This window comes from Haloferula sp. A504 (assembly GCF_044385805.1).
Taxonomy (GTDB): domain Bacteria; phylum Verrucomicrobiota; class Verrucomicrobiia; order Verrucomicrobiales; family Akkermansiaceae; genus Haloferula.
On sequence record NZ_JBISBU010000028.1, the window covers coordinates 1 to 57671 of the forward strand.

General features: G+C 64.5%; 49 protein-coding genes and 1 pseudogene (1 of these 50 running past the window's edge). 30 read left to right on the top strand and 20 right to left on the bottom strand.

Features of this window, described 5'->3' with window-relative positions:
* Positions 1 to 315: 315 nt before the first annotated feature.
* The 4 genes and pseudogenes from ACG2LG_RS13525 to purM all read right to left on the bottom strand — a co-directional run bounded on the left by ACG2LG_RS13525 (position 316) and on the right by purM (position 8896).
* Positions 316 to 3077: pseudogene (locus ACG2LG_RS13525) on the bottom strand (class I SAM-dependent DNA methyltransferase).
* 66 nt (positions 3078 to 3143) lie between these two features.
* Positions 3144 to 5825 carry a GNAT family N-acetyltransferase gene (locus ACG2LG_RS13530; RefSeq protein WP_396259798.1) on the bottom strand — a complete coding sequence of 894 codons (2682 nt, stop codon included), beginning with the start codon at positions 5823 to 5825 and terminating at the stop codon, positions 3144 to 3146.
* A gap of 150 nt (positions 5826 to 5975) precedes the next feature.
* Complete coding sequence (locus ACG2LG_RS13535; protein WP_396259800.1) at positions 5976 to 7901, bottom strand: amidophosphoribosyltransferase; 1926 nt, start codon at positions 7899 to 7901, stop codon at positions 5976 to 5978.
* Complete coding sequence (gene purM / locus ACG2LG_RS13540) at positions 7898 to 8896, bottom strand: phosphoribosylformylglycinamidine cyclo-ligase (protein WP_396259802.1); 999 nt, start codon at positions 8894 to 8896, stop codon at positions 7898 to 7900. The genes ACG2LG_RS13535 and purM overlap by 4 nt, the downstream gene beginning before the upstream one ends.
* Before the next feature lie 362 nt (positions 8897 to 9258).
* Here purM and ACG2LG_RS13545 point away from each other — a divergent pair, with 362 nt between their 5' ends.
* The 18 genes from ACG2LG_RS13545 to ACG2LG_RS13630 all read left to right on the top strand — a co-directional run bounded on the left by ACG2LG_RS13545 (position 9259) and on the right by ACG2LG_RS13630 (position 25327).
* Entirely contained in the window at positions 9259 to 9909 is a 651-nt protein-coding gene (locus tag ACG2LG_RS13545; RefSeq protein ID WP_396259804.1) for an ATP-binding cassette domain-containing protein, read from the top strand.
* A gap of 9 nt (positions 9910 to 9918) precedes the next feature.
* Positions 9919 to 10686 carry a hypothetical protein gene (locus ACG2LG_RS13550; protein ID WP_396259806.1) on the top strand — a complete coding sequence of 256 codons (768 nt, stop codon included), beginning with the start codon at positions 9919 to 9921 and terminating at the stop codon, positions 10684 to 10686.
* A 28-nt stretch (positions 10687 to 10714) separates the two neighbouring features.
* Positions 10715 to 11737: a hypothetical protein gene (locus tag ACG2LG_RS13555; protein WP_396259808.1), complete on the top strand. Its 1023-nt coding sequence runs from the start codon at positions 10715 to 10717 to the stop codon at positions 11735 to 11737.
* Complete coding sequence (locus ACG2LG_RS13560; protein WP_396259809.1) at positions 11734 to 13026, top strand: type IV pilus twitching motility protein PilT; 1293 nt, start codon at positions 11734 to 11736, stop codon at positions 13024 to 13026. The genes ACG2LG_RS13555 and ACG2LG_RS13560 overlap by 4 nt, the downstream gene beginning before the upstream one ends.
* Before the next feature lie 101 nt (positions 13027 to 13127).
* Positions 13128 to 13523 carry a hypothetical protein gene (locus ACG2LG_RS13565; RefSeq protein WP_396259810.1) on the top strand — a complete coding sequence of 132 codons (396 nt, stop codon included), beginning with the start codon at positions 13128 to 13130 and terminating at the stop codon, positions 13521 to 13523.
* A 197-nt stretch (positions 13524 to 13720) separates the two neighbouring features.
* Positions 13721 to 15439 (top strand): hypothetical protein, encoded by a 1719-nt coding sequence (locus ACG2LG_RS13570; RefSeq protein ID WP_396259812.1) that lies wholly within the window; start codon positions 13721 to 13723, stop codon positions 15437 to 15439.
* A complete protein-coding gene (locus ACG2LG_RS13575; RefSeq protein WP_396259814.1) occupies positions 15436 to 15969 on the top strand; it encodes a hypothetical protein in 534 nt (177 codons plus the stop codon). Before ACG2LG_RS13570 ends, ACG2LG_RS13575 begins: the two co-directional genes overlap by 4 nt.
* Positions 15966 to 16631 (top strand): hypothetical protein, encoded by a 666-nt coding sequence (locus ACG2LG_RS13580; RefSeq protein WP_396259816.1) that lies wholly within the window; start codon positions 15966 to 15968, stop codon positions 16629 to 16631. Before ACG2LG_RS13575 ends, ACG2LG_RS13580 begins: the two co-directional genes overlap by 4 nt.
* A 28-nt stretch (positions 16632 to 16659) precedes the next feature.
* Complete coding sequence (locus tag ACG2LG_RS13585; RefSeq protein WP_396259818.1) at positions 16660 to 18510, top strand: type II secretion system protein GspD; 1851 nt, start codon at positions 16660 to 16662, stop codon at positions 18508 to 18510.
* Between the two features lie 21 nt (positions 18511 to 18531).
* Positions 18532 to 19110, top strand: a complete 579-nt coding sequence (locus ACG2LG_RS13590; RefSeq protein WP_396259820.1) for a hypothetical protein — start codon at positions 18532 to 18534, stop codon at positions 19108 to 19110.
* A complete protein-coding gene (locus ACG2LG_RS13595; protein ID WP_396259822.1) occupies positions 19107 to 20801 on the top strand; it encodes a GspE/PulE family protein in 1695 nt (564 codons plus the stop codon). Before ACG2LG_RS13590 ends, ACG2LG_RS13595 begins: the two co-directional genes overlap by 4 nt.
* Positions 20794 to 21957: a type II secretion system F family protein gene (locus tag ACG2LG_RS13600; protein ID WP_396259824.1), complete on the top strand. Its 1164-nt coding sequence runs from the start codon at positions 20794 to 20796 to the stop codon at positions 21955 to 21957. The genes ACG2LG_RS13595 and ACG2LG_RS13600 overlap by 8 nt, the downstream gene beginning before the upstream one ends.
* Before the next feature lie 31 nt (positions 21958 to 21988).
* Entirely contained in the window at positions 21989 to 22405 is a 417-nt protein-coding gene (locus ACG2LG_RS13605; RefSeq protein ID WP_396259826.1) for a hypothetical protein, read from the top strand.
* A 58-nt stretch (positions 22406 to 22463) separates the two neighbouring features.
* Positions 22464 to 22874, top strand: a complete 411-nt coding sequence (locus tag ACG2LG_RS13610) for a type II secretion system protein (RefSeq protein ID WP_396259827.1) — start codon at positions 22464 to 22466, stop codon at positions 22872 to 22874.
* The gene (locus ACG2LG_RS13615) at positions 22871 to 23335 is read left to right on the top strand and encodes a hypothetical protein (RefSeq protein WP_396259829.1); all 465 of its coding nucleotides are present in this window, start codon (positions 22871 to 22873) and stop codon (positions 23333 to 23335) included. Before ACG2LG_RS13610 ends, ACG2LG_RS13615 begins: the two co-directional genes overlap by 4 nt.
* A gap of 5 nt (positions 23336 to 23340) precedes the next feature.
* On the top strand, positions 23341 to 24078 hold the full coding sequence (locus tag ACG2LG_RS13620) for a hypothetical protein (RefSeq protein ID WP_396259830.1): 738 nt from the start codon (positions 23341 to 23343) through the stop codon (positions 24076 to 24078).
* Entirely contained in the window at positions 24075 to 24842 is a 768-nt protein-coding gene (locus ACG2LG_RS13625) for a hypothetical protein (protein WP_396259831.1), read from the top strand. The genes ACG2LG_RS13620 and ACG2LG_RS13625 overlap by 4 nt, the downstream gene beginning before the upstream one ends.
* Positions 24839 to 25327 carry a hypothetical protein gene (locus ACG2LG_RS13630; RefSeq protein ID WP_396259833.1) on the top strand — a complete coding sequence of 163 codons (489 nt, stop codon included), beginning with the start codon at positions 24839 to 24841 and terminating at the stop codon, positions 25325 to 25327. The genes ACG2LG_RS13625 and ACG2LG_RS13630 overlap by 4 nt, the downstream gene beginning before the upstream one ends.
* Before the next feature lie 246 nt (positions 25328 to 25573).
* On the opposite strand, the gene ACG2LG_RS13635 is transcribed toward ACG2LG_RS13630, so the two are convergent.
* The 3 genes from ACG2LG_RS13635 to ACG2LG_RS13645 form a co-directional block, all read right to left on the bottom strand.
* Positions 25574 to 26002, bottom strand: a complete 429-nt coding sequence (locus tag ACG2LG_RS13635) for a hypothetical protein (RefSeq protein ID WP_396259835.1) — start codon at positions 26000 to 26002, stop codon at positions 25574 to 25576.
* A gap of 90 nt (positions 26003 to 26092) precedes the next feature.
* Entirely contained in the window at positions 26093 to 26518 is a 426-nt protein-coding gene (locus ACG2LG_RS13640; RefSeq protein ID WP_396259837.1) for a hypothetical protein, read from the bottom strand.
* 91 nt (positions 26519 to 26609) lie between these two features.
* Positions 26610 to 27818 (bottom strand): DNA cytosine methyltransferase, encoded by a 1209-nt coding sequence (locus ACG2LG_RS13645; RefSeq protein ID WP_396259839.1) that lies wholly within the window; start codon positions 27816 to 27818, stop codon positions 26610 to 26612.
* A gap of 55 nt (positions 27819 to 27873) precedes the next feature.
* Between ACG2LG_RS13645 and ACG2LG_RS13650 the strand changes: the two genes are divergently transcribed.
* Positions 27874 to 28776, top strand: a complete 903-nt coding sequence (locus ACG2LG_RS13650) for a helix-turn-helix domain-containing protein (protein ID WP_396259840.1) — start codon at positions 27874 to 27876, stop codon at positions 28774 to 28776.
* 119 nt (positions 28777 to 28895) lie between these two features.
* Here the strand turns inward: ACG2LG_RS13650 and ACG2LG_RS13655 are convergent, their stop codons facing one another.
* Together ACG2LG_RS13655 and ACG2LG_RS13660 are read right to left on the bottom strand one after the other, a co-directional pair.
* Positions 28896 to 29411, bottom strand: a complete 516-nt coding sequence (locus ACG2LG_RS13655; RefSeq protein ID WP_396259842.1) for a hypothetical protein — start codon at positions 29409 to 29411, stop codon at positions 28896 to 28898.
* 159 nt (positions 29412 to 29570) lie between these two features.
* Entirely contained in the window at positions 29571 to 30044 is a 474-nt protein-coding gene (locus ACG2LG_RS13660) for a hypothetical protein (RefSeq protein ID WP_396259844.1), read from the bottom strand.
* A 634-nt stretch (positions 30045 to 30678) separates the two neighbouring features.
* On the opposite strand from ACG2LG_RS13660, the gene ACG2LG_RS13665 reads away from it, so the two are divergent.
* Positions 30679 to 31401 carry a class I SAM-dependent methyltransferase gene (locus ACG2LG_RS13665; protein ID WP_396259846.1) on the top strand — a complete coding sequence of 241 codons (723 nt, stop codon included), beginning with the start codon at positions 30679 to 30681 and terminating at the stop codon, positions 31399 to 31401.
* 7 nt (positions 31402 to 31408) lie between these two features.
* Here ACG2LG_RS13665 and ACG2LG_RS13670 read toward each other — a convergent pair whose 3' ends face one another.
* Genes ACG2LG_RS13670 through ACG2LG_RS13690 form a run of 5 tightly spaced genes read right to left on the bottom strand, consistent with a single transcriptional unit; the run spans position 31409 to position 38437 of the window.
* Positions 31409 to 32410, bottom strand: coding sequence for an ABC transporter ATP-binding protein (locus ACG2LG_RS13670; protein WP_396259847.1), 1002 nt, complete (start codon positions 32408 to 32410; stop codon positions 31409 to 31411).
* Positions 32407 to 33408, bottom strand: coding sequence for an ABC transporter ATP-binding protein (locus tag ACG2LG_RS13675; protein WP_396259849.1), 1002 nt, complete (start codon positions 33406 to 33408; stop codon positions 32407 to 32409). The genes ACG2LG_RS13670 and ACG2LG_RS13675 overlap by 4 nt, the downstream gene beginning before the upstream one ends.
* Entirely contained in the window at positions 33401 to 35548 is a 2148-nt protein-coding gene (locus ACG2LG_RS13680) for an extracellular solute-binding protein (protein WP_396259851.1), read from the bottom strand. The genes ACG2LG_RS13675 and ACG2LG_RS13680 overlap by 8 nt, the downstream gene beginning before the upstream one ends.
* The gene (locus ACG2LG_RS13685) at positions 35548 to 37140 is read right to left on the bottom strand and encodes an ABC transporter permease subunit (RefSeq protein WP_396259852.1); all 1593 of its coding nucleotides are present in this window, start codon (positions 37138 to 37140) and stop codon (positions 35548 to 35550) included. Before ACG2LG_RS13685 ends, ACG2LG_RS13680 begins: the two co-directional genes overlap by 1 nt.
* A 1-nt stretch (position 37141) precedes the next feature.
* Positions 37142 to 38437, bottom strand: coding sequence for an ABC transporter permease subunit (locus ACG2LG_RS13690; RefSeq protein ID WP_396259854.1), 1296 nt, complete (start codon positions 38435 to 38437; stop codon positions 37142 to 37144).
* Between the two features lie 185 nt (positions 38438 to 38622).
* Here ACG2LG_RS13690 and ACG2LG_RS13695 point away from each other — a divergent pair, with 185 nt between their 5' ends.
* The 8 genes from ACG2LG_RS13695 to ACG2LG_RS13730 all read left to right on the top strand — a co-directional run bounded on the left by ACG2LG_RS13695 (position 38623) and on the right by ACG2LG_RS13730 (position 48748).
* Positions 38623 to 40221, top strand: a complete 1599-nt coding sequence (locus tag ACG2LG_RS13695; protein WP_396259855.1) for a peptide ABC transporter substrate-binding protein — start codon at positions 38623 to 38625, stop codon at positions 40219 to 40221.
* The gene (locus tag ACG2LG_RS13700; RefSeq protein ID WP_396259857.1) at positions 40218 to 41144 is read left to right on the top strand and encodes an ABC transporter permease; all 927 of its coding nucleotides are present in this window, start codon (positions 40218 to 40220) and stop codon (positions 41142 to 41144) included. Before ACG2LG_RS13695 ends, ACG2LG_RS13700 begins: the two co-directional genes overlap by 4 nt.
* A gap of 4 nt (positions 41145 to 41148) precedes the next feature.
* Complete coding sequence (locus tag ACG2LG_RS13705) at positions 41149 to 42126, top strand: ABC transporter permease (protein ID WP_396259859.1); 978 nt, start codon at positions 41149 to 41151, stop codon at positions 42124 to 42126.
* Between the two features lie 141 nt (positions 42127 to 42267).
* A complete protein-coding gene (gene radC, locus ACG2LG_RS13710; protein WP_396259861.1) occupies positions 42268 to 42951 on the top strand; it encodes a DNA repair protein RadC in 684 nt (227 codons plus the stop codon).
* A 126-nt stretch (positions 42952 to 43077) separates the two neighbouring features.
* On the top strand, positions 43078 to 43950 hold the full coding sequence (locus ACG2LG_RS13715) for a glycosyltransferase (RefSeq protein WP_396259863.1): 873 nt from the start codon (positions 43078 to 43080) through the stop codon (positions 43948 to 43950).
* Between the two features lie 78 nt (positions 43951 to 44028).
* The gene (locus ACG2LG_RS13720) at positions 44029 to 46251 is read left to right on the top strand and encodes a tetratricopeptide repeat protein (RefSeq protein WP_396259865.1); all 2223 of its coding nucleotides are present in this window, start codon (positions 44029 to 44031) and stop codon (positions 46249 to 46251) included.
* 164 nt (positions 46252 to 46415) lie between these two features.
* Entirely contained in the window at positions 46416 to 47168 is a 753-nt protein-coding gene (gene nagB, locus ACG2LG_RS13725) for a glucosamine-6-phosphate deaminase (RefSeq protein WP_396259866.1), read from the top strand.
* A gap of 206 nt (positions 47169 to 47374) precedes the next feature.
* A complete protein-coding gene (locus tag ACG2LG_RS13730) occupies positions 47375 to 48748 on the top strand; it encodes a hypothetical protein (RefSeq protein ID WP_396259867.1) in 1374 nt (457 codons plus the stop codon).
* Positions 48749 to 48752: 4 nt separating this feature from the next.
* Here ACG2LG_RS13730 and ACG2LG_RS13735 read toward each other — a convergent pair whose 3' ends face one another.
* Genes ACG2LG_RS13735 through ACG2LG_RS13755 form a run of 5 tightly spaced genes read right to left on the bottom strand, consistent with a single transcriptional unit; the run spans position 48753 to position 54251 of the window.
* Complete coding sequence (locus tag ACG2LG_RS13735; protein ID WP_396259869.1) at positions 48753 to 49424, bottom strand: hypothetical protein; 672 nt, start codon at positions 49422 to 49424, stop codon at positions 48753 to 48755.
* Positions 49408 to 52416: a hypothetical protein gene (locus tag ACG2LG_RS13740; RefSeq protein ID WP_396259870.1), complete on the bottom strand. Its 3009-nt coding sequence runs from the start codon at positions 52414 to 52416 to the stop codon at positions 49408 to 49410. Before ACG2LG_RS13740 ends, ACG2LG_RS13735 begins: the two co-directional genes overlap by 17 nt.
* On the bottom strand, positions 52406 to 53140 hold the full coding sequence (locus ACG2LG_RS13745) for a PilW family protein (RefSeq protein WP_396259872.1): 735 nt from the start codon (positions 53138 to 53140) through the stop codon (positions 52406 to 52408). The genes ACG2LG_RS13740 and ACG2LG_RS13745 overlap by 11 nt, the downstream gene beginning before the upstream one ends.
* Positions 53137 to 53628 carry a hypothetical protein gene (locus ACG2LG_RS13750; protein WP_396259873.1) on the bottom strand — a complete coding sequence of 164 codons (492 nt, stop codon included), beginning with the start codon at positions 53626 to 53628 and terminating at the stop codon, positions 53137 to 53139. Before ACG2LG_RS13750 ends, ACG2LG_RS13745 begins: the two co-directional genes overlap by 4 nt.
* A complete protein-coding gene (locus ACG2LG_RS13755; protein WP_396259875.1) occupies positions 53625 to 54251 on the bottom strand; it encodes a Tfp pilus assembly protein FimT/FimU in 627 nt (208 codons plus the stop codon). The genes ACG2LG_RS13750 and ACG2LG_RS13755 overlap by 4 nt, the downstream gene beginning before the upstream one ends.
* A 166-nt stretch (positions 54252 to 54417) precedes the next feature.
* Between ACG2LG_RS13755 and ACG2LG_RS13760 the strand changes: the two genes are divergently transcribed.
* Entirely contained in the window at positions 54418 to 56142 is a 1725-nt protein-coding gene (locus ACG2LG_RS13760; protein ID WP_396259877.1) for a hypothetical protein, read from the top strand.
* Between the two features lie 60 nt (positions 56143 to 56202).
* Here the strand turns inward: ACG2LG_RS13760 and ACG2LG_RS13765 are convergent, their stop codons facing one another.
* The gene (locus ACG2LG_RS13765; RefSeq protein ID WP_396259878.1) at positions 56203 to 56781 is read right to left on the bottom strand and encodes a type II secretion system protein; all 579 of its coding nucleotides are present in this window, start codon (positions 56779 to 56781) and stop codon (positions 56203 to 56205) included.
* Between the two features lie 193 nt (positions 56782 to 56974).
* On the opposite strand from ACG2LG_RS13765, the gene ACG2LG_RS13770 reads away from it, so the two are divergent.
* Positions 56975 to 57671, top strand: partial view of a sigma-54-dependent transcriptional regulator gene (locus ACG2LG_RS13770; RefSeq protein WP_396259880.1) — the 5' portion only. Its footprint extends 677 nt past the window's final position; the window shows 697 of its 1374 coding nt (coding positions 1-697); it begins with the start codon at positions 56975 to 56977; its stop codon lies off the right edge, out of view.

Below are 57671 nucleotides of genomic sequence, written 5' to 3' on the forward strand. Positions count from 1 at the left end.
AGCGACACCACCGGTTTCCCGGCCCCGCCAACAAACCGCATCCCGGTAGGGATGCCAGTGCATCCCGGTAGGGATGCCAGTGCATCCCGGAGGGATGGAAGCCTGTAGCCGGTGGTCGAGCGAGGAACGAGCGACACCACCGGTTTCCCGGCCCCACCAACAAACCGCATCCCGGTAAGGATGCCAGTGCATCCCGGAGGGATGAAAGCCTGTAGCCGGTGGTTGAGCGAGGCGACACCACCGGTTTCCCGGCCCCACCAACAAACCGCATCCCGGAGGGATGGAAGCCCGGCCGGCTCGCGGGACCGGCACCGCTCACTTCTTGCCCGCCTCGTCGGCGGTCATTTTGGTGTAGAGTTCGAAGAGCTTTTCGAGGCGCTCGGTGTCGTTGCGGAAGCGGCGGCCGATGTAGATGCGCTCCAGGGTCTCGTCGTTGCGCTCGTGGGCGTGGCGCAGGTTCTCCGGCATCTTCGCCGGATCGTAGAGGTCGGCGATCGTCGCCGGGAAATGCGCCTCCCGCGCCAGCAGAATCTCCTCCGCACAACGCGTCAGGTCCGCCTTGTTCTGCTCGGTGAGCTTCGGGACCGGGAAGGTGTTCCAGCACAGCGTGTTCGTGAACCTGTAGTCGGTTCGCATCCTCGTGCAGACCGTGGCCACCCAAGCGAGAAGCATTCGTGATACGACTAGTGAAAAGACCCACGCCTCGCGACAGGGCATAGAAAAGGCCAAATTCGAGATTGCAGTATCCCTGGGGAGGACAGCAGCTGGGAGATACTCTCGATTCTCTGAACTGGTTATCGGAACGCACAGAACTTCCGTTGTTGGGAGCGGCTTTCGCTCATCAAATCGGTGGGGCCAGGCGGCGGCTTTGACGGTCGAAGCCTTCTTGCTAGATAGCCGAAACTCCCGAACCCGGTCGACTCGTGAGCGGATACTCGGAAATGACAAAGCTGCTTCCTTGTTCGACTCACTGATCCAAATGCAGTAGCGAGTGAAGCCCCGAATCAACTCGAAGGATCCGACGAAAGGCCGGACCATCAGCTCAAACTGGTCTCTCGGTAGCTCCAAGCCAGGAAGGTCCGAATGATCGAGAAGTAAATACCCGCCATCGGTCGGTGAGTTGCCACGCTCGAACTGAGGCATTCCTGAGATCTGCCTGCGCTGCGATTCAACAGTGACGTTCGGACCCGCTACAAGGTAAGCATTGATGAAACTGACGCATCGAGTCACCACACCTCCATCGTCATCCGATTCGAAAAGTAGACGCTTCTCTCCAACATTTTTAGCGAAACCAACCACGACAACGGTGACTCCGGCGTTTCGGCTAGCTAAGTTTCGCCAGTTGAAGGAGGTGCATGCGAAAGAGATGAATGCTCCGCTTTCGAAGACGAGAGGCCAAAGGATCGCTGCCTGCTGCCCTTGGCAAATTGAATTTGTGGACACGAAAGCAGCTGCCGATTCTGTGTGATTACCGTAATCGACTGCTTTTACGAACCATCCGGCAACGTAGTCCAGCGACTTCCAACTCGTCGTTTTACCGCGAAAAACCTCTTCGAGCTCGGCCTTCTGTTCAGGGGTTTGCCGTTTGCTCCCTAAGTACGGCGGATTCCCGCAAATGAAGGTCTCTCCCCCCTCGTTCTCGAAATCGATCTCGCTCTGGTCGAGCGGCGTGTCGAAGAGGTCGTCGGCGCGGTTTCTCACCGCCCGGCCGGTCGGCGGGCAAATACTGAGCCAGTCGAGGCGCAGGGCGTTGCCGCAGGTATCCAGTTGTCCCGCGCCAGCGGCAGGAAGACGGCGAGCGCCTCCTTCTGGCCGATGTGGCGCACGTCGCACTGGAACTCGGCGATGATCAGGGCCAGCCGCGCGATCTCGGCCGAGAAGTGCCGGATCTCGATGCCGCGGAAGTTGGTCAGCGGGATGTCGCTGCGGCGGTCGGCCTCGCCGCGGCGGCGGTTGATCTCGGCCTCGATGGCGCGCAGCTCGCGGTAGGCGATGACGAGGAAGTTGCCCGAGCCGCAGGCCGGGTCGAAGACGCGGATGCGGGCGATGCGGTTGCGGAGGTTGAGCAGCTTGCGCTTGTTGTCGCCGGCCTCCTCGAGCCTGTCCCGCAGCTCGTCGAGGAAGAGCGGGTTGAGGACCTTGAGGATGTTCGGCACGCTGGTGTAGTGCATGCCCAGCTCGCCGCGCTCCTCGTCGTCGGCCACCGCCTGGATCATGGAGCCGAAGATGTCGGGGTTGATCTTGGTCCAGTCGAGCTTGCCGACGTGGAGCAGGTAGGAGCGGGCGATCTTGCTGAAGCGCGGCGTCTCCATCTCGCCGGAGAAGAGCCCGCCGTTCACGTAGGGGAAATCCTTCGTCCAGTTGCGCAGGCCGGCCTTTTCGCGCTGGTCGTGGGGCGTATTCATCGCCCGGAAGCACTCGGCGATCACCTCGTGAGTGTTCGACGAGTCGCGGTCGCTCATTTGTTCGACGGTGCCGGTGAAGAGGTCGGCGCGGGGGAAGATGTCGGTGTCCTCGGCGAAGAAGCAGAAGATGAGCCGGGCCATGAAGTGGTTCATGTCGGGCCGGCGCTCGTCGGAGGCCCAGTCGGGGTTGTCCCGGAGCAGCTCGACGTAGAGCTTGTTGAGGCGGCTGGTGGCCTTGATGTCGAAGGCGTTCTCGCGGATCTGCTTGACCGTGGTGATGCCGGCCAGCGGCAGGAAGAAGCCGAAGTGGTCGTGGAAGTCCGGGTAGTCGCAGGCGACGGTCTCGCCCTCGCCGTCGAGGCACTCGGCATGGAACTCGGTGCCGTCGGTGGCGAGGATGTAGCGGGCCTTCTGCTTGGCGGTCGCCGGGCTTTCGCGCAGCGCGTCGAGGGTGGCGGGCACCGCGCCTGGGTCGCAGGTGGCGAGGTGGATGTGGTTGCGCTGGAGCAGGCCGCCGGGGAGGTCGGACTTGTTGGTGGCGCCGCCTTTCAGGCGCTTGAGCGTGGTGGCCTTGTTGCCGAAGGCTTCGAGGAAGGCGTAGGGGAAAGAGTCGCGGTCGAAGGGCTGTGCCGCGAGCTGGGAGACGGCTTCCTCGATTTCAACGGCGTTCATGGGGCGGCGGCAGAATGGCGGCAAGGGTGCTGCAAGGTCAATGCGGCAGCAGGCGACCCCATCGGCTCACAGCTTCTTGGAAGCGATCACCGTCTCATCCTCCGGGTCGTGGCCGATCTTGAAGCCGCGATGGCGGAAGATTCCGATCATCCGGGTGTTCTCCCGCAAGGTCGTGGCGGTGACCTCGGACACGCCCCAGTCCTTGGCCACCCGCAGGCAGGCGTCGGTGAGGGTGCGGCCGATCCCGCGCTCCTGCCAGGCGTCGGGCACGATCACGGCAAACTCGGCGGTGTGGTGGACCGGGTCGGCGACCAGGCGGCCGATGCCGACCAGCAGCCTTTCGCCCTCGTGCTCGGCCTCGGCGACCAGCGCCAGCTCGCGATCGTAGTCGCAGACGCAGTAGCGCACCGCCATCTCATGGGTGAAGTCGCTGATCAGGGAGAAAAACCGCATGTGGATCGACTCGTCCGAACAGCGCCGCAGCATGTCGAGCCACATCAATTCGTCCTCGGGCTTGATCGGGCGGATCGTCAACTCGCGGCCGTCGCTGGTTTTCGCGGCGGAAACGTACTGCTCGGGATAGGGCCGGATCGCGAGATGCGGGTAGCTGCCCTCGCGGGCGCGGCGGACCTTCTTGACCATCGCCCGCGCATCGAGCGCGACGGCCCCATCGGGCAGGGCGAGCAGCGGGTTGATGTCGAACTCCCCGATCTCCGGGTGGTCGGCGACCAGGTAGGAAAACCGGATCAGGATCTCGACGAGCTTGTCGACATCGACCCCCGGGCGGCCACGGTAGCCCTCCAGCAAGGGCCAGGTGCGGAGGCTGCGCAGCATGCGCCGGGCGAGACGCTCGTTGATCGGCGGCAGGCCCAACACGCGGTCTCGGATCACCTCGGCGGCGGTGCCCCCGGTGCCGACGACGATCACCGACCCGAAGGTCGGATCCTGCTTCACGCCGACGATCAGCTCGTGGCCGTTGTTCAGGGAAATCATCGGCTCGACGGTGACGCCCAGGATTTCGGCGTCGGGGCAGTGCTTCCTCGCATCGCGCTTGATCCGGCGGAAGGCCGCGCGCACCTGCGCCTCGTCGTGGACGTTCAACTCCACGCCGCCGACGTCGGTCTTGTGGGTGATCTGGGGCGAGAGGACTTTCAGCACCACCGGGTAGCCGCATTTTTTCGCTGCCTTCACCGCGGCCGCGGCGGTACCCGCCTCGACCGCCCGCGCGGTGGGAATGCCGTACACTTCGAGCAGCTCCTTGGCCTCGCTCGAGGCCAGAACCGGCGGGGCGGCCTTGATGATCTCACGCGACGAGGCGATGCGCTGCTTGCGGTCGAGTTCGAAATCCAGCGGCACCTCCATCGGCGTCTCCTGGAGAATGCGCAGGTTGTTGGCATAGGAAACCAGGTGCATGAACGCCCGGACCGCGTTGTCCGGACTCGGGTAGGCCACCAGCCCGTCGCGATTCATCAACCGCAGCCCCTCGGCCATCGAAACGCCCCCCATCCACGCCGCCAGGATCAGCTTGTTGGATTTCTTCGCCAGCTCGACCATCGCCACCGCCGTGCCGGTCGGGTCGGTCATCGCCTGGGGCGTGAGAATGGCGAGCACGGCATCCACGCCCTCGTCGGCGAGCACGATGCCGGCGGCCTCGGCATAGCGGTCCGGCGGCGCGTCGCCAAGGACGTCGACCGGATTGCCGTGGGACCAGGCGGCGGGCAGGCACTCGTTGAGCTGGCGGATCGTCTTCTTCGAAAGCTCGGCCAGCGTGCCACCGAGCGAGATCAGGGCGTCGGTCGCCATCACGCCCGGACCGCCGGCATTGGTCACGATCGCCAGCCGTCCACCCCCCGGCAGGCGGTTCTGCGACAGCAGGCCGGCGCAGTCGAAGAGGTCGTCGACATCGTAGACCCGCTCGACCCCCGCCCGCTGGAAGGCGGCATCGTAGACATCGTCTTCCCCGGCCAGCGCGCCGGTGTGCGAACTCGCCGCCGCCGCCGACTCGGCAAAGCGCCCGGCCTTGTAGGCCACCAGCGGCATCGTGCGGGCGTAGGCCCGCGCCGCGGAAGTGAAAAGCCGCGCCTCCGGAATCGACTCGATGTAGAGCATCACCGCCTTGGTGTTGCCGGTCTCCGCCGCGTAGTCGATGAGGTGGGCGAAGCTGACGTCGAGCATGTTGCCGATCGAGACGAAGTAGGAGAAGCCCACGTTCTGCTGCTCGGCCCAATCCAGGACGCTGGTGCACAGGGCGCCGGACTGGGAAATGAAGGCCAGCCGCCCGGGCCGCGGCATGCTGGCGGCGAAGCTGGCATTGAGACCGATGCGCGGGACGATCACGCCGAGGCTGTTCGGCCCGACGATGCGCATGCCGTCGTATTTCCCGGCGGTCTTGATGATCTGCTGCTCCAGCTTCATACCCTCCTTTCCCGTCTCACGGAAGCCGGCGGAAAGGATCGCGATGCCGCGGATGCCGGCCTTGCCGCACTGCTCGACGAGGCCGGGCACCGTCGGCGCCGGCGTGCAGATCACCGCCAGGTCGGCCTGGTTCGGCAGCGAGGCGACGTCGGGATAGGCCTGAACCCCCTGCACCGACTCGCTCCTGGGATTGACCGGATAGACCACCCCGGAGAAGCCGCCGCTGATCAGGTTCCGCAGTACCGTGTGACCGACGCCCCCGGGCTTGTTGCTGGCGCCGATCACCGCGACGCGCTTCGGGTTGAGAATCTTGTCGAGATTGCGGATGCTCATGGGAACGGATGGATTCTTGAAACCCACCCGCTATCGACCTCGCCGCGATGCGAATCAAGAATCGGTCATCGCACCGAGAATCCGCGCACAAGCTTTAAGAAGGCACGCGGACCGGCCTCGACGAAGCAACCGACCAAACAAGCCACCGGATCAGAACGGCAGGTCGTAGCTGCGGCCGCCGATTCCATCAAACCAGTTGATGTAGGCCGCATTCACCGCGGCAAAGCCGCCCGGAGTCGGGTAGTCGCCGGTGAAATACCAGTCGCCCACCGGACCCTCGATCGAATCGTGCAGTTGCTCGATCGTCTGGAAGACCACCTCGACCTCGCCATCCCAATCCACATCCTCCGGCCGGACCATGCGGCTGATCTCGCGCGAGATCTCCTCGGGCTCCAGGCCCGCATAGACCTCCTTCACGCAGTTGCGGATCTCCATGCGGGGCCTGTCGAGCTCGCTACGGCATTCATCGTAGATCCGGTCGAGCAGCGACTGTTCGCCCGCGCGACGGCGGATGTTCACCGCGGCCTGGAAGGCGATGAACTTCCCGAGCTCGGACATGTCGATCCCGTAGCAATCGGGGTAGCGGATCTGCGGAGCCGTCGAGCAGATCACGATCTTCCGCGGCGAGGTGCGGGACAGGATCTTGAGAATCGACTTCTTGAGCGTCGTGCCGCGGACGATGGAGTCGTCGAGGGCCACCAGCGCGTCTCCCTCGCGCACCATCCCGTAGGTGATGTCGTAAACGTGTGAAACCAGCTGGTCGCGTCCCTTTTCCTGCGCGATGAAGGTGCGCATCTTGATGTCCTTGTGGGCGATCTTCTCGCCCCGCGGCCAGTTGCGCATGATGAGGTTGTCGAGGGTCTCCTCGTCGAGGCGATCCTCGCGCATCGCCGCCAGAAGCTCCTCGCGGACTTCCGCCCGGCGACGAAGCCGCAGGCCGTCCATCAGGCCGTACCACGCGGTCTCCGCGGTGTTGGGAATGAAGGAGAACACGGCATCCTCCACCCGCCCGCCGAGGGCATCCACCACCTGCGGCACCAACGCCGCCCCCAGCGCCTTCCGCTCGCGGTAGATGTCGGGATCGTTTCCCCGGGAGAAATAGATCCGCTCGAAGGAGCACGGCTTGGGTTCCACATGATCGGCGAAGCGGCCGCGGTGGAAGCTACCGTCCGACTTGATGGTCAGCACCGCCCCCGGCTCCACCGACTCGATCTCGTCCTCGTGCGCCTCGAAGACGGTCATCAGCGGCACCCGCTCGGAGGCGAAGGCGATCACCTCGTCATTGATGAGCATGTGGCAGGGGCGGATCCCGTGGGGGTCGCGCATCACGAACATGTCGCCGTTCCCGATCACTCCGCAGATCGAATAGCCGCCGTCCCAGGAGGCGGCGGCCTGCCGGATCAACTCCGCCAGATCCAGCCGCTCGGAAATGTAGTCGGGAATGCGCGTTCCCGAGACGCCGGCGTCCCGGAGCTGCCGGTAGAGGTCGGTGTGCGCTTCATCGAGATGGAAGCCGATCTCCTCGAGCACCGTCTGCGTGTCGGTGCCGAAGACCGGGTGCTGCCCGCGCTCGATCAACACGCGGTTGAGCTCGCCGGCGTTGGTCATGTTGAAGTTGCCCATGACCATGAGCGTGCGGGTCGGCCAGTTGCTGCGCCGCAGGTAGGGGTGGCAGGATCCTTCGTCGAAGGCGCCGGAAGTCCCGTAGCGGAGATGACCGATGAGCACCTCGCCGCCGTAGTCGAAATTGCGCTTGATGTCGGCGGGATCGGAAGGATCCAGCAGGCCCTTGCGCGCCAACTTGTGGAAGCGCTTGATCTCCTTGCGGAAGACCAGGGAAAGCGCGTCGCGCTCGCCGCTCCGCTGGCGGTGGATGTAGGGGTCGCCAAGCGGCATTGCCAGCTTGGCACAGCCGATCCCGACCCCGTCCTGCCCGCGGTTGTGCTGCTTCTCCATCAGCAGGAACAGCTTGTTGAACCCCCACAGGGCCGTTCCGTAGCGGTCGTAGTAGTACTCCAGGGGCTTGCGCAGACGCACCGCGGCGATTCCGCATTCGTGGGTCAGGGTGTCGCTCATCGTTCGCCCCGGATCTTCACACGCACCCCTTCGCTGGGCACGATCTCGCCGATGGCCACGCCACCCGGCCCCGCTGACAAGGCGGCGTCGACGTCGCCGGGCGCCACGATCGCCACCCAGCCGATCCCCATGTTGAAAGTGTGGAAGCGATCGTCGCCGTCCACGTGGGCCAGCAGCTTGTCGATTCCCGGAAGCTCCCAGCTCGGAATTTCGAGGTCGGCGCCAAAACCGCGAAACAGGCGCTCGAGGTTCTCGGGGAGCCCGCCGCCGGTGATGTGGGCCATCGCCCGGGGTTTCACGGATGCATTCCGCAGCCCCCCCACCACGTCGTGGTAGAGCCGGGTCGGCCTCAATAGCGCCTCGAGCTCGGCATCCTCAAGCTCGCCCGGGAATTCCGCCAGAACGCGGCGCACCAAGCTGAAACCGTTGGCGTGGATGCTGTCGGACGCGTAGCCCACCAGCACGTCGCCGACCTGAATGGTCGACGGATCGATCATCTCGGGCTTCTCGACGCAGCCGATGCAGAATCCGGAAAGTTCGATCACATCCTCGGGCACGATTCCCGGCATTTCGGCGGTCTCGCCGCCGGCGAGGATGCAGTTGCAGGCTTCCAGGTAATCCGCCATGCCCCCGACCAGACGGCTGATCTTTTCCTCATCGAGGGCCGCGATCCCGATGTAATCCAGGAACAGCAAGGGATCGCCGCCGGTGGTGAGGATGTCGTTCACGCTCATCGCGACGAGATCCTTGCCCGCTGTTTCAAACAGTCCCCGCTCGAGCAGCAGCTCCAACTTGGTTCCGACCCCGTCGCAACCGGTCACGATCACCGGCTCGCGGTAGTCGCTGAGATCGTAGGCCGCCGCGAACAGCCCGAAGGCTCCCATCAGTTGCCGCTGCTTCTGGGTTCGGCCGACATGGCCGCGGATGTCTCCGACAAGGGCCGCGGCCCGCCGTGTGTCCACCCCTGCCTGCTGGTAGGTCAGTTTTCCTGCCATGCGTTCGCTGCTGTGCCGGGGTTGTAACAGGCCGCCCCCACCGGTCACGCAGAAAAGCCCCCGATGTCGCATTCCGTGCGAGGACGCCGGAAAGGCCTCCGGATCCGAAATTCCCGCCCGGCCCCGAAATCTTTTGCGATCGACAGTCTATTTGAAAAACAGGTTCAAATACTTCGATTATCAGTAAAACTAGAGCTTCTGCCACGGCTGAAGACCCCCGAAACCATGAAACGTTCAAAAAAATATTGCAAGGAAGGCAAAATAATTCTAAAAGCTTAGCCGTTCGCTCAAACGAGCATTCAATATTTCTTGAATATCAAGGTTTATTCACTAAAACACAGCCACCGTTTCAATCGGCAGTCATGTCCGACCTTTCTCCCCAACTTCAATTGAGTCCCGGCCTCACCATCGGCTACGGCGCGCCCCTGGCCCGCACGTCCGAGGGCATCTCGCTGGGTCGAGGAACGCACTTCCTCCTCGGCCGCAACGGTCGGGGCAAAACCACCCTGCTGCGCACGGTGGCGAAGACCATCCGCGAGCTGGAAGGTGAGGTTTCCCGCACCGGCCGGATGCGCTATGTGCCCGAGGACCTGGGTTTCGACGAGGAACTCAACGCCGCCTCGATCTTCAAGGCGCTGATTCCGAAGGCCCGGTTCAAGTCGGCCATGGAGCTGGCCCGGCGCATCGAACTCGATGTGAAGAAGCCCTACGGCAAGCTTTCCACCGGAAACCGCCGCAAGACCAACCTGATCGTGGCGGAGTTCTCACTCGATCCGGACGAGCCCAACATCCTGCTGCTCGACGAGCCCTTCAGCGGTCTGGACGCCTACGCCCGCCAGCAATTCGAGGAAATCTGGGCCGCGAGCGCCGACAACACGCTGCGGCTGGTGAGCTGCCACCCGGACTACGATTCCATGGAAATGCCCAGCGCGCTGGTCATCCAGGGTGACCGGATCCTGCACACCCTCGATCAGGAGCAGACCTGGAGCGAACTCAAGAGCCTTCTCAACTGACCGTCCGCCATGCCTCTCTTCCGACTCACCCTGATGACGATCTTCCGCCGCAAGGCTTGGGCCGTCTGCGCCTTTCTGGTGCTGGTGATGCCCTTCCTACTGCCGCAGTTGTCGAGCGGCACGGAAAATCCGGCGCTGCTCAAGCCCGCCCTGGCGCAGGCCGCATGGGGCATGGCCTGGTTGAGCACCGTGTTCTGGGGCTTTTTCGCCGCCTCCAAGGCCGGTGAGAAACTCTCGCGCAGCGGCCTCGGCGAGTATTTCCACTCCAGCGGCATCTCCGCCACCCGCCAGCTGCTGGAAATCTGGAGCTCGCTGATGGTCTACATCGCCCCGCTCGGTCTGGCCGCCGCACTGGTCTGCATCTTCGCCGCCAGCCCGGCCGCGCCGGACGAGCGCTCGATGTGGATCACCACCAATTTCCAGTACGCACTGCTCTTCGTGCTCGTAGTGGCCCCGTTGGTCGCCCTCGCCGTGGCGATCGCCTCCCGCTTCGGCGGACTGACCGGGTTCATCGTCCCCGCCGGACTCACCTTCTACGGCCTCTATGGCGTCGGCTACATGAAGCTGCTGCTCAGCATCGAAGGCAACCCGCTGCTCTCCTGGCTCTGGAGCGCCTCGCCCCACTACCACTTCGCCGATCCCACCGAGCGCCTGCGCTACAAGCTTGGCGCCATCGAATGGAGCCAGTTCCCGCTGCTGCTCGCCTACTTCGGAGGCATCTCGCTGCTCTACATCGCTCTTTCCCGCCTGCTCTTCCGGGTCAAGGCCACCGCCTGATCCCCACGAGTTCTCCGCTGTCCCGCCCATGAACACCCGCACCCACATCACCACCGCCGCCCTGGCCCTCGCCGGTGCCGGCATGTGGTACTTTGCGGGCACGGCTCTCAACGAGGCGGGCCGGTTCGAGAATCAACCGAACCCCCTCGGGATCAAGCGCAGCCCCTACGGCCAGGTGCTCGCCATGGCGATCCAGACGCCCATCGACGGCGACTGGCACGGCGGACTCGAAGTTCACGACCACCATTCCCCGGCGACCGACAATCACGACCATCATGAGGGTTGCGATCACGGCGACCACGATCATCACGCCGGGTGTGACCACGACGATCACGACCATCACGCCGGTTGTGACCAAGGCGACTGCGATCATGACGAAATCGCCGCGTCCCACGGCCACGGTCATCACGGCCACGATCACGGGGATTGCGGTCACGATCACGGCTCGCCGGTCGCCAATGGATCCCTGCTGGACCGGCTGGATTACGCCGTCAGCCAGCGGACCAACCCGAATCCGCCGACGGCGGGCCACCAGTTCTATCTGCGTCGTGAAATCGAGAAAAAGCTGCGCTTCGCCTACGAACTCGATCCCTCGCACTACGCGAACTACAACAGCTACCACCTCTTCCTCACCCAGCAGCAGCTCGGCACCTCCGCCCTGCCCCGGGAACAGGTCCGCGAGAACGCCGGCGCGCTCGCCGATCATACGATCCGCTACTGCCTGCGGGAATCCCACGACCCGCGCCCGGCCCTCACCGCGGCCTCCGCCGCCTACAACGTGCTCGAGCAAATGCTGCTCGCCGAAGAAGGGGCCTACACCATCAGCGATATGCGCAAGCAGCTGGGAGTCATCGACTTCTGCATATCACGACACATCGAGTTGCTCAACGCCAGCATCGAGAACGGGGACTGGGAGCTGCTCTCCACCCAGCGCCAGCAGGAAGTCCTCGATCGGTCGAAATTTTCCATGAAGCTGCGCGATTCCGCCGTCAAGGCGATCGAGCGCCGCGAAGCCGACCAGCACACCACCGCCAGCCGCGTCGAATCATGAGCGTCTTCACCGCCGTCCACGACAACCCGCCTCCGCTTCCCACCGGGAAGCCGGGCGTGCCCGCGGCACCCGTGTGCTTCGCACCGGGGATGAACGGCAACCAGCTGCTGGGCATCATCTTCCGGGTCTGCAAGGAGCTGCGCGTCTCCGACATCCAGATGCGGGCCGAGCGCCCGGTCTATATCCACACCAACAAGGGCGTCGAGAAGCTCGAGCATCTTGGGATCCTGACCTCGGCCCACATGGACGAGATCCTCAAGGAACTCATCCGCAACCGCGAAAGCGGCAGCCACGGCTTCGGCGAGCAAAGCAACCTCGACACCCGCGTCGAGGACAAGATCGCCCACGCCATCCAGGACTTCTCCGAGCGCAAGGTGGCCGACTTCTCCTGCGACGGCATCCCGATGGGAGACAACGGCGAACGCTCCGGCCGCCTGCGGATCCAGGCCCACCTCAGCTCTTCCGGCCTCGGGGTCACCTGCCGGATCCTGAACGACTTCATTCCGGAGCTCGAGAGCCTCGGCATCGATCCGGACACCACCGAAACGCTGCGCCGCGCGGTCCTCAAGCGCGCCGGCCTGTGCCTCGTCACCGGCCCCACCGGCTCGGGCAAGTCGACCACGCTCGCCTCGCTCATCGACTGGCTGCGCCGCCACCATTTCAAGCACATCGTCACCGTCGAGGACCCGATCGAGTATCAATACCCCGACGACATGGACGATCCGGAGTTCAGGGGCCGCCGCACGGCCTCGCCCTCCATCGTCACCCAGCAGGAAGTCGGGCGCGACGTCCACTCCTACCGGCAGGGCCTCAAGGATGTTCTGCGGAAGGCCCCGCACGTCATCCTCCTCGGCGAGATTCGCGACCGCGAAGCGATGGAAACCTGCATGGAGGCGGCCCAGACCGGTCACCTCGTGCTTTCCACCCTCCACACCACCGGCGCGGTCAAGACCATCGGCCGGATCCTCGAACTCTATCCCCGCGAGAGCCACACCGCGGTGCTCAGCCGCCTGGCCGAAATCCTCGTGTTCATCCACTCGCAGGGGCTGCTCAACGGCGTCAAGCGCCGGGTCCTCACCTACGAGTTCCTGCAAAACAACGACGACGCCGTGTCCTCCGCCATCGCCAACTACGACGGCGGCGCGAGGTCCCTCGAAGACGTGATCCGCCGGGCCGGAAACATCGAGTGGGACAGCAACCTCAAGAGACTTCTGAACCAGGGCCTCATCGATGCCGAAACCATGGAGAACGCCCGCATGAACCGCGACGACGAATCCGACCTGCTCTGACCACCAACCCTTTCGAGAACCTGGGAAGCCGGCACCAATGACTCCGGCCAACGGGATCTCCTGCCAAAGACAAAACACACACCAAACACACACACCTAGACATGAAACTGACCAACAACACCAAGCGCGCGAAGGGCATGACACTGCTCGAGCTGACAGTCGTCATCCTCGTCCTTCTTTCGCTTATCTCGATCCTCTTCATCGGCGCCCGCGCCTGGAAGAAGGGTTCCGACAAAGCAGGCTGCATCATGAACATCCGCAACGTCCAGCAGGCCGTTCGTTCATGGCAGAACATGAACGCCAAGAACGTGAGCGACGCCTTCGTTCTCACCGATGACATCATCGGCTCGGGCCTGTTCGTGGAAACCGATCCGGTTTGCCCCGGTGCCGGCACCTACGGCTTCGTGACCCAGGTGCCTGACGTCGGCACGCTGGTCATGACCTGCTCGCTTGCCACGACCGAAGACCACGTGCCGTCTTCGATCGCCGGCTGGTAAGCCTGCTCACCGGATGGCACTGGTGCCATCCGCTATCCAATCCGGCCTCCCGCTCCCCGTGAGCGGGAGGCCAATCTCCCAGGAACACCCACCTTTTCGACCCCCCATGAACCCTTACGCCCCACACACCCTTGGTCGCCTACCAACACCCTTCGGAGCTCAATCCGCTCCAACGCTACCGCCAGGCTTCGGCCGTCTTGCGCGGAACTAGCCGCGCGTCGAACGACGGCTGGTACAGCAACCCTCTCGACCTCGACCTCCAGCTTCATGTGAGGGTCGATGGCGACCGTGTCGAGTCGCGCCTCTTTCACGCCCCGACCGCCGCCTGGAGCGCCGCTCCCGATCTCGACGAGTCCCTGTTCCGGGACCCCTCCGAGGTTCCCGCCTACGCCGAGCAACTGCTCGCCCTGGCCCGCAAGGCGGGAGTCCAGGCATTGGGAATCGTCCTGCACGTGGCCGACGAGTTCGCCACCACCGAGATCAAGCCGGAACTCGACAATCCCGGCGCTCTCGCGGAGCTGCGCGAGGCCATCATCACCACTCCCGGCGAGGTTCTCGACGACTCGTCGCTTTCCACCGATGACCACTCCTGGAGGCTCCTGCCCTACCCCGCCGCGGGAAGCGACTCCATCGCCACCGCGATCATTCTTTCGCGCCACGCGGCCCCTTTCATCGAAGCCCTTCGCGAGTTCGGAATCGCGAAGAACTTTCCCTTCGTCACCCTTTCGGTCAGCGCGCCGCTCGTCGCCCTGCTGGCCCTGCCCAAGCTCAAGACCGATGCCGTCACGGCCCCGTTCCTCGCCGTCCTTCCCTATCCGGTCTTCACGGTCCTCGCCTTCTTCAACGAGCACGGCGACCTGCTGCTACTGAGAACGCTCCAGCACCGGGGCCAGCGTCGGCCCTCCAACCTGCGCCACGCGGCGGCCACCACCGCCGCCGCAATGGAGATGGCCGATCCCGACATCCACATCCTTCCCCTTGCGGGCGAACCGGATCCCCAGCTCGCCGCCGACCTCCGCATCGTCTTCGAGGGCAGCAACATTCACGAGGTCGACTGGCGGGAGACCGACTATCACAACTCCGACGCGCAAGTTTCGGTCGAGATGGTGATCTCCACCAAGTTGCGGGAGGAGGTCGACACGCCCCTGGCCGCATCCCACACCTTCAGCACCCTCGGTTCGGAAGGCTGGGCGATCCAGGACTTCATTCCCGTCCCCGCGGAAGTGGCCGAGGTTTACCCCAGCCGCATGGAGATGAAAATGCTCCGCACCGCACGGTGGGTGCGCTTCGGCCTGATCGGCGCCGTGGTTCTGTGCTTCGGGTGGATCGGGCTGCGACTGCTCGACATGGTACGACAGCCGGAGTGGACCTTCAATGAGACCGAGGCCCAGGGAGTCGCCGGCAAGCTTTCCGCCCTGCGCAAGGAGCAACAGCGCATCGCCCACTGGGACAACCTCCTCGAAGACCGCTCCAAGGCCTGGACCTCCATGGAAATGCTGGCCCGCTTCTTCCCGGAGCGCTCCGGCTTCCTGGTCCGCACCTTCCATCACTCGGCCAATCCCGAGAACGTTCCCGGCCAGGCCAAGCTCGGCTTCGTCAAGCAGTGGCGGATCAACGGACTCGCCCGCGAGGACTCGCTCGAGAAGCTCGCCGACCTCAATACCCGCGAGGGCATCTCCGCCGCCTTCACCGAGATCGCGCGGGTCACCGGCAACCAGGCGTTCCGGACCGACCTGCCCACCCGGAGCATCATCGTCAACATCAAGACCCTCGAGAACGCGGGCTACAAGCCCAAGCCGCCGGAAGAGGTCATCATGACCGACGAATCCAGCTACCCGTTCCTTTTCGACCTCACCATCACCCAGCGCTTCGAAGCGGACGATCCGCTGGCCGTCAGCTCCTCCACCACGCCATGAACCTCTATCGCCAGGCCATCGCCCTGTTCGGATTCGTCGTCCCGGTTGTCATCGCAGCCGTGGCAATCGGCGTGGGCCTCAGCGTGAAGGGCAAGATCTCCGCTTCCTTCGAGGAGAAGTGCTCCCATTTCGACGGCTTCAAGCAGAACAAGATCGCCGCCCTCGGCCTGGAGGCACAGATCAGCCGCAAGCGGGAAGACATCTCACGCTGGGAGGAACTCGTGAGCAAGGAGACCGCCAGCGCAATCAGCTCCAATCTTCGTTCGATCGAGGAAAAACTGCCCAGCAAGGAATTCCAGACGACCGGACAACAGTTCCCGACCTCGCGGGCGGGCTTCGCCTCGGTCTCGGGTCAGGATTCGGCCCAGGTCCGCCTCGCCTTCCGCGCGACCTACCGCTCGATGCAGCGCGCCCTCCTCGAACTCGAGACGCACATGCCCCAGCTCCAGCTCCAGGAACTCCGGATGGAGCCGAGTGCCAACTCCAACAGCCTCAATTTCGAAATTCACTACACCGCATGGGAACAATGAGAACGACCCCACTCCTCCTCAGTCTCGCGCTGGTGCTCCCCCTGGCCGCCCAGTCGCTCGAAAGCGTCGACCCGGAGTCTGGCGACGCCTCCATTCAGGCCCCGGAGATCGAAGAGGAGAAGGATTCTGAGTTGATCTCCCAGCCATCGCGCTTCGCGGGCATCGACGCCGATGCCTACATCCGCACCCTGCTCGCCTCCTTTGAGATGCGCGGCCGCGCCCGCGATCCCTTCGGTCGCCATCAGGATCCCAACTACAAGCCTCCGACCCCGGTCGTCGCCAAGAAAACGGTCCAGAAATACAAGCCCGAGCCGGTCACCCCCTTCTCCGACATCGTCGAGGCGATCCCGATCACGGCGATCATTCCCGCGCAGGGGAAATTCCTCGTGGGCGGCCGCGCGTTCAGCGTGGGTGCCCGCCTCAAGCTCAACACCGGAAAGGACGAGCCGCTCACCGTGCACGTCGTCGGCATCGACAACAACCGCGTCAACTTCCGCCACGGCATCACCAACGAAACCGCGGCGCACGTCCTCAAGATGCTGCCCGGCGGCATGATCCGTGGAGGTGGGGAAGCCCGCCCCGACGGGGTCATCCCCGCCAACTCCGACGACACCATCGATCTCTCCGGAGGCTCTCCGAACTCCCTCTCGTCCCGCCGCTAAAACCCACAAGCACCCTGCCACCAAGGCCATGAAAACAACGACCACCCTTCTCACCACCCTTACCCTGCTTGTCACGCTGGTCGCCCGCGGCCAGGACGAGTTCGGCGACCTTCCCGACACCCCGGGCATTCCCGCGGCGGCCGACGATCTTCCCATTCCGGACCTGCCACCGGCTCCTTCCGACCTCACCACCCCGCCCGACGCACCCGACGCTCCGGGCACCCCGGGCGACGGTCTTGCGGAGCCCGCCACCAGCGGTGGCGAACCCCCGGTCGAACCGGTCGCCCCTCCGGAAGAGGCCCCGATCGATGCCACCGAGGCCACCCAGCCCATCCAGGGGACCGACGAGGGATACCTGATCAAGGATGCCGCCCTGAACGACATCTTCCAGTTCCTCGCCAAGCAGGCGGGCCGCCAGTACTTCCACAACATGAAGATCGCGACCCCCGAGTTCCGGGTCACCGGTCACCTCAACGACGGCAACCCACTCCAGCAGATGGAAGAGCTGGCCTTCATGTACGGCCTGATGCTCTACACCAAGGGCAACACGGTCTACGCCCTCACCCAGGCACAGCTCAGCCAACTGCCGAGCACCGAGTTCAGCTACCAGCTGCGCTACCTCCGCCCGCAGGACAAGGACCAGATCATGGAGCTGATCAAGCCCGTGCTCAGCCCCGGCACCGGCATCGTCAACTTCGAGCCGAAGACCAACACCATCATCATCATCGACACCGCCCACCGCATCGACCAGGCCCGCGACCTGCTCCACAAGATCGACCAGCCGAAGGGACAGATCATCGTCGAAACCAAGATCCTGCGGGTCAACAGCAAGGCCGCCGAACGGGTCGGCGTGAACTGGTCGGCAAGCCTCGGGGAGACCGGCACGACCCTTGAGATCGCACGCAGCCTGAATGCCATGTTCGGCATCGGCAGCAGCTTCACGGACGTCCCGAACACCGCCAGCGGCATCACCTACGACTTCGCCCCCGACGCCAACCTCGTCCTCAGCCCCGTGCAGCTCCAGGGCGTGCTGCGGGCCCTCGCCGAAGGCGGTGTCGCCACCCAGATTTCGAACCCCACCCTCATCACCGAGGACAACGAGCAGGGCACGATCTCGATCATCGACCGCGTTCCCATCATCACCACCACCACCAACCAGGGTTCGGGCGATGTCTCCAGCGTCTCGGAGGAGGTCCGCTACAAGATCGATCCGGGTGACCCGACGATCAACGAGGATCCCGAGAAACACCGCGAGATCGGCATCTCGATGGTCGTGACCCCCACCCTGCTTCCGGATGGCACGGTCAGAATGCGTCTCCGCCCCCGCTCGGCCCAGATCACCGACCAGATCCGCAGCCCCTCCACCGACAACGTCTATCCGCGCGTCACCGAATCGATGATCGAGTCGCTGAGCCGCGTTCCGGACGGTTTCTCGCTGGTCGTCGGCGGTTTCTACGGGGAAACCGAGAGCAACGACCGGACCAAGGTGCCGCTCCTCGGAGACATTCCGATCCTCAACTTCTTCTTCAAGAGCCGCGAGACGATCAAGGAGCAGGCAAGCCTCGTCTTCATCGTCACGCCGACCTCCTACGACCCGAGCAACCGTTCGGCCACCGGCAGGCAGTCGAACCGGATTCACTCCTCGCTGCAGGTGACCCGAGACCACGACTGGGTGGACACCACCAATCCCGGCCCGGCTCACGAGCCGAACCTGCGTCGCGGCATCCGCGGACTGCGCCCGCAGGAAGCGCCCTACTATCCCACGCAGGATGAACTCGAGAGGTCCAAGGGTCCGCGCGTTCGCACCAACACCAGCACCGGAGCCACCTCCGCAGACTCCTCGCGCAAGAATTCGTTCAGCCGCGCCCGCCGCTACTGATCCCGCCCCCTCGACCCCGCCATGAGTGAAATCGCCACCATCCAGCACAACACCGACGCGTCCCCCACCGAGGACCTGTTGGCCAAGTGCCGGTCCGAATGCCTCACTCACACGATCGAGGCCTTCAAGCGCGCCCAACTCGCGGACGAGATCGAGCTGGAAAAGATCCGCCAACGCTATGAAGCGGGGCGGGAGGATGGAACGCCCATCGACCTGATCGAACTCCTCGCCCGCATCAAGGGCACCGAGGAGGAGCACATGGGGGTGGAGGTCTCCCGCATTTCGCATGAGGTGACCACCGTGCTCTCGCCGGCTCCGCCGCTGATCCCCTTCGCCGGAAAACTGATGGCCCCGTCCTCCTTCTACGAGGCCTACACCCAGCTCCACGAACTCGCCCGCGAGCTCATGGCACCGGTGATCTTCGCCGAGGACACCGATGCCATCGGCACCGGCGCGCTCAATCCGGTCGCCGCCCACATCATGGGCGGCCAGATCCTTTCCGCGGTCAACCGCCGCTTCGCCATCCGCCCCTTCGTCACCGTGGTCCGCCTCGACTACGAAAGCTGGACCTTCCTCTGCCGCAAGCACTTCGGACTATGATCGACTTCGACGGCATGTCGTTCAACGAGCTGATCAGCGGGCGCATCATGAATGCGCTCGCCGAGCACGACCCGCAGTACGGCGAACTGCCGCACGACCAGGTCGGCAACCGCGTCACGCGGAACTGCTTCATGGCCGCCCTCGCGCGCATCAACGGCCTCCCCTTCTTTCCCAAGGTGGCCGAGTTCTGCGATGCCTCGCTGCACACCTACTGCGACCCGACCGTGCTCACCCGGGGCTTCTTCAGCCCGATCTGCACCACCGGTGACAAGTTGATCGTCGCCATCGCCAACCCCTGGAGCCCGATCGCCGAGGAATACCTCGCTCCGCGCTTCCCCGACCTCGAGATCGTCAAGATCGTCACCCTCGCCTCGGAAATCAGCCGGGCGATCGAATCGGTGGCCTCCAACTCCGGACCGAGCCGCTCGGATCTCGAAGCCATCGACGTCGAGGAGGGCGACGACGAGATCCGGGACTTCGACGTCACCACCGACTACGCCGAGCCGATGGCCCAGCTCGTGGCGACCATCATGGCCGACGCCGTCAAGCAGCGCGCGTCCGACATCCACTTCAAGGTCGAGAAGGAGGTCTTCTACTACACCTTCCGGGTCGACGGCGACCTCGAGCAGAAGGTCGAGATCCCGATGAAGCTCAAGGACCGCCTGGATGCGTTCCTGCTCAACCTGATGAAGCTTCCCACCGAGATCCGCAACACCACGCCTGGCATCTCGGGGCGCTTCACGATCTCCTATTTCCACCGCCCGATCGACATCCGCTACGAACGCCACCGGACCTACCGCGGGTACCACGTGACGATGCGTCTCCTCGACAAGGGGCACATCAACGTGACCCTCGGCAAGGGCACGCTGGCCTTCGACGACGAGACCCTCTTCGAGCTCTACAAGGTGATGAAGGTCCCGGCCGGCATCATCGTCATGTCGGGCCCGACCGGTTCGGGCAAGTCGACCACGCTGAATGCCATTCTCCGCGAACTCAACCGCCCGGAGGTGAACATCCTGACTCTCGAGAACCCGGTCGAGGACGAGGTCGCCGGCATCACGCACTGCGACCTGAAATCCCCGAAGGAGTTCAAGCCGATGATCAGCTCCTTCATGCGGAGCGACCCCGACATCATCCTCATGGGCGAGGTGCGCGACATCGAATCCGCCGAACTCGCCATCGAGGCGGCCGTCACCGGCCACAAGGTGCTCACCACCATCCACACCCCGCGGGCCTCGCAGATCATCGAGCGTTTCGAGCAACTCGGCATCGAGCGCTGGAAGATCGCCCAGACCCTCAAGGCCGCATGCGCCCAGCGCCTGATCAAGGTCCTCTGCCCTTACTGCAAGGAACCCATCGACGGCATCGACGAGAAGAACCGGCGGGTCTTCTGCCTCGACGAGAGCTGGGCCAACACCCCGAGCTTCATCGCCAAGCAGGGCGGCTGCGCCGAGTGCCGCGGCTCCGGCTACAGCGGCCGGACCGCCATTCTCGAGATCATCCCGATCACACCGAAGGTCTCCGACATGCTCTCGAAGGGCGAGATTTCCCCCTACGAACTGGAAGTGCAGATCCAGGAGGAAGGCGTCCTGCCGAACCTCCGCAAAGCCGGCCTGCGACTCCTCAAGGAAGGAAAGACCGACCTCGCCGCGGTCTCGAAGGTAATCGACATGACCTACTCCGATGACTAGCGCCACCGCCACCGCCAAAACCCCGGCCACCCCGGCCAAGCCGAAAGCCGCCCCGAAGAAAAAGGGCGGCCAGATCGAGATCAATTTCGGCCGCAAGGGCGGCCAGCCGAAGCAGTTCTCCAAGAAGGAACTGATCGGCGTCTTCCGCGGCCTCAGCTCGATGCTGCGCGCCCAGATCAACACCGCCGACGCGATCAAGTACTACAGCCAGGGCCTTCCCAACAAGGTCATGGCGGATGCCCTCAAGCAGATCCGCGAGGACATCGGCGCCGGCGTCAGCGTTCACGAGGCATTCCGCCGCACCGGCCGCTTCAGCGAGATGGTCGTCGGCCTCATCCAGGCCGGCGCCGATGCCGGCCAGCTGCACCAGGCCTTCAGCTCGCTGGCCGCACGATTCACCAGCGAACTCCATTTCAACAAGGCGCTGCGCAAGGCCACCACCATGCCGGCGGTCGTCATCACCATCCTCTCGGGCGCCTTCATCGTTTCCCAGGTCAAGATCGTCCCCCAGGTCGAGGAGATGCTCAAGTCGGTGCGCCAGGAGCCCGACGGCCTGACCGCGATCTCCTTCGGCGTGTCCCACACGACCCAGCGCATCTGGCCGGTGGTCGTCGGCATCATCGTCGCCACCATCCTCGTCATCTGGCGTTCCGAAAAGCTGCGCAACACCATCCTCGGCCTGGCGATGTCCAAGTGGCGTCTGCTGCGCACCCTGATCATGAGCCTGCGGCAGATGACCTTCCTCTCCACCATCAAGCTGCTCCACGCCAACGGCATCAACCTCGCCAAGTCGATCCGCGTGTCCGCCAACAGCGTCCGCGGCACCCCCTTCTACCACGAACTGCGCGAGGCCGCGGACAAGTACGAGAACTCCGGCGTGCCGCTCTCGACCGCGTTCTCGAAGTACACCTCGGTCGACACCCAGGTGGTCCACATGCTCTCGATCGGCGAGAAGTCCGCCTCCCTCGACAACCAGCTCGAGATGCTCTCGAAGATGTACGAGGAGGACGCGGAGAACGCCATGGGCACCTTCACGGCCACCGTGAACTTCATCGTCCTGATCATCGCCGTCAGCCTGATCGCCGCCGTGTTCATCGGCACTTTCCTGCCGATCTTCCTGATGGGACCGAAGATGATGCAGGGTGGCCTCGGCTGAGGCGCCCGGAACCCGAACCCGATGTCATGCCATGCAACTGACCCGCTTCGACCGCTGGCTGCGCGAGAAATTCGTCCACGAAATCCACGTCTACTCGCTGCGGCCGCCTGAAATCGTGCCCAAGGGGGTCCGCGCGGAGGACCTCCCCGAGACCCCGGGCCGCAAATTCCGCCACCGCTACGTGGCTCACAGCAGCCAGGCTGCCGATGCCCTCATCGGCAGCCTCAAGGAGCACAACCAGATGTTCACGACCCGGGTGGTCGATCGCAAGGCCTGGTACGTGCCGCTGTGCGCCCCCAAGGACAACAAGTCGGTCACCTGGTGGTGCGCCTGGGTGCTGCTCAGCTGCGTCGGCGCCTTCGTCGTCACCAACGCCCTGCGCGCCCTGTTCGCCAATCCGACCTTCCGCGACAACATCGCCGAAGCGCTGGAGATCATGAAGGGCTGAACTTGTAAGGATTTCCTACTTTTCCACCCATCCAAATCACTCTATCCTCCTCGGAAACATGAACACGTCCCGCCGCCTGAAGCCGCTCCACCGCGGTTTCACCCTGATCGAGATGTCACTGGTCATCGGCCTGCTGATCGCCTTGATGAGTACCGGGATCTTCTTTTCCAGCGCCATCGGCACGTGGAAGGCCGGCCGCGATGCCTCGGAAACCCTGCGCTCGGTCTATGTCGCCCAGCGCACCTTCCTCGCCGATCATCCGACCACCTCCATGAGCAGCGTCAGCAAATCGGACCTCCTGCCCTACATCCCCGGCAAGCCTTCGACCTTCCCGACCGTCGAGGGTCTCGACGGCGTCGTCCGCGACATCAAGGTCACCGTTTCCCCTCCGGTCGTCATCGACAACACTGGCATCACATACGATCCTTCGGGCAAGCCGAATGACTCGTTATGGGACGTGGGAGAATGAAACACGGAATCGTCATCTTGTTCACACTGCTCGCCGCCACCGCCATCCAGGCCGCCGAGTTCCGCCACATCGGCGACTTTGCCGTGCGCTCGCGAATCAAGATCGTCGAAGACCATGCCTTCCCGACGACCATCAAGCCGCTCCGCCTGAGCGCGTTCACCGATGGCATCACCGTCCGCATCTCGACCACCGGCGACCCGGAGAATGCCAGTGAATACACGATCTACCGCTCCGATGGCATCGGCCGCCAGCAAGGGCGCAACGGCGCGCTTGAGGTGATTCCCGGGGTGCAGGCAAGCTCGGACAAGGGCGGCGTACTCCGCCAGCTTCGCCTGACCGAGCGCACCCTCACGCTGACCAGCTTTCCCGGCGTCTCCAACCAGGTGGTCGTGACCCACGCCGTCGTGATCGCCCCGCCCAGGGCTGTCCCGGCAGATCCTCCTCCGACCGCCGACCGTTGACCACCATGCGTCCCCTTCCCACCAGCCCCGAGAGCCTCGCCCCGGCCCGTCCATCGGTCGGCGCGAAGCCGGCCACTCTGGAACTCGGACCCACCCAGAGCTCCAACCAGCGGCGCCAGACCTGCCCCACCCAACGGGCCTACCCCTGGCTCCTCGGGGTCAGCACGCTTCTCGCCGGAGTCTTCTGCTTCCTCTACATCACCAAGCCCGTCATCGGTGCCGCCGCGCCCGCCTCCGGCAGCGAGGATTCCAAGTCCGCCCTCAACGCCCCGCCCGCCGCTGCCGCTGATGTATCATCGCCCGCAGGCCCCGGCGAAGCCCCCACCAAGCCGTCCGTGGTCGCACCCGGGGCACTCGCCGGCGAGGAAAGGAGCCCCTTCGAGGAGACCAACCTCCGCATCCAGCACATCCTCGGCGCCACCGGCCCGCAGGGCGAGGACCTCGGCCGCATCACGCTCGACGTCCCGGTGCTCTACGAAAGCGGTGTCGTCCGCTGGACCGAGGAAGACGTTGCGAAGGCACGCTCGCTGCTTTCCCGCATCCAACAACACCGACAGCGGTCCCGGGAAATTCGCGATGAAGCCGTCGGCCTGATCGCCGAATGGGACCAACTGATCATCGAATCCATCCCCGAACGAACCCTCCGCGCCGACAGCCCCACGCTTCCCGAAAACCAGGGTGCCGGAACCGCCGGTGACGCCCCCTTGAAATCCACCGACTCGATCGAGATTGATTCCCGATGAAAGCTGTCACCTTCCTCATTCTCGGCACGCTCCCGCTCGCCGCGCAGGACATCGCCCCGAAGGACTCGGAGCGCGATCCCGTCCTGAACGCCCTGCTGGCAGAGCCGGATGAAGAGATCGTCGAGCCCGAAGAATCGATGACGGACGACACCGACGGACCCGTGCTCGTCACCGGCAATCCGCCGGAACACTCCGACTTGCTCGAGCCCGGCACCGCCGATGGAAACTCGTTGGACGAAGGAGAATCCACATCGGTCGACCTTCTGGACGCCGGGCTGGTCGAGGCCGGGGAACCTGCCGACCCCGGCGAACGATCCGGCGTCACCATTGAGATCGAAGGAGGCACCAACACCGGGCGCTACGATGCCGATCAGGTCAAGCTCCTCGCTCCCTTCCCCGCGAAGCCTCTCATCGCCCCGCCATCCGGCTGGAAGATCGTCCAGCCCGAGGGATTGCCGGCATTTTCCGAAACCGCGGAGCTGCCCAACGGAACCGAGCTCAACCTCTCGATCCGCCCGCACCTGCTGGTGCCCGATGCCGATGGCAGCCGCATCTTCGCCCTCTCCGAACCCGGCTTCGATGCCCGCCTCGGATACGCCCAGACCGACACCATCGGCTCGGTGCTCGCCGACACCATCCATGCGCTCGACGAGAACGGCGAACGTCTCGACGACGCCGCCCGCCGGCTGTCGGAACTCCTCGACTCCCTCCCCGCCGCCGCTCCCGAAGAAGGAGAAGAAGAACCCGAGCAAGAAGACCCATGAAGCCCGCCACCCTGCCCATTCTCTGCGGTGCCGCGCTTGCCATCATGGCGGGTGCCGCCGGATCGCACTTCGCCAGCGTCAAGCAACTCGTCGCCCTCGCCGAAGCCAGCTCCCTTTCGATCGCTCCGGTCCCCACTTCCCCGGTTCCCGACGAAGCCCTGGACACCCGCTCGATGATCGCCGAACTGCGGCGACAGAACGAAGCAATGGAGGACCACCTCTCGGGCCGTCGCGACCAACCGCTGGCGGAGAGCACTCAAGCGGACTCCTCCGACCTCCACAAGGTCCTCGCCGAACTCGTCGCCATCAACCGCGAACTCCGCTCACAGATCGCCGAAACCAATCGTGACCTCATGGAACTGCGCTTCCAGGTCGACACCCACTCCGAGCAGTTCCGGCCACTCAACACCGTCGCCGAGCCCGTCGAAGAACTGGATCCCTACGATCCCTCGATCGGCATCCTGCCGCCGCTGGATCTGCAGTAGCGCTGCCACCGACATCCACCCGCCACCACCGCGTTGGCATACCGCCTTCTTGTTTGGCGGTCATGGACAGTCCTCTTGATGCCGGAGCTCCTCGGAGTCTTTCTCAACGTCTGAGGACAGGCGACCCCGACCCCACGAGGCGTCGGCCCTGTCCCGTTTCCCGGATTGAATCGTCCAAATCGGTCTGCGACAAGGCCGCTGTAAGGGGTCGTCCTGATCCGGCTTGTTGGGCAATTATTGTGCGACCTAGAGAGAGCCCTGTCGGTGCGCCGCGGCCAGGTAGCCCAGCACGGAGACAAAGAGAAGGATCGCGGGGAATACCGCATAAACCGCCCAAACAGCTGAGGGAGACGACAGCTGCTCGGGGCGATTGGAGGTACCGATGAAGAACACTGCCCAAATCGCATTCAGACCCGTCGATATGGTCCAGAAGATCTTCAAGCTCTCACCTGATCGATGTGAACGAGCTGCCCAGATGTAGCCGATCCACACGGGAATTCCGATACAGTACAAGACCCCGCCAAGGCCCCAGTCAAATGGCACTCCTAGAGGGTCGTGGTGAAATCCGAGCGCTTCTAGAATGTAGGCCCCTCCGTAGAGGATTGCGAATGGTGCGACGAGTAGCGGCGGCAGGCCGACAACAAACGCCGCAATCGCGATAGCCTTGGTGCTCATCTGTCTCGTGCCACGTCTGAGGAATGGCGTCGCGACCCGATGGCGGCGGCACCGATCCCAGGGAAGGTAGAGAAGCACCAAAAACGCTTTTCAACAAGTCCGCTGTGGAGCGTCGCCATCTCCGGCCGTGGAATTGTTCGTTGGACGGAGCATCAGCACTACCGCCGCAATCACCGCGTTTCCTATGATCCAAGCTGGAATCCACCATGGATCATCACCTCCACCCCAGACATCCATCGGGAGGAGGTAGAGGACGCAAACAAGGTGGTGAACCAGGCTGACGATCCAAAACGTGCGTGGGCCTACCAAGGGATAACGCTCCTTGATGCTGTAACGCACCCAACCCCACCAAATGAAGTAGCCGCTCAGCATGAGGATTAGGGTGACGAGCAGCTCCGCCACATCCACGACATTCTCGACATACTGAATTGAGGCTACGGTTACAGCAAAGCCGCCGATTCCTACGATCGCCCAGATGCCACCGAAAAAGGCCAGAACCGTGGTGAGCGTGCGCATACTTCAGCCATAGCAACGTCAAAGCTGACCCACACCCTGCCGAGAGCGCACGTCCGACTGCGCTATAAAAGGTTGAGTGGCCATGGCGATTTCAACTCAAGGCGGGCAGGGTGTTGGTGTCCAGCGCCTTGTTCGGCTTGGTTGATTCCCCTAGCATCTCCGCAACGGCAAGACCAATTGCTCGCCCCAAGAGAGGTGGGACCGCGTTGCCAATCTGCTTCACAATCTGTGACCGCGTTCCACGGAACTCAAAATCGTCATCGAACGATTGCAAGCGCGCTCCCTCACGAGGTGTCAAAGCTCGATTAGCCACTGGATGGATACAGCGATTCGATGCAGGATGCACGAAGTTCACGGTGATGGTTACGCTCGGTTCGTCCGCCGCAAGACGCGAGTAGCAAGAACTGAATCCCGAAGAGATTAGGTGCTTAGGGATGCAGGAGATATTCGGGCCTGAGTGCCTGATGATCTCGAGCATTTTCGGTGTGTGGCGTGTGCTGTCGTGTAGCTTCAGGCTTCGCCGGCGTGAACGCCGTGCTCGCTGGTAGGCATTCTCTGGCGGGCGATCATACGCAGTCGCCTCCTCCCCGGATTCGATTCGTGGTAAATCTCCTATGGCATCCATCACGCTAAGTGCCTGCGGCAGTTGGTGGCCACGGCTGAAAAGCGGCAGCTCTTCCGGAAGGTGCATCCGGCTCTTGTTCCGGTGTCCGATAGTTGAACCATTGCAGGTGTGGGTATGCGAAGGGAATACGATCCCAATGCCGCGCTCTGCACCAATCAGGATGAGTCGCTCACGCTTCTGTGGCACACCAAAGTGCGCCGCGTTGAGAATCCGCCACTCGCAGTGGTATCCAGCCGACGCAAAGCACTCCTCAATCTGTTCGATCGTCTCACCATTATTGTGTGTTGCGAGACCGACGACGTTCTCCATCACGAATACAGGCGGACGGAAGTAGTTCACGAAATTGGCGTATTGCTCGAAAAGCGTGTTGCGAGGGTCATCCTCATCGCTGGATCGAAAGGGCCGGATAGATGAAAAGCCTTGGCATGGGGGGCCGCCGATCAACACACCAAGCTTACCTCTCTTGATGCCGGTCAGCCTCTCAATATCTGAGCACGAGACGGTGCGAATGTCCTGCTTGAGCGTTCGCGCGTCCGGGTGGTTGGCCTCAAAGGTAGCCAAGCTGTCCTTAAGAATGTCAATGCCAAGCGCCGTTCGGAACTGGTCGCGGCAAGCGGCCTCGAAGCCAGCGGAGAAGCCGCCGGTGCCACAGAATAGGTCGAATACGGAATGCACGGTGGAGACTATTGTCACGGTGACAGCGAGGTGTCAAGCGTGACAATAGTCTCAGGTGCCCGATCCATCTGCCGACAAGATTCTACAAGCCCTCGTGAAGGTTCTCCGGGTCGAGAGGGAGGCCAAAGGCCTGAACTACGAGGAACTAGGGGCTGTCACCGGACTCCATCGAACCACGCTAGGGTTGTATGAACGTGGTGAGAGGTGTCCGACAATCGAGGCAGCCCTCCAGATCGCGGAAGCGCTTGGCATGCCGCTCTCATCGCTAATCAGAAAGGCCGAGGAATCTGCCGAGTCTGGGCGCGTCAGCGAGGAGTTCATCACTCGTCGGGAGGTGCCCCTTGGGAACTTCCGAAACGGCTCCGAACTTCGAAGCTGCCTCGGCCTGTCTCCCGATGCCGTTAGAGCTGCGATTCTGGACTGCTACAACACGTTGGATACGATCGATCAACAATTGGTCGCCCACGGCGCGGAGCCAATGGCTCGACTCGTGGAATTAGCCAACCTGTCATCAATGATTGGCAACCTTCTCGGGGCTGGTCTAGCGTCGGCCTCAAACGGTCTCTATCGAAGGAATAGACCACACGCCTATCCTGACCTGATCCCTCAAAATCCCGACTACAACGACCTGGAGATCAAGGTGGCTCTGGAGAAGAATAAGCCAAAAGGACATCTTCCAAAGGCAGGGAACTACATCACATTCCGCTACGTTCTCTGCAATGATTCGGGCCAGTTCATCTCCGGCAAGGAGAACCGCGGGCTTCGTGTCTTCATCTGGGAGGTGAAGGTGGGGCGAATTAGAGAGTCCGACTTCGACTTGAGCAATACCGAGGGGGATTCTGGAAAAACGGCCGTAATCAAGACCGCGGTGTTCAACGCTATGCCCTTGATTTACTTCGATCCCGACTTGCTCCCGTATGCGCGTCGTCGGGACCGTCGCTATCCGGGGTTCAATTAATTGCCGAACGACTAAATCCTCCTACCGATGACAGCGAAAACCGACATCTCTACACCCCCGAATCCGCCGCTGGCAGCGGTTAGGAGCGATGCCTTAGGCTATTCTTGTGTTGGTTCGTGCTATGGATTCACGGCGGAACCCTTGTGGATGTAGCTCCAAAACACGGGATCGAGATTCCCACCGTCGAGCCTACTGACGATCACCTGATCCTGAGGACCTGTGAAGTCGTCTTCCTGAATAATCACTTGAATAGTGTAAGGTGCACCGTCGTAGTCGAAACGGCCTGTAAGACCGGTAAGGTGATAGCCAGCCCATGGTGAGCACCTGTCAATATCAGCGACAACTTCGTGGTCATAGTCGCCTAGTTCGAAAGTGATGCGGCCCTCTCTTGTGATGGCTAGGTGGTGACCATCGTCTGAGATCCAGTCTCCGGTGATCCTTCGCCTGAAAGGCAGATCCACGAAATACCACCTGCGAAGCTCCTCAGCCGGCTTCGTCATCGCGAGCACGGCCTCATCCGCGACTCCAAAGGTGATGCCTCTCCAAATCCGGAGGTAGTAAAAGCCGCCGTAAATCAACATGATTCCAAGTAGGATGGCGCCATACTTGGCGGATCTCTTGAGGCCTCGTCTCATGGTCCATGGAGAATCACGCTCCATTTCTGCCGACGTCGAAGTCCTTTCACACCTGCCCGAGGGCGATGCTCCGACTGTGGGTTGAGGGTGGAATGGTCATGACAGGTTGAACTCGCGGCGGGGCAGGTGTTGAGAGCGACGCCTTGTTGTGCATTTGATTCAGAGGTAGTCGAAAAAGCGGACCCACCACGTGAGCTTGTTGTCGAAGGGTTCGTTCTTCCCGTCGTAAAGTTCTTCGAGTTCGTCGGCATCTACGAACGTGAACCCTCGATCCTCAATGTATCGCTTCGCCGCCATCACGTTGGTCTTGGTACCTCCGCCATCATCGAGATCACTTCCGAAGAGTGTGAACATCCTCCCGAAGTTCGAGAACCTGAAGGAGAAGAGGTAGCTGAGTGCTCCGACTCCCTTCTGCCGGTCGTAGTAGCGATCATCGAGGTATCCCACATCAGTGAGGAAAGATGCATCCTGGACATTTCGATCGACGTCGAGCTTGATGCCCAATATCCGCTCGAGCTCAGGCAGCATTGCGTCGATTTCCTTTATCGCCGTTCCCGGCGCAGAACTTGGCGGAAACTCCCAGTGACCCTGCTCGTCTGCCTCAAGCAGAATACGTTTGGTCTCTGGATTCATATTCCTGCACAACAGTGTATTGTATCGATTCGAGGTATTCCGGTAGTAGCAACTGGTTGATTCCGGGTCAATCGCCTGGCCGCTTTGACCCCATCACCCTGACAGTCAATGGCTTGCGTGGCGAGACATTCGGTCCCGGTGGGTCCAGGCCTTGCAGTGGGTGGCCTGGATACCCCGCTGCGGGGTATCCAGGTGATACCCCGAATCGTGTTTTGAGGGCAAAAACACGAGCGTGGAACATTCGTGGAACATCGCCCGGCCACCCAGATGGGAGCGTGAGTCCTCGAATTTACGGGCGATTCCGGGGATTTTCATTGGTTCGGTCGATTGTTGAGGTTGGCTTGAGGTCTGGTTCTCCAAGGCTTGTTTTCGTTGATGTGCTCGCATGAACGCATTTTGTGGTGTTCAAATGAGTGGGGCCGGGGCCTGCATTTGAACATTTCCAGCCTCCGGACCACCCTCCCCGGGATGACCTCTCCCCTCGAAGCGAGGCCTCCTTCTGCAAGCGCCCCCCGGTATCGACACTCGTCAAACAGCTGGCCTACTCCCCGGTTCCTCGGGGGATGCCCCCAGGGTGACAAAGTGTCGGCATTCCCGCCTTGATTGCGGCACCTCCATCCACTACCCGATCTGCGTGGTTCCGCATCCGCTCCTCAGGCACCGCTACGACCGCCTGGAAGACAAGTCCGTCTTCGTCAATGGTCTGTTCGACGCCGGTGCCGAACACTACGACCCGGTCGTCAACTGGGGCTTCCTCTGCCAGGGCAATTCCTACCGCAAGTGGGCGCTCCAACGGCACGGACTCGAGCCCGGCATGCGGCTCCTCGATGTCGCCTGCGGTACCGGCCTGGTGGCCGTGGCCGCCGCCGAGATCCTCGGTTCGGCCGATGCCATTTCCTGCGTCGATCCCAGCGAGGGCATGCTCGCCCTGGCCCGGCGGAAGCTTGAGGCGCATTTCATCCAGGCCGGGGCCGAGGCCCTTCCAGTCGCCGACGCATCCTTCGACTTCCTCTCGGTCGGCTACGCCTTGCGCCATTTCGGCAGTCTTGAAGCCGCCTTCCGCGAGTTCCGCCGGGTGCTGAAACCGGGTGGCAAGGTCCTGCTGCTCGAAGCCACCAAGCCCGAGAATCCGGTCGGTGCCGCGATGTTCCGCTTCTACTTCGGCGGGCTCTATCCCTTCCTCACGCGGCTTTTCACCCGCAGCGACCACGCCGAGCGGATGATGCAGTATTTCTGGGAAACCATGGATGCCTGCGTCCGGCCCGAAACCATCCTGGAAGAGCTTCGGAAGGCGGGCTTCGAGAAGGTCGAGCGAACCCGGCTGGCCGGAATTTTCAGCGAGTACAGCGCCGAATAGGCCCCCCTCAACCCGCCACCCGTTGGTAATCGGCCGGCTCCAGGCAGCAGGGATCGGCAGCGACCCAGTGGCCGGGATCGATCTCCACCAGCGGAAGTTCCCTGCCGATCGTTTCCTCGTAGCGCGGATGGTCGATCCGGTGCCCGAAGGCACTCCCCTTCGGCGGATCGATCGGCGACGGGACATCCCCCTCCAGCAACACCCGCTCGACCTTCATCGCCGGATCGGGGTGAGGGATGGCCGAGAGCAGCGCCTTGGTGTAGGCGTGCTTGGGTTCGCGGTAGATCGTCTCGGAGTCGGCCATCTCGACGATCTTTCCGAGATACATCACGGCGACCCGGTCGGAGATGTGCTTCACCACCGCCAGGTCGTGGGCGATGAAAAGGTATGAGAGATCCATCTCCCGCTGGAGTTCGAGCAGCAGGTTGAGCACCTGGGACTGGACCGAGACGTCGAGCGCCGAAACCGGCTCGTCGCAGATGATCAGCTTCGGGTTCAGGGCCAGCGCGCGGGCGATGCCGATGCGCTGGCGCTGCCCGCCGGAAAACTCGAAGGGATAGCGGTCGGCACTCGCGGCCTGCAGTCCCACCCGGTCGAGAATCTCGTCCACCCGCCTGCGCCGCTCGGCCCGGGAGATCCCGCCGTGGATGATGTACGGCTCCTCCAGTATCTCGCGCACGCTGTGGCGGGCGTTGAGCGACTCCACCGGGTCCTGGAACACCATCTGCATGTCCCGCCTCAGGGGGCGCATCGCCGCCGTTCCGAGGTGCGTCACATCGACGCCCTCGAACTCGATCCGCCCCGCCGTCGGCTTGAGCAGGCGGACGATGGCCTTGCCCAGGGTGGACTTGCCGCAGCCCGACTCTCCCACCAGCCCGAGCGTCTCGCCCTGGCGGATGCCCAGCGAGACCCCATCGACCGCCCGCACCGCGCCGGTCTGGCGCATCAGCACCCCGCCATGCACGGGAAAGTGAACCTTGAGGTCCTCGACCTTCAGCAGATCACTCATGACCGGACCTCCTTGCGACTGGTTTCCCCGTAGCAGATCGGGCAGCTCTCGACCCAGTGGCCTGGGCTCGCCTCGATGAAGTCCGGCCGCTCGCGCAGCGTCGGCCCGCGCCGCTCCATGCGCTGGCAGAACCGGCAACCCGGCACGAAATCCCGCAAGCCGGCCACCATCCCGGGAATGACGGGAAGCACGGTCTTCGGCTCCGTTTCAATGCGCGGGATCGAGGCCAGCAGGCCCTTGGTGTAGGCATGGAGCGGATTGGCGAAAAGTTCCTTCACCGGCGCCTTCTCGACCACCCTGCCGGCGTACATGACGACCACCTCGTCGCAGCTTTCGGCGATCACGCCGAGGTCGTGGGTGATCAGGATCATCGACATGCCGAACTCACTCTGCAGCCGCTTCATCAGGTCGAGGATCTGTGCCTGCACCGTGACGTCGAGCGCGGTGGTCGGCTCATCGGCGATCACCAGATCCGGCCGGCAGGCGAGGGCCATGGCGATCACCACGCGCTGGCGCATGCCACCCGAGAGCTGGTGGGGATAGTCGCCCACCCTCATTTCGGGAGCGGGAATCCGGACGAGCTTGAGCATTTCGATCGAGGCCTCCCACGCCTCCTTCTTGCTCATCTTCTTGTGCAGCAGGAAGCACTCCGAGAGCTGGCGGCCGATCCGGTGCACGGGATTCAGCGCCGTCATCGGTTCCTGGAAGATCACGCCGATCTCGCCACCGCGCACCGTCCGCATCTCCTTCGGGCTGATCCGGGTAAGGTCGCGTCCCTTGAACATCACCTCGCCCTGGAGGATCCGGCCGGCGGGCTGCGGCAACAGGCGGATGATGGACATCGCGGTGACGCTCTTGCCGCAACCCGACTCGCCGACAATTCCCAGCGTGCCTCCCTTGGGCACCGTGAAGTTCACGTGATCCACCGCCCGCGCCAATCCGCCCTCGGTGTCGAAGGCGGTGATCAGGTCCCGGACCTCGAGAATCGCCTCACTCATCGGCACCCTCCTCCTGCCCGGGTTCCGTCTCGGCGGGAACGGCGGGAACGGTGTCTTCCTCACCATCGCCTCCGCTCTCGTCCGCCCCGTCGTCCTCCGCCGACACCACGCTGCGATACTGGTCGAACAGCAGATACTGCTCCTCGAAGGTCTTGCCGTCCCGCATGGCCCGGAGGGTTTCCTCCTTCATCTCCTCGTCGATCCAGTGGACGTGGGCCTCCTCGGGCAGATAGGCCACCCGCACGTTGAAGTCCTCCGGCCACTGGACCCAGCGCCAGTAGCCGACGCGGTAGAACGGCCGCTGGAAGGCGGGAATCCACACCGCCCGCTCGTGGAAGATCTCCTCGAGTTCCCAGCTGGTGTCCTTGACCGCCTCGTAGCTCCGCGCGTTGCGGTTGGCCTCCAGGATCACATCGACCTCCGGGTCGGCGAAGATGGAGAGGTTGTTGGTCATCGGCCGCGGTTTCTTCGTCCCCTCGATGTAGGCCTCCTTGGAGTGGAACTGCTGGTAGTAGTCGGGGAAGGGCGGAGTGACCGCCCAGCCCGCCAGGGCGATCTCGTGCTCCTTGCGCGAAACCTTCTGGAAAGCCGTGGTCGTGTCCAGCACCTCCAGCTTGTATTCCACGCCCGCCTTGCGGGCCTCCTCCTTGATCCGGAGCATCATCTGCTCGTAGAGCGGCGGGCTCTTGCGGACGATCACCGTGAAGGAAAGCCGCTTGCCTTCCGCATTCCTCAGGATCCCGTCCGGCCCCGGCTCGGTGAAGCCGGCCCGGGCGAAGGCCTCGCGCGCCTTGGCCAGGGAGAACTCGCGCGGCGTGATGCCCGGATGCGAGATGTCGCCGAAGCCTTCGTTCAGCAGCCTCAGCCGCTCGGCGTCGCCGCGCAAATCCACGTCGATGACCTTCTCCCAGTTGGTCGCGTGGGAGAGCCCGACGCGGATATCCAGGTCGTCGAGCAGGGGCTTGCTCATGTTGAAATACAGCCCGATCGAGGGCCTCGGGTAATCGTTGTAGAAGGTGGCCCGCTCGATGTAGCCGTTGAACACGGCGTCGATCTCGGTCGCCTCGTACCATTTCTTCGGATCGCCGAGCAGGTAGACGTCGATATCCCCCTGCAGGAACATCTGGAAGGCCTTCTCGGTGTCCCGGACCAGCCGGTACTCGATGCGGTCGACATTGAAACGATTCCTGTAGTACTTGCGATCCTTCGCCCACCAGTCCTTCACCCGCGTCAGGGCGATCGAGCGGCCCTTCACGATGTCCTCCTCGAGTATCTGATAGGCTCCCGTGGTCGGGCGGGGACGCCAGTTGTAGCGGCTCTCGAAGTCCGGCCCGAACTCGCGGAAGAACTCCTCCTGCATCGGCCGGACGGAGGCGAAGTAGGGCGGGATCGGCTTCGGATAGGCGTTGCGGATCGCGAAGTAGTCGTCGCCGTAGGTCGCGACGCCCCAGAACTGCTCGCTGTAGTAGATCCGGTAGAAGGCCTCGCTGAGGTAGGGCGAGAGATAGATGTAGAAGGCCATCAGCCAGTCGCGCGAGGTCACCTCGGTGCCGTCCGACCAGCGGGCCTCGTCGTCGATGTGAAAATAGACCGTCTGCCCGTCTTCGCCCACCGCCCAGCGGTCCGCGAGTGCCGGAATGACTTCCATGGTGTTCGGGTGCAGGCCGGTCGGCGCGAGTTCGATGTCATCGTAGTGATACGAGCGGAATCCGCTGTTGGCCTCCTTTCCCGCCGTCCGGATGGTGGGCGGATACGCCCCTCCCGGAATGTCCGTGTGCATGGTGCCCCCCTTCTTCGCGTTCGGGGAACCGAGGTCCGGGGAATCCTGGTTGGTCTGCCAGTCGAGGTCCGGGGGAAGATCCGCCTCGGTGAGGATCTCGAAATAGTTCGGCCGCTCGAGGCGCCGCTCGAGATCGTCGAGCAGGGACTGCGCCTCCTTGCGCGCCGCGTCGTCGAGATCACCCGCCAGCTGTTCCTGCAGCTCGGCCTTCCGCTTCTCGAGCTTCTCGATTGTTTCGCGGTTGAAGCGCTCGTAGAAGGCCTCCCGCTCGGCGGTGTTGTCGTACGGATCATGGGTCCGCGCCTCGCGGCAGCCGCCGATCAGGACGGCGGCAAGGGGCAGTAGGAGCAGTCGCCGCATCATTGGTAGGTGGTGAATTTCTTCGGATCAAAGGCTTCGCGGATCGCCTCGCCGATGAAGGTGATGGTGAGCAGGAGGATCACCAGCATGGCGAAGACCGAGCTGACGATCCAGGGCGAGCCGAGGTTCTCGAGGCCGCCGTTGAGGATGCGGCCCCAGCTCGGGTAGGAATCCGGCACGCCGAAGCCGAGGAAGTCGAGGGCGGTGAGCGAGGCGATCACCGAGGCCACGCTGAAGGGCACCAGGGTGACGATGGTCGCCACCGCGTTGGGCAGGATGTGGCGGAAGATCACCCGCGGCATGCTCGCTCCGAGCACCCGGGCGGCGCTGGCGTAGTCGCGCGCCTTCTCCTTGTAGGTGGCGGTCCGCAGGTAGACCGCCACCTGGATCCACGAGAAGATGCAGAAGATGAGCAGAATGGTCCCGAGCGTGATGTTGTCGCGTCCGATGTTGGCGGAAAGAATCATCACCACGAGCAGGAAGGGCACGTTGAGCATGATTTCCATGACCCGCTGCATGATCAGGTCGTAGGTTCCGCCGAAGTAGCCCATCAGGCAACCGAAGGTGATCCCGATGCCGTAGGTCAGCACCAGATAGAGGGCGGCCGCCTTGAAGATGACCTGCAGCCCCCCGTAGAGCTGGGCGGCGATGTCCCAGCCCTTCTTGTCGGTCCCCAGCAGGTGCCGGTGCTGCCAGCCCCGCTTCTCCGGCTGCGTGGCCTGTCGCTGCTCGAGGGCGGGCGGCAGCGGCGGATAGATCTTGCGCACCCACGCTCCGCCCTCCGGCGCCTCGAAGTCCTCGGGAAGACTGCTCGACACGATTTCGCCGTCCTTCCACTCCTCGCGGCCCACCGGTTCCCCGTCGGGACCATAGACCTCGATCGACCACTGGGGCAGCCCCTGGCGGAGGCGTCCGGAGCGCAGCAAGGGACCGGACTCGCCCTCGGCGAACTGGAAGGCGTAGCCGTTGTAGGGATCGCGTCCGTCCGGGGTGTGGACACGCTTGGCGACCATCGGCAGCAGGCGCTCCATCTGGTCATCCGAGTCAAAGGTCGGATCCCAGGGAATCGCCGGCAGGATCACCACCGTGTCGGTTTCCTCGGCACGTTCGCTGAGCAGGCGGTAGTTGGCTTCCTCGTCGCCCGTGCCGCCGAAGAAGGACTCGGAATACGGCAACTCGCGGAAGGCCGGAAAATGCCACTCGCCCTCGTAGCGCACCGCCAGTGCCCGCTTCCCCACCAGCGCCTGGTCGAGCATCGTCAGGACGAGCAGGAACATCAGGACGCGGAAGGCGAAGTAACCCCGGCCGATCGAGCGGAAGCGCTCGAGCCGGCGCAGCGTCAGCGGATTCCAGTGGAAGCCGCCGCCGAAGGCGATCATCAGCAAGCCGGCAAGCGTCATGGCGACCGACATGGCCAGGCCGATGACGCGGTGCTGATGCTCGAGCCAGAAGCTCTCGCCGATGCGGTTGGGATCGGCCTCGAAGTCGTAGAACCAGCGGACGGTCGGGATCTCGATCCCCCGGAACTCCCCCGCCGTCGCGAGCAGCGCGACGACGATCAGCAGCAGTCCGATTTTGCGGGGAAAGGTCATCTTACTTGTAACTGACGCGGGGATCGACCAGCGCCACACAGAGGTCGGAGATCACGTTGCCAAGGAGCATCAGCAGGGCCGAAACGAAGAGCACTCCCATGATCACGGGCTGGTCGAACTCGAGGATCGCGTTGAAGCTCAGCAGGCCGAAACCGTTGATGTCGAAGACCCGCTCGATGAGCACGCTGCCGGCCACGATGAGGGTAAGGTTGCCGCCGAAGGTGGTGGCGATGGGGATGATCGAGTTGCGGAAGGCGTGCTGGAACACGGCTTTGGGGAAGCCCGTGCCCTTCGCGATGGCCGTCCTCACGTAGTCGGCGGCGAGGTTGTCCATCAGGTTGTTCTTCATCAGCATCGTCATCATCGCGAAGGAGCCGATGATGTAGCACAGCAGGGGCAGGGTGCCGTGATAAGCGAGGTCGGCGATCTTCCCGCCCAGCGAGAGGGCGTCGAAATTGTCGCTCACGAATCCACCGAGGGCGAACCAGCGCAGCTGTGCGCCGAAATAGACGACCAGCAGGGCACCGAGCGCGTAGCCGGGGATGGCGTAGCCGGCGAAAACCAGCACCGAGGTGAAATTGTCCATCCAGCTCCGGTGCTTGATCGCCTTGATGATACCGAGCGGCAGGCAGATCGAATAGATCAGCACCATCGCGATCCCACCGAAGAAGAGCGACACCGGCATGCGCTGGAGGATCATCCGCCACACCGGATCCTGATATTTCCAGGAATACCCGAGGCTCCCCTGCAGCAAGCCGTCGAAGGCCGGCTTGAAGATCACCGCCCGCGGCTGCGGCAGGGTCGGGAGGTCGATGCCCTTGGCATACTTCTCGAAGCGCCGTGCCTGGGTTTCCGGACTCACGACCCGGACCTGCCAGTCGCCCAAGTCCGCGCCTTCCGGACCACTCAGGAGAACGTCACCACCCGGCGACTTCGTCACCTTGGCCACGTGAACCGTGCCCGGCACCGGGATCTCGACCGCGTCCTCGCCCTCCGGAAATTCCCGGCCCTGCAACTCGATGTCCCGTGGCAGCACCCCCAGCCATTCGAGATAGCCCCGCAGGATCCCCTTGTGCTGGTCGTACTCCTCCTCAAGCTCGAGCACCTGGGCCGCGCTCAGGGAAGCGGCGGCCTCCTCGGCACCCACGCGGGACTCCCCGTCGCCGCCCATCAGGCGCTGCAGCCCCTGCTCCACCGGACCGCCCGGCGTCACCCTCACGATCACGAACACCAGCAGCGTGATCCCGATCAGCGTGAGCGGAATCAGCAGCAGGCGGCGGATGAAGTAGGCTTTCAAGCGACGGTGGGCGAGCGGGTCCCGTGGTTTCTAGCCCCGGGTGGTGGTCTTGCAAGCACGCTCCATTCCGAAAATCCCGAATCGGCCCGATTTCCGCCCCGACGGGAACACCGACGCATGAAAGCCCGGCCTGCGTCGCTTTTTGCTGCCAATCGGGCCCGGGCGCCGCTTACTTCGCGCCTGTCATGCTTCGCCCACTCCTCTTATCCTGCCTGATCGCGATCGCCCTGGCATCGTGCCAGAAGCAGACGCAGGTCGAGCGGGCCAACGAGGAAGGCATCATGCTGGTCGGCAACTCTGCCGAACCCAAGGCCCTCGACCCCCAACTCGTCACCGGTGTGATCGAGAGCAAGATCATCGGCGCTCTCTTCGAGGGTCTGGTCGCCGACGACCCCGAAAGCGACGATGCCATGCCCCCAGGCGCCGCCGTCTCGTGGGAGCACAACGAGGACATGACCGAGTGGACCTTCCAACTGCGCCCGGAAGGCCGCTGGTCCGACAACACCCCGCTGACCGCCCACGACTTCGTCTTCGCCTACCGGAGGATGCTCACGCCCGATCTCGCGGCTCCCTACGCCGAGATGCTCTACTTCATCGACAAGGCCGAAGCCTACAACAAGGGCGAGATCGAGGATTTCAGCGAAGTCGGAGTCCGGGCCATCGACGACTTCACCCTCGCACTCCGGCTGCGCGAGCCGGTCCCCTTCCTCCCCTCGCTCACGCGCCACTACACCTGGTTCCCCGTGCCGCGCCACGTGGTCCTGCAACACGGAGACATCGACGATCGCTTCACCCCCTGGAGCGAACTCGGGAACCTTGTCGGCAACGGACCGTTCCAGCTCTCCGAGTGGCGCTTCCACGACGTGATCGAGGTGACGCGCAACCCCCACTATTGGGATGCGGAGAACGTCGGTCTCAACGGCATCCGCTTCTTTCCGATCGAAAACCCCTACACCGAGGCCCGGGCCTTCCTCGCCGGCCAACTTCACACGACCTACACCCTTCCTCCCGACCTCGTCGACACGATGGCGGCGGACTACCCGCAGTTCCTGCGGCAGGAACCCTACGTCGGCACCACCTTCGTCCGGCTCAACAACACCCGGCCGGCCCTGGACGATGCCCGCGTCCGCCGCGCGCTCTCGCTGGCGATCGATCGCGAGCTGCTCTGCGAGCACATCTTCGAGGGCTACACCCCGGCGCGCTCCATGACGCCCAAGATGGGCGCCTACGAACCGGAACCCGTGCTGTCCTTCGACCCCGAGAAAGGTCGCGAGCTGCTGGCCGAAGCCGGCTATCCCAAAGGCAAGGGCTTTCCCCGCTACTCCATGCTGATCAGCCGTCCCTCCGCCCGCGCATCGGCGGAAGCGCTGCAGGCGATGTGGAAGGAACACCTGAACATCCTCGTCGACATTCAGAACAAGGACTGGGGATCCTACATCAGCGCCCAGCAGAGCCTCGAGTTCGACATGGCCTCGGCCGGCTGGATCGGCGACTACCTCGACCCCACCACCTTCCTCAACATGTGGACCGAGGGCAACGGCAACAACAACACCGGGTGGCACAGCGATGCCTACGAGGAACTGCTCGACAAGGCCGCGCTGCAGGCCGATCCCGCCGAGCGCTACCGCCTGTTGGCCGAGGCCGAAAAAATCCTGATGGAGGAACGCCCGGTGCTTCCCGTGTCCTGGTATGCCCGCAACTATCTCCACCGGCCCGAGGTGAAAGGCTGGCATCCCCTGCTTCTCGACAACCATCCCTGGAAGGCCATCCACCTCGAACCATGATCCGACAGATCCTCAACCGGCTCGGCCAGGGACTGCTCGTCCTGTTCGTGCTCTTCACGCTGACCTTCTTTCTGGTCCGCTCGCTGCCGACCGGTCCGTTCAAGACCGAGCGGGCCATCCCCGAGCATATTCAGGCCAAGATGGAGGCCTACTACGGCCTCGATCAACCCCTGCTGGTCCAGTACCAGAAACGGCTGGTCAATCTGCTCAGCGGTGACCTCGGGCTGAGCCTGCGGCTGGAAGGCCGGGAGGTTTCGGAAATCATCAGCCAGTCCTTTCCGGTCTCCCTGCAGCTCGGACTGGTGGCCATCGTGCTGGCGATCACGATCGGCGTGCCGCTCGGCATCCTCGCCGCGTGGCGCAAGAACTCGCTCACCGACTACGGGGCGATGGCCCTGGCGATGGTCGGCATCTGCATCCCCTCCTTCGTCATCGGCCCGGTCCTCGCCGACCAGTTCGGGCGCCGGATGGAAATCCTCCCCGCCATGGGCTGGTCGCCGCTCTCGCCGGCATTCTGGATCCTGCCGGCACTCACGCTGGGGCTGATCAGCGCCGCCTACCTGTCGCGCCTGACGCGCGCCGGCATGCTCGAAACCCTCAACCAGGACTTCGTCCGCACCGCCCGTGCCAAGGGAGTGTCCGAGGGGCGCATCCTTTCCCACCACTGCCTGAGGGGCGGATTGATCCCCGCGGTCGCCTACATCGGCCCGGCTTTCGCCGCCATCATCTCCGGCTCCCTGGTGATCGAGAGCATCTTCGCCATTCCCGGACTCGGCACCCACTTCATCAAGTCGATCGAGACCGGCGACGAACCGGTGATCACTGGCGTCGTCCTGCTCTACGGCTCGCTCATCATTCTCGCCAACATCGCCACCGACCTGCTCGGCGTCTGGCTCAACCCGCGGCTTCGCTCCACCCGCTGATCCCGTGACAACGACCGAACTCGAGAAAGGCACCTCGCTGTGGCACGACGCCACCCTGCGACTGAAAAAGAACCACGCGGCCATGGCGGGGGTGGTCGTGCTGGCCGTCATCTTCCTCGCCTGCCTCGTCCTGCCTTCCATCCCCGACCTCCTGCAGGACCCCAATGCCCAATCGCTGGCACTGAAAAACCGCCCACCCTCCGGCGAACACTGGTTCGGCACCGATCACCTCGGTCGCGACATCTTCTCGCGGGTCCTCTACGGCGGACGCATCTCGATCGCCGTCGGCATCATCACCACCGCCGTCTCGGTCACCATCGGCGTCTGCTGGGGCGCTCTGGCGGGCTATGCGGGCGGGCGCACCGACGACGCCCTGATGCGGGTCGTCGACATCCTCTACGCCCTCCCCTTCCTCATCATCGTCATCCTGCTCGGCAAGGCGATCGAGCCCTGGACGGTCGACCTGACGAACTGGGCGGTGGATCTCTTCGCCGGAAAGGAGGCCTCGGTCTCGCGGCAGAACGAAACCCGCACCTGGGTCGAACCCATCACCACGCTGGTCCCGCTGTTCATCGCGATCGGCGCGCTGTCGTGGCTGACCGTTTCGCGCATCGTCCGCGCCCAGGTGCAGAACGTCGCCAAGCAGGACTTCATCGAGGCGGCCCGCTCGCTGGGCCTGGGCCACGCGCGCATCCTCTTCCGCCACATCCTGCCCAATGCGCTCGGGCCGATCATCGTCTACACCACGCTGACCATTCCCGGCATCATGCTCTTCGAGGCCACGCTGTCCTTCCTCGGCCTCGGGGTGAAACCTCCCAACAGCTCCTGGGGCATCCTTATCGAGGAAGGTGCCAACCGCATGGCCTCCAATCCGTGGCTGCTGTTTTTCCCTTCCCTGTTTTTCGCCAGCACCCTCTTCGCCCTGAATTTCCTCGGCGACGGCCTCCGCGACGCCCTCGACCCGAAATCGTCGAAGGACTGAGGAATTTCAGATGTTGGATTTCAGATTTCAGATTGGAAACTCTGGATCGAGTGTCGAGAGGAGCCCCCAAAGCGGCGATGGGAAGCCGACGCCAACAATTGACTTGCCCCGGATCATCATGCTGTTCATAAAAACAGCATGATGATCCGCGATCTCCCCGACACCGAGCGTCCGCGTGAGAAGCTTGCACGGCTGGGTCCGGCCGCCCTCGACAACGCCGAGCTGCTGGCCCTCTTCCTCCGCACCGGGATCCGCGGAAAGAGCGCGATCCAGATCGGTCGCGACATCCTCGCCCACTTCGGCTCGCTCCACGCCCTCGGCTCGGCCGGCATCGAAGCCCTGCGCGACACTCCCGGCCTCGGCCTCGCCAAGGCCTGCCAACTCGCCGCCGCATTCGAACTCGGCGCCCGCACAGCCCGTGAACAACTCACCGACACCCCCCTCGACTCCCCCGAACGCCTGCACGAACTGTTCGCCCCGCAGCTTGCCTGGCTCGGGCAGGAAAAGCTCGTCCTGGCGCTCGTTGATTCCCGCCTCCGGCACCTGGCCACCATCGAGGTCAGCTCCGGCACGCTCACGGAAACTTCGGCCCATCCCCGGGAAATCCTGCGGCCGGTGATCCTCCACAAGGCCTACGGCTTCGCCATTCTCCACAACCACCCTTCCGGCGACCCGTCGCCGAGCGCCGCCGACATCCGCTTCACCCGGCGCATTCACGAGGCCGCGGAACTCATGGAGGTCCGCCTCATCGACCACGTGATCATCGGTCGTCCCTCCTGCGGGCGCGAGCCCTACTACTCCTTCCGGGAAGGCGGAGTGATCTGATTCCACACCCGCCGCCGCCCCACGGTAGCCCCGCAAGTCGGATGCCGTTTCGACCCTCGACGGTGAAAGGCGAGCAATCTCATCTCGCTTTTTCTCCGGAACACGGTATTCCCCGAAGCCCAGTCAATGGAAACGGAGCGCGTCGCCGTCATCACCCCTACCTTCAACCGGGAGAATCTTCTGGAAGACTGCGTGCGAAGCGCTGCCGCCCAAACCCACCCCGGGGTCGTCATCTACGTCTGCGACGATCACTCGACGGACCGGACCGACGCCCTGATGGACCGCCTCGCTGCGGAGATCCCGTCACTCCGCTACCTCCGGAACCGCCATGCAAAGGGGCCCCAGGGACCGAGAATCACCGCCTTGGAAGAGGGAACCGAAGAGTTTGTCGCCTTTCTCGACTCCGACAACCGCTACCACCCGAACGCGGTCTCCCGCTGCCTTGAAGCTTTCCGCGCGGACCCCTCGATCGACGTGGTGTGTTTCGGCCAGGAGTGTGTTCATCACGGATCCGCCCGCGGCTCCGAGCTCGAGTGGATCGAGAACCTCATTCCTGAACTCGAAGGTGACATCCTCGGTCCGCTTCTTCGCACCGAGGTGGCGGTCGACATGGGGAATTGCGTGATCCGGCGCGCGGCGCTCGAGCGGGCCGGTGGCCTCGACGAAGACCTGCCCGCCTACAACGATCTCGAGCTGCACATCCGCCTGGCACGCTTCGCCCGCTACCACTCGATCCCGGAGGTCCTCATGACCTACCTGGTCCACGGCGACCAGATCACCGCCAACTCGCTCCTGCGCGGCCGCGGACTGCTGCGGATTACCCGTCGGCACCGGGCACTCTTCGAAGAGGCCGGGGCCATGGAAACCATCATGATGCGAATCTTCGGGCACGCCAATCATGCACCGGGACCCGGGGGCTACCAGCTTGCCTTCCAAGCCTTCGCACTGGCTCCCATGGCATCCCTCCGGGCGCTGAGCGCCAGAGTCTTGCGTCGATAACCCGCCGTTTTCCCGGGGCTCTTGCAACTGACTTTCCCCCTTGCGGGAGGGTCGCACGTCCCGTAGCCTCCGCCGCCCATGGGATCCGCCACCGGTCGCCTTCCATCACTGCTCGCCGCGGCGTTTCTCGCCCTGGCGATCGGCGTGGCTCCGGCTGCCGCCCAGGCCCCGCCGCCTGCCCCCGCTCCCGCCCGCTTCGATCCTTCCGAAGTCTACTTCCAGGGCTGGCTTCTCACGCGCGATGCCGAAAAACTCGCCGAGGCCGGAAAATTCACCGAGTCGCTGGAAAAACTGCGACGCGCCCAGCAGCTCTTCGACACCGTCGCCCGCACCTTTCCCGAATGGAAAAAGGAAATGGTCGCCGGGCGACGCAAGAAGACCTTCGACAACATCGCCGAAATCGGCCCGCGTGTGCTCAAGGAAAAGGAAGACAAGCAGCGGGCGATTGCCGAACTCGAAGGCGGCGCACGACGCGGTGGCGTGATCGAAAATGAGCAGCCGAAGCCGCTCGACACCCACATGCCCGCCGCCCCGGTCCGGCCGACCCGCCCGGTCGAGACCCTCGAGTCCCGGCGCATCGCCGAACTGGAGAGGAAGGTCGCCGAACTCGCGAAGCGGGCACGTGAGGCCGAGCAGCGCAGCCGTGCCTCCGAGCAGCTCCGCGACTCCGAAAGAAAGGCCCAGGAGGAGATGCGCGACCTCGCCGTCGGCGAACTCCACAAGGCCCGCACCGAACTCGACCGGCTGCGCCGCGAGGTTGCCTCGGGACCCGTGCAGGAGGAAATCGACGCGCTGGCCCGCCGCATCAATGCCCTCGAGGACGAGAAGGCCGTGATGGGGCGCGCCCTGGAGGCGAGCCGCGAGGAAACCACCGAGGCGAGGGCCCAGGTCCAGGCCCTCAACAACGAGCGCGCCCGGCTGATGCAGCAGGTCGACCAGCTCCGGCAGCAGGTCGCCGATGCCGAGGGCAACCTGAAGATCGAGCGCGAGGCCGCCAACGAGGTCGTCGCCGGCCAGCTCAAGCAGATCAAGCAGCTCCGCGCCCAGCTCGAGGCCAAGGACCAGCAGCTCGGCGAGGCCAACGACCGGATCCGCTCCCTCGAGACCGAACTCGCCGAGGTCCGCGCCTCCTTCGACGACCTGAAGCAGGAGCGCAACGAACTGCTGCGCGAACGCGACCAGATGGCCGCCCTGCTCAAGCTCAATGAAGACGGCCAGCTCCAGGACGTGATCGACCAGAACATGGCGCTCGACCGGCAACTGCGCGAAAGCCGCGAGCGCTACGAAATTCTCAAGGAGGACAACGACGCCACCAAGGACGACCTGCTGGAGGCCCTGCGCGATCTCGCCATCAGCAAGATGCGGATTCAGGAATTCCGCCGCGAGCGGGACGAACAGCAGCAGCGCATCGCCGAACTGCAGCAACGCCTCCGCACCGAGGAGGAATTGCTCGGCGGCAGCGAGGCGGATCCCGCCGAAGTCGCGATGCTGCGCGCCATCATCCAGCGCCAGCTGCGGGTTCAGGAAAAGCGGGCCGAAGCACGCGAAATGCTGCTCGCCGCCCTCGCCGACAAGGCCCGCGAGGACGAGACCATCCGCGGCGCGGTGCAGATCTATCAGGGCGTCGAACTCAACCTTTCCCCCGAGGAACTCCGCGTGATCGAAGGCAAGGTGGTCGACGACGTGATCGTCTCGCCCTACGCCAAGTCCCGCTCGGAGGTCGAGCGCAACCTCGCCGGCCTCGAACGCCAGCTCGAGCCCTATCGCCAGGCCGGCATCCGCGCCTACCGCAAGGATCGCCTGCGGGCGGCCCGCGAGGCCTTCGAAATGATCATCGAACGCCACCCGGGAGACGACACGGCGATGTGCATGCTGGGTCTGGTCGAATACAAGCTGGAGGAACCCATCGCCGCGGCCGACATGTTCCGCCGCGCCTCGGAACTCGACCCGAAGAATCCCTACGCCCACCGCATGCTCGGCCACATCCTCAGCTCGCGCCTCGACGACCAGATCGAGGCCATCATCTCGCTGGAGCGCGCCGTCGAGCTCGCCCCGACCAATGCCGAGGGCCACATGCTTCTCGGCAATGCCCGTTTCCGGAACGGCGACCTCACCGAAGCCGAGGAGGCCTTCCGCACCACCCTGGCCTGCGAGCCGACCCATGCCGAGGCCCACTACAACCTCGCCATCCTCTGCGACCGCACCGGCCGCCCCGGCGACGGTCGCAAGCACTACGATCTCGCTCTCGAGAACGGCGCTCCGCCGAATCCCGAACTCGCCCAGCGCCTCGAGCGGAATTGATCGGGCTCAGCATCCAAGGCGGACTCTCGATCATCAAGTCCTCCGATTGATCGGATTCCCGCCCCGGCCTATGGCGCGACAGCCACCGGCCGGATCGCCCTACCAGTTGGAGCCGGCCGCTTTGCCTTTGACATTTCTCGCCCCCCCTTCCATTTCCCCCGCCCGTGGCCCAGCCTCCCTCCAATGTCCGGATCTTCCCCGACCGCGAAGCGGCCTGCCGCTCCCTCGCTTCCGAACTCGCCGGCTTGATCCGGACGATCAACTCGGAGGGCCGGAACGCGGTGCTGGGCCTGGCGACCGGCAACACCCCCATCCCCCTCTATCAGGAGCTGATCCGGCTCCATCGCGAGGAAGATGTCTCCTTCGAGCGGGTCACCACCTTCAATCTCGATGAGTATCTCGGCCTCGGTCGCGATCATCCGGAAAGCTACTGGACCTTCATGCACCGGCAGCTTTTCGACCACGTCGACATCCGTGCGGAGAACATTCACATCCCCTCCGGAGATCCCGACGACATCGCCACCCACTGCGCCGGCTACGAGCAGGCCATCCGCGATGCCGGCGGCATCGACTTCCAGTTGCTCGGCATCGGGCGCACCGGCCACATCGGCTTCAATGAGCCCGGCTCGCCCAGCGACAGCCGCACCCGGTGCATCGAGCTCGACCCCGTCACGCGGCAGGATGCGGCCCCCGCCTTCGGCGGCCTCGACGCCGTCCCGACCCACGCCATCACCATGGGCTGCGGAACGATTCTCGAGGCCCGGCGCATCGGCCTCCTCGCCTTCGGCGAGAAGAAGGCCTCGATCGTCCGCGAAGCGATCGAGGGCCCGGTGACGCCCCAAGTCAGTGCCTCATTCCTTCAGAAGCACCCGGACGCCACCTTCTACCTCGACCGGCCCGCCGCTGCAGACTTGTAAGGGAACGCGCGACGCTGTCGCGCAGCGCCCAAGCTTGGAAGCGGAAGTCACCCGCCCGGCTGACTTCCCGATTTGGTCGGAACCGGCCTCATCCCCTCGCACTCCACCCTCCCGCCTCTCTTGGCGCGACGGCGTCGCGCGCTCCTGACCCCTCATTCACCAAAATTTCACATCGATCCCGGGCCCGGCTGCGCTATGCTGGATGCATGGGTGAGGAACCGAAGAAGCTGGATCTCGCCGCCGAATGGCGAACCGCCGCGGCCCGGGTGGCCCGTCAGGTCAATCTCGGCTGGTGGGTTCAAACCCTCGCGGCACCGCTGATCATACTCGGCATCGCCGGTGCCAGCACGCTGCTTCTGGTCCGCCGGCATGTGCCGGACCTGCCCGCGTGGCAACTCGGCCTCTGGACGGCCGGGGCCGTGGTCCTGCTCGGCGGCATTGCCTTCCTCATCGCCCGTCGCCGTTTCGAAAACGTGGAGACCTCCATGGTTCGGATCGAGGACACCATGCAACTGCGCAACGGCCTCTCCGCGGCCCGCGCCGGGGTGGCTCCGTGGCCGGCGATGCCGCGCAAGGTCGATCCCGGCCTCGGCTGGAACTGGCAGCGGGTCGTCATCCCGCCGGTCGCCGCCCTCGCCCTGCTCCTCGGCGGCCTGCTGATCCCCGTCGCCGCCGTTTCGCAGGATCCCGACGACGGGCCGGACGAGCCCCTCGCGTGGGAGCAGATCGAGGCCGATCTCGAGCGCCTCGAGCAGGATGAACTGATCGACGAGAACTACCTCGAGGAGACCCGCAAGAAGCTCGAAGAGCTGCGCCAGAACGACGAGGACGAATGGTTCAGCCATTCCTCGCTGGAGGCGACCGACTCACTGAAGCAGCAGCACAACTCCGAACTCGAGCGGCTGGAACGCGAGCTGGAGCGCGCCGACCGCGCCCTGGGCAGCCTGCAGAAAAATGCCGGCGGCATGCCTCAGGAGCGCAAGGACCAGCTCATGAACCAGTTCGACCAGGCGCTGCAGGGACTCCAGAACGGCGCGCTGAAACCGAATCCCGAACTCCTCAACCAGCTTCGCGAACTCGACCCGAACAATCTCGGCCAGCTCAACCAGGAACAGCTCGACCAGCTGCGCGAGAACCTCCGTCAGGCCGGCCAGGCCTGCAAGGACTGCCAGGGCGGCGGCGAAGGCGGCGGCCAGGGCGACGAATGGCTCGACGAACTGCTCGATGGCGACGGCAACGGCGGTGGCGAAGGGCAATGCCCGGGCGGCGACCAGCCCGGCGACGGACCGGGAGGCAAGGGCGGCGTCAATCGCGGCCCCGGCCATGCTCCCGGCGTGCTTGGAGCCGAGGGCGAGACGCTCGAAACCGGCGACCTCGAAGCGATGGAAGCCAAGGACCTCTCACGTTCCCTTCCCGGCGACCTGCTCCAGCTCCAGGACGGCGAACACGAGGTCGACGAGAACGCCACCCGCGATGGCAGCGGCGGCTCGGTCGATGCGACCGGTGCCGGTGGCGACCGCGTCTGGCGCGAGTCCCTCGACCCCGACGAACAGCGGGCGCTGAAGCGGTTCTTTGAGTGATTCCTCAATCCGCCGTGACGTGGTGGAAGTCGCGGAAGTTGAGGGCTTGGACTTCGCCGTCGGCGTCGTTGTAGAGAACGACGACATAGTTGCCGATGTCGAGGACCGGGATGGAGGGAAGCTCGCGCCCCTTCATCCGCAGGGGGACGTAGCCCTCGGGATAGTTCATCGGGGCCACGGTGGTGTCGAAGCGTTTCACCTGATACTTCTTCCAGGTGCCGTCGGGGTCGCGCATCTCGACCGGCACCGCGTCGTCCCGCGCCACGGAAACGAAGGTGGCGTTGCGGCGTTCCGACTCGGCCTTCTGCTTGAGTCGCAGGATGCGGATCTGCCAGTGCTCCGGTTCGTCGTCCGTCGCCGGGATGAGTTCGGCAAAGGGAATGATGGTTGTCGTCTTGCCTTCCTCGACCTGGATGGTGGTGGTGCCGTCCTTCGCCCCATCCCGCTGGACCACCACCTTGCAGCGTCCGGCTTCCACCCCCATGCCGCCGGTGGCATCGCCCAGTTGGTAGCCGGAGGGATACAGATCCGCACCGTCCAGAAGCAGGGTGACCTTCCCCTCGCCGGCGGCGACGGCATTCACCAGGCGGATGAAGCCATATTTCGCCCCGTCGTCCTGAGCCGCGAGCGGGGCCAGCGAGGCAAGGACGAGCAACAGACTAGAAATCGTTCTCATGAGTGATGATCGGTCGGTAGGTGGCGGGGTCGATTTCCCCGTTGGCATCGCGTTCGCCAGGATCGGCGAAGACCGAGAAGACCTTGCGGGATTCCGCCAGCACCTCGGGCTCGCCGGCGGTTCCCGCCGGGCGCGCCGCCAGTGCCTGGCCGACGACCCATACCCGGAAATTGCGGGAGCGCAGCGTGGTCCCCTCGTAAATGCGGGCGAAGACTTCCTCGGCGGCGGCATCGTTCCAGCGGACGCGGTCGCCGAGGTCGTGGAAGTCGCGGTTTCCGAACACCGGTTGGTCGGCCGTGCCATCCGGGGCCCGGGTGCGGGCCTCGGCCAGTTCGGCGGCACTGGCGAAGGGCCGCGACTCGATCAGGGCGTTCACGATGTAGTCGGCCAGCTCGTCGCGCTCCGGGGCGCCAAGCTCCATCGGCCGCGTGAAGGCCGCCATCTGCGGAGCCGGACGATGGGAGGGACTCAGGACCTGGGAAAGCTGCGGATCCTGCGCCAGCAGACCGGCGGCAAGCGAGCGCAGCGCGGCGGGCGTGGCGGTGTTCACGTTCGCCTTTCCGTCGATCATCACCAGCGGGCCTTCGCGCTCGGCCTCGTCCTCGGAGCGGGACTTGCCGGCGTGGAAAAGATCCAGCAGGTGGGCGGCGCGGAGTCCCTCCTCGTCGCGGAACCGCTCGTGTTCCGGACGCCCGATTCGCAGGGTGTTTCCCCCGCCATGGACCGCGCTCGGATCCGCCGCGATGCTCACCTCCGGCCAGCGGTCGCGACGGGTGGGCAGGATCCCCCCGCGCTGCGGGGGCCGGGGTGCGAGTGAACGAGTGTCCTGGGCGCCCGAGCCCGGGCGGTTGGGCAGGTCGGGGTAGGTCGGCCACCACATCACCGGGTCGAACACCCGGCCGAGTTCGGTCGCCGAATAGAAGCGCCCCAGGTTCGACAGGCGGTGGGGGGCATACGTGGCCTCGGGGGTCGGAGGGTTCCCGATCAGTGCCGGATTCGTCGGAAAGGTGGCATCGTTGCCGCTGGTCCGCCAGCTGCCGACCATCGAGTCGTGCCCGCCGTCCGGCCATTCCGAGGGCAGCACACGCCCGTAGGCTTTCAACTTCCGGGACGAGTCGCGGTCGTAGATCGTCCCGCGGCGGATGTTGCGCCGGTTGGGGCTGGCATTGTCAGGGTAGGCGTTGAGTCCCAGCGGATAGGTCATGCTGCGGATGTAGTTCGAGATCCGCGGGTCGCCCATGTTGTTGATGAAGTCGCCGTAGGGACCGTAGCTGTGCCCCGAAATGGCCGCCTTGGTCACATACTTCTGCCGCGTCGCTTCAAACCGGAAGTCCGAACCGGTGTCGCCGACGGCATAACGGACGATTCGATCGACCCGGTCCACCTCGTCGCCATTCCAACGCATCGACACCCCGGCCGCTCCCAGCGGCTCGGTCAGCGCGAAGCTCGTGATGAACACGCTGCCCGGGCCGCTACGGGGACTGACGTAGATGCGGTAGTCGATGGTGGCGAACTCGCGTGTCTCGTACTGGTCCGGCTCGAGCGCGATGGCCACCGGCTGCGACCAGAAGCGACCGTCCTCCTGGCTCAGCGTGTGGGTCGTCTGGGCGGGGTCCAGCATCAGCCGTGGATCATCGAACCGCAGGCCCTGCGGCAGCGCCCCGATGCCCGTGGTCGAGAGCCCGTTCTCGTAGCTGAGCTGGATGTCACCGGCGACGGGTTTGTCGGTCATGTTCCAGACCTCGGCGAAGAGCCTGACCGTCCAGGTCAGGTATTTCCCGTCGTCGTCGAGCTCGAGCCCCCGGTAGTGGATGTGGAGGAAAATCTCGCTGAGCAGCGGAAATCCGTCGATGCCGCGGATGCCCGCGCCCAAGGTGGCGTCCCCGTCTTCGTCGGCGTAGTCGAACGCTCCCGCCGCCAGGGTCCCGAGGTAGTCGTCGGGAAAGGCCCCCTTGCGGTCCTCGAAGTCCGGCAGGCCGGCCTCGATCTGGTTCTTGAAATCCTCGATCGCCTGGTCGCGCGGCTTCGCGAGCAGGTCGTTGAGATTGAGCTTCGGCTCCCCGGCCAACGCGCCATCGATGCCACGGGCATGGGGCACCAGCGGGCGTTCCTCGTACGCTCGCACCCGGGGTGCGACCCCGCGCTCGACGGTGTCGGCCGCGGCGTCGAGCAGGCGGCCGTCCTCACCCCGCTCGAGCGGGGCTTCGAAGCCCGCCGCCGCCAGCGCCGAGTCGGGCGAGATCATCAGCGGCCGGCCTTCCACCAGGCGCTCATCCAGCTCGGTGGCCTCGGGGTCGTCCCCGGCCTCGGGGTCAAAGGCATGCAGGGCGAGCTCCACCGGCGGTCCTTCCGGATCGGGTTTCACGCCCGGAGCCGGGTGCGGCCACGGCTCGCGCGCAAAATCATCCGGATCGAGGTCCTCATCCCCTCCGAGACCCACGCGGGCCTGCAGGTCCTCGACCCAGAAGGCGTAGCGGCCGACGACCTGATTGGCGTCGTTCTCCACCGGGATCCAGGCGGTGCGGGCGGCATCCGCCCACGGGAAGGTCCTGAAGCTCTCGACATCCTCACCGACCAGCGTCGCGGGATCCGGCAGGTTCTGAAGATCGCTCACCTCCGCGGGGTCCGAACCCGTGCTGAAGAGCGGCGTGAGCCGGTAGCGCACCTGCTCCCCGCCTCCCTCGCCGCGGGCGAGGTAGAGGTAATCGAGGGGCTCGGTGGTCGTTTCCGCGTCCTCCTCGGCGGGACGCGCCACGATCAGAAAGTCATCGTCAAGCGTCTCGTCGCGCAGCAGGGTGCGGACCTCCTCGACGCCCGCGCGGGCGATCCACTCCGCCCGCTTCGCATCGAGATAGGAGCGGGCGGTCTTGCGCTCGATGCCCACCACGGCCAGCACCCCGACGCTGAGCAGCAGGATCGCCGCCAGGATGACCATCACCGCGGCGAGGGTGAAGCCGCCGGGCCGGGCGCGCGATGGAGGCTCAGGACGCATGGGCGAAGTGTTGCAGGATTTCGTAGATCTCGAGCTGGTCGGAAAGCTCGGCTTCATCGGGTTCCCCAAGCAAGGGGCTGGCGTCCCAAGCGGCGGAATCCCTCAGCTTGGCGCTGAGCTCGCGGCGTGCCACCACGATGCGCATCGCGACGGCGTCGGGTCCGTTCCACCCGGGATCATCTTCCGCCCGCCACGCGGTCCAGCCCGTGGCATCCCGAAGCAGCGGTTTCATCTCGAAGGAAACCACGCCGAAGGCCACCGGTTCATCCGCGGGATCGGGAAGGAACAAGCCGGCCTCCTCGCCCGCCCGCAACGCCTCGAAGGTCTCCCCACTGCCCCGGAATCCCCGCATCATGCATCGCACGGTGTCGCCCCCCATCTCGATGTCGCTCACGTAGTAAACGACCGCGCACAAGTCCCCCACCCGCTCGGCGTCACTCTGGGCATCGGGGGGCTGGAGGCAGAAGAAACCGAGCCGATCCCGGTGCCAGCCCTCGCCATTCTGCTCAAAGACCATTTCCCGCCCACCGACCGCCTTCGAGAGATCCTCGGCCGCCTGTGTGAGCACGGCGCGGGCCTCGCGCTCGGCCGCGACCCCGTCGGTGCCGCGCCCGTAGCCTTCGCCGACCGCGCGCAGGGCGCCCACCGCGAGCAGTAGCACGATGCTGCCGATGGCCATCGAGACGATCAGTTCGACCAGGGTGAATCCGGCACGGGTTCTCATGGCAGGATCGTGTGAAAGGCGACCGCATCACGGCGTTCCGCCGGCCGGGCCGCCGGGTACTCGACGTTCACCGTGACCACCACGCCGCGGTCGTCCGGCCGACCGGAAAGCGCCGCCAGAAAAAATACTCGTTCGTCCCCGAGTCGGTCGATCCCGGCTTGGAAGTCATCGCTCTCGACGCGCCCCAGCAGCGAGCCTTCGCGATCGAAGGCCAGCGCCAGCACCTCGCCGCCGGCGGGAAAGGCCTCGCGGGCGAGGATCGGCGGCAGCACCTGCGACTCGCCGCGCCGCGCCGCTTCCAGCTCGATCCGGCACCAATCCGCGATGCCCGGAGCACGGGTCTCCGCGCGTGCCGAAACGCCGACCACGCCGGCACTGCCGATGGCGCTGAGGGCCAGCGGCACCGCCACGGCCATCACCCCCACGGCGATCACTGCCTCGAGCAGCGAGACTCCGGCGGGGCTGTGGGATCGACGTCGGGTTCTCATAAGTCCATTTGCCAGGGCCGGGCGACCACCCGCCCCACCCGGATCACCTTGCCACGCTCGTCGCCGGTCCGCACGGCGTTTCCGTCCCGATAGGTCCCCGCCGCAAAGGTCACCACCACCGACTCCGATCCGGCCGGCGCCAGCAAGCCGCCCCGCGGGCTGAACACCAGCCCGGACATTTCGGCCGACTCGCTGCCTCCCTTCCACGTCAGGGATATGGCCCGCTGGTCCTTCACGTTGGCCAGGGAGTCAACTTCCCCGCCGAATAGCGCCACCCCGTCCGGCAGCGTCTGCCAGCGCTGGACCAGCCGGCCTTCGTTGGGCGCATCCGGGTTCCACTCGCCGAGCTCGAAAAGCCCGACGCGGCAGGCTCCCTGATCCGACTGAACAGGCTCCTGAATCGCCAGCACGATCGGTGTGCGGCGGGCGATCGCGGTGGTGCGGGCCTGCTCGACCAGGCTGGTGAACTGCTCGGTGGCGCTGCGCAGCGCCTCGCCGCGGGACTGCGTCAGCATCCCGACACCCACCGCCATCAACAGGAGGACCACTGCGATCACCACGATCAACTCGACCAGGGTGAATCCGGTCGAACTCGGGCGGCGGAAGCGGGGCGGGCGGGACACGTGAGTGGGCAAAATTGCGCGACGGGGCGAGTTCATCAAGTCCCGCGGCAGATGGCACGCCCGCAATCGCCGTGCCACGATATCGTTGCAATTCCAACCAAGGTGACATTTTCGTCAAACCACTGATATTTCCGATCCCTTAAAGACCGGCTTCCCTCCCGGCCTGATGTCGCCTCGCCTGTTTCTGATCGATGCGATCGGGCCCTTCTTCCGGGGCTACGGGAAGCGCCGCATCAACTGGTCGAAAATCCCCTTCACCCACCTCGCCACCGAAGGCGAGGCCCGTCGGCACCAGTGGGCCGGAATCCGCGCCGACCTGAGGCACTTCGCCGGCGAGGTCTCGGCGCTCGGCTACAACGCGGTCACGCTCGACGACCTGGCCCACCTCGTCCCACATCCGCTCCACGAGCCGGAGGTCGTCCGTCGCATCGGGGTCTTCCGCGAGGAATTCGCCGCCTGCTTCCGGATCCTCGACGAATTCGGGCTCAAGATCTACCTGACCTCCGACATCATCCCGCTGACCTCCGCCATCGAGGAGTCGATCGGCAGTGATCGCCAGGCCCTGGAAGACTACTTCTGCGGCCTGATCGATCACTGCCTCGAGGATTTCCCGGTCCTCGCCGGGATCATCCTGCGGATCGGCGAAAGCGACGGGGTGGACGTGAAGGATCCGATCCACTCGCGCCTCCACCTCACCTCGCCAAGCGGGACCAACCGGCTCCTGCGGCGGCTGGTGCCGGTCTTCGAGGCCCGCGGACGGGATCTGGTCCTGCGGACCTGGACGGTCGGAGCCCACCGGATCGGCGACCTGATCTGGCATCGCGACACCCTGGCCCGCACCCTGGCAGGGATCGACTCGCCGCGCTTCATCGTTTCGATGAAGTTCGGGGAGAGCGACTTCTTCCGCTACCTGCCACTGAACCGCGCGTTCTTCCGCACGAGCCATCCCAAGATCATCGAATTCCAGGCGCGCCGGGAGTACGAGGGTGCGGGCGAGTTCCCCTCCTTCATCGGCTGGGACTGCGAGCAGTACGCCAGAGAACTGGAGGAGGCCGAGAATCTTGTGGGAGTTTCGGTCTGGTGCCAGACCGGCGGCTGGCATCGTTTCCGGCGCCTCGCCTTCCTGCCCGACGCGGGAAACGACATCTGGATCCGGCTCAACGCCCACGTCGTTCCACGGATCTTCCGCGACCGTCAGCCGGTGGACGAGGCGGTGCGCGAGTTGGTGGGCGGGGAGCGGGCCTTCGCCACCCTTGAACTCCTCAGAGCCTCGGAAACGATCGTCCACGACCTGATGTACATCGAGGATTTCGCCCGGCAGAAATTGTTCTTCCGCCGGGTGCGGATCCCGCCGCTGCTGCACATCTACTGGGACTGCCTGTTCATCAACCACGCCGTGCGCAAGGTCATGCGCCACTTCGTCACCGACCCCGAGCGGGCGCTGCGGGCCGGCGAGGCCGCCTGCGAGCTGTTTCCGAAAATGATCGAGTTCGCCCGGGAGGCCGGGTTGCCGGAAGACGACATCCGCCACTGGCGGGACTTCAGCCACATCGTCCGCCTCGCCCGGCGCTACTACTTCCTGCCCTTCGACGAGAACATCGCCCGGCAGTTGCGACAGGCCAAGGCGACCTACAAGGAGACATGGCCTTCCTCCGGGCGCTCGCGCTACCGGATCAAGCTCTCCTTCAAGCCCCTCCGGGTGAAACGCCACACCCTCGCCTGGGTCGCCGGCCTGCTGCTCCGGCGCCAGCGCGGCTATCGACTCGTCGACCGCATCTTCACGCTGCACCTGCTCGGCTTCATCTATCGCGCCTTCCGGCCGCGGCGGAAGCAGGCGATGCCGAAGTTCCTGCGCAAGTCCGCGATGGGGGTGGAAGCGGTGCTCAAGTGACAAAAAAGCCCCGCAACCCAGAAGGATCGCGGGGCGGAAAGAATGGAAGCACCCGGGGTACTACCGCTGGAAACTGGTGATGTCGTCGACCGTTCCAAGCTCACCGTCGGCGCCCGGGCTGTAAATGGCCACCTGCTGGCCGCGCAGGTTGTAGGTGCGTCCGCCCATCTGGAAGTTGAGGACGTCCTCATACTCGGTATTCAGAACGACGGTGTAGGGCTTGCCGAAGGGATCGTAGAGACCCTGAACCTGATTGGAGTTTCCCGAACCGTAGTAGAGTCCTCCACGCCGACCCTTGCCTTCCTTGACGCTGAGGAAATTGATCCCGCGGGTGTTCTCGACGTCATCGCCACTGCCCTCCTGGGCGAGGAGGATCCGGAGCAACTCGACTCCCTCGCCGGTATCGGTCTTGACCTCGTTCGAGAGATCCGGGAGCCGGCTGTATTCGCTGTAGAAGTTGTTGACCGCGGTCGATACCGCCGAAGCCGCGACCTTGCCTTCGGTCGTCCGGGCCTTGCGGATCGCGGCGTTGACGCCGGCGAAACTCATCGCGGCGAGCACGGCGATGATCGTGATGACGACGAGAAGCTCGATCAGGGTGAAACCTTTCGAGCGATGATTGGAGTGGGGATTTTTCATGTGTTTGGCTTTCGAATGAAGGGATCGAAGCGAACCCGGAGGGCGGACGCAAGCTTCGACCACGATGAAAGGAAGCCCCGATCGACCCAAATCGCAAGTTTCCATCGCTCGGAGACCTTCTCCGCATACTCTGCTACCGCCTTGCAAGCGGGCGTCACGGGCATCAAGCTGCGAACCGCCCCGCGGCGGACCCATGGCCAAGGAATCCCCCCAGCAGACGATCCTGCTCGTCGACCAGGACCACGACTTCCTCGAGTGGGCGACCAAGCACCTCAAGGCGAAGGGGCTCAACATCCTGCGCTGCGACCAGGCCGACAAGGCCCTCAAGGTGGTGGCGAAGACGCCCGTCGATGTCGTCGTGGCGGACCTGAATCTCCAGCCCTTCGAGGGCCTCGACCTGCTGTCGAAGACCCGGGAAACCTCCCCGAACACGCTGTTCGTCCTGACCACGGGCTTCCCGAGCACCGGCCAGATCATCGAAGCCACCCAGAAAGGCGCCCACGATGTCCTGCGCAAGGAGGCGCTGTCCTTCGAGCTCCGGCCGGTGGTCGAGAGCGCGCTGCAGATCGCCGAAGACCGGCGCTCGGTGGGCGAAATCGAGGAGATCCAGGAGGCGAGAAACGACGGTCGCATCAAGATCATCGGCATGTCGCGGGCGCTGCAGGATGTCTTCAAGGTGGTCGGCCGGGTGGCCCGGTCGGATGCCCCCGTGCTGGTCAGCGGCGAGTCGGGCACCGGCAAGGAACTGGTCGCCAAGGCGGTTCACGAGTACTCGCCGCGGCGGAAGCAGGAATTTCTCGCCATCAACTGCGGCGCGATCCCGGAGAACCTTCTCGAAAGCGAGCTCTTCGGGCATGAGAAAGGCGCCTTCACCGGGGCGATCGCGCGGC

Excerpts from the sequence above, each read along its gene's own strand:
- ACG2LG_RS13530 (WP_396259798.1), bottom strand. The coding sequence starts at position 5,825 with ATGAGCATCCGCAATCTCGACAAGATTCTCAACCCGAAGCGCGTCGCG.
- ACG2LG_RS13535 (WP_396259800.1), bottom strand. The coding sequence starts at position 7,901 with ATGAGCGACACCCTGACCCACGAATGCGGAATCGCCGCGGTGCGTCTG.
- purM (WP_396259802.1), bottom strand. The coding sequence starts at position 8,896 with ATGGCAGGAAAACTGACCTACCAGCAGGCAGGGGTGGACACACGGCGG.
- ACG2LG_RS13545 (WP_396259804.1), top strand. The coding sequence starts at position 9,259 with ATGTCCGACCTTTCTCCCCAACTTCAATTGAGTCCCGGCCTCACCATC.
- ACG2LG_RS13550 (WP_396259806.1), top strand. The coding sequence starts at position 9,919 with ATGCCTCTCTTCCGACTCACCCTGATGACGATCTTCCGCCGCAAGGCT.
- ACG2LG_RS13555 (WP_396259808.1), top strand. The coding sequence starts at position 10,715 with ATGAACACCCGCACCCACATCACCACCGCCGCCCTGGCCCTCGCCGGT.
- ACG2LG_RS13560 (WP_396259809.1), top strand. The coding sequence starts at position 11,734 with ATGAGCGTCTTCACCGCCGTCCACGACAACCCGCCTCCGCTTCCCACC.
- ACG2LG_RS13565 (WP_396259810.1), top strand. The coding sequence starts at position 13,128 with ATGAAACTGACCAACAACACCAAGCGCGCGAAGGGCATGACACTGCTC.
- ACG2LG_RS13575 (WP_396259814.1), top strand. The coding sequence starts at position 15,436 with ATGAACCTCTATCGCCAGGCCATCGCCCTGTTCGGATTCGTCGTCCCG.
- ACG2LG_RS13580 (WP_396259816.1), top strand. The coding sequence starts at position 15,966 with ATGAGAACGACCCCACTCCTCCTCAGTCTCGCGCTGGTGCTCCCCCTG.
- ACG2LG_RS13585 (WP_396259818.1), top strand. The coding sequence starts at position 16,660 with ATGAAAACAACGACCACCCTTCTCACCACCCTTACCCTGCTTGTCACG.
- ACG2LG_RS13590 (WP_396259820.1), top strand. The coding sequence starts at position 18,532 with ATGAGTGAAATCGCCACCATCCAGCACAACACCGACGCGTCCCCCACC.
- ACG2LG_RS13595 (WP_396259822.1), top strand. The coding sequence starts at position 19,107 with ATGATCGACTTCGACGGCATGTCGTTCAACGAGCTGATCAGCGGGCGC.
- ACG2LG_RS13600 (WP_396259824.1), top strand. The coding sequence starts at position 20,794 with ATGACTAGCGCCACCGCCACCGCCAAAACCCCGGCCACCCCGGCCAAG.
- ACG2LG_RS13605 (WP_396259826.1), top strand. The coding sequence starts at position 21,989 with ATGCAACTGACCCGCTTCGACCGCTGGCTGCGCGAGAAATTCGTCCAC.
- ACG2LG_RS13610 (WP_396259827.1), top strand. The coding sequence starts at position 22,464 with ATGAACACGTCCCGCCGCCTGAAGCCGCTCCACCGCGGTTTCACCCTG.
- ACG2LG_RS13615 (WP_396259829.1), top strand. The coding sequence starts at position 22,871 with ATGAAACACGGAATCGTCATCTTGTTCACACTGCTCGCCGCCACCGCC.
- ACG2LG_RS13620 (WP_396259830.1), top strand. The coding sequence starts at position 23,341 with ATGCGTCCCCTTCCCACCAGCCCCGAGAGCCTCGCCCCGGCCCGTCCA.
- ACG2LG_RS13625 (WP_396259831.1), top strand. The coding sequence starts at position 24,075 with ATGAAAGCTGTCACCTTCCTCATTCTCGGCACGCTCCCGCTCGCCGCG.
- ACG2LG_RS13630 (WP_396259833.1), top strand. The coding sequence starts at position 24,839 with ATGAAGCCCGCCACCCTGCCCATTCTCTGCGGTGCCGCGCTTGCCATC.
- ACG2LG_RS13635 (WP_396259835.1), bottom strand. The coding sequence starts at position 26,002 with ATGAGCACCAAGGCTATCGCGATTGCGGCGTTTGTTGTCGGCCTGCCG.
- ACG2LG_RS13640 (WP_396259837.1), bottom strand. The coding sequence starts at position 26,518 with ATGCGCACGCTCACCACGGTTCTGGCCTTTTTCGGTGGCATCTGGGCG.
- ACG2LG_RS13655 (WP_396259842.1), bottom strand. The coding sequence starts at position 29,411 with ATGAGACGAGGCCTCAAGAGATCCGCCAAGTATGGCGCCATCCTACTT.
- ACG2LG_RS13660 (WP_396259844.1), bottom strand. The coding sequence starts at position 30,044 with ATGAATCCAGAGACCAAACGTATTCTGCTTGAGGCAGACGAGCAGGGT.
- ACG2LG_RS13670 (WP_396259847.1), bottom strand. The coding sequence starts at position 32,410 with ATGAGTGATCTGCTGAAGGTCGAGGACCTCAAGGTTCACTTTCCCGTG.
- ACG2LG_RS13675 (WP_396259849.1), bottom strand. The coding sequence starts at position 33,408 with ATGAGTGAGGCGATTCTCGAGGTCCGGGACCTGATCACCGCCTTCGAC.
- ACG2LG_RS13680 (WP_396259851.1), bottom strand. The coding sequence starts at position 35,548 with ATGCGGCGACTGCTCCTACTGCCCCTTGCCGCCGTCCTGATCGGCGGC.
- ACG2LG_RS13685 (WP_396259852.1), bottom strand. The coding sequence starts at position 37,140 with ATGACCTTTCCCCGCAAAATCGGACTGCTGCTGATCGTCGTCGCGCTG.
- ACG2LG_RS13695 (WP_396259855.1), top strand. The coding sequence starts at position 38,623 with ATGCTTCGCCCACTCCTCTTATCCTGCCTGATCGCGATCGCCCTGGCA.
- ACG2LG_RS13700 (WP_396259857.1), top strand. The coding sequence starts at position 40,218 with ATGATCCGACAGATCCTCAACCGGCTCGGCCAGGGACTGCTCGTCCTG.
- radC (WP_396259861.1), top strand. The coding sequence starts at position 42,268 with ATGATCCGCGATCTCCCCGACACCGAGCGTCCGCGTGAGAAGCTTGCA.
- ACG2LG_RS13715 (WP_396259863.1), top strand. The coding sequence starts at position 43,078 with ATGGAAACGGAGCGCGTCGCCGTCATCACCCCTACCTTCAACCGGGAG.
- ACG2LG_RS13720 (WP_396259865.1), top strand. The coding sequence starts at position 44,029 with ATGGGATCCGCCACCGGTCGCCTTCCATCACTGCTCGCCGCGGCGTTT.
- ACG2LG_RS13730 (WP_396259867.1), top strand. The coding sequence starts at position 47,375 with ATGGGTGAGGAACCGAAGAAGCTGGATCTCGCCGCCGAATGGCGAACC.
- ACG2LG_RS13735 (WP_396259869.1), bottom strand. The coding sequence starts at position 49,424 with ATGAGAACGATTTCTAGTCTGTTGCTCGTCCTTGCCTCGCTGGCCCCG.
- ACG2LG_RS13740 (WP_396259870.1), bottom strand. The coding sequence starts at position 52,416 with ATGCGTCCTGAGCCTCCATCGCGCGCCCGGCCCGGCGGCTTCACCCTC.
- ACG2LG_RS13745 (WP_396259872.1), bottom strand. The coding sequence starts at position 53,140 with ATGAGAACCCGTGCCGGATTCACCCTGGTCGAACTGATCGTCTCGATG.
- ACG2LG_RS13750 (WP_396259873.1), bottom strand. The coding sequence starts at position 53,628 with ATGAGAACCCGACGTCGATCCCACAGCCCCGCCGGAGTCTCGCTGCTC.
- ACG2LG_RS13760 (WP_396259877.1), top strand. The coding sequence starts at position 54,418 with ATGTCGCCTCGCCTGTTTCTGATCGATGCGATCGGGCCCTTCTTCCGG.
- ACG2LG_RS13765 (WP_396259878.1), bottom strand. The coding sequence starts at position 56,781 with ATGAAAAATCCCCACTCCAATCATCGCTCGAAAGGTTTCACCCTGATC.